The following is a 57671-nucleotide window of genomic DNA, read 5'->3' as shown; positions in this document are numbered from 1 at the left end:
GAGGCAGGCGCAGGCGCAAGGGCAAGGGCAAGGGAGACAGCGGGAACGAGCGGAAGAGCGACGGCCACGCGCCGCCCCCGCGTAACGTTGGCCTGTACGACAGCAGCGAGGGGAATCCGCACTCCGGACCCCGAGTTGCACCGAGAGCACACGCCCGCACGACGAACAGGAGCACCACCATGGCCACCGACTGGATCGCGATGCAGGCCCTCGCGGCAGCCGAGTTCGGCCGCCGCGTCGCCGCCGTCACCGACTGGGACGCCCCCACCCCCGACTCCGAGTGGACCACCCGCGACCTCGTCGCCCACGTCGTCGACGAGCAGCGCTGGATCCCGAAGCTCCTGACCGGGTGCGACTACGCCCAGGCCCAGGCCGACCTCGAGCCGATCGGCGACGACCTGGTGGCCGAGTGGCACCGTTTCGCCACCGCCGCGACCGACGCCTGGCGGAACGCGCCGCAGGACACCCCCGTGCACCTCAGCACCGACGTCGTGCCCGCCGCGCAGTACCTCACCGAGCAGACGAGCGACATCACGATCCACACGTGGGACCTCGCCCGGGCGACCGGCACCGAGGAGTCCCTGCCCGACGAGCTCGTCCGCGCCGTGTGGGAGTACTTCGAGCCGCAGATCGAGGACCTCGCCGCCACCGGCCTCTACGCACCCCCGGTCGACGTCACCGAGGACTCCCCGCTCCAGGTCCGCCTGCTGGCCGTCACAGGCCGCGATGCCAGAGTGACTGCATGACCACCGACACGAAGCGCCTCGGCAACTCGGGGCTCGAGATCAGCAGCGTCGTCCTCGGCATGATGTCGTACGGCGACCCGGACCGGGGCTCACACGCCTGGAGCGTCGGCATCGACGAGGCCCGCCCGTTCGTCCGCCGCGCGTTCGAGGCCGGCATCACGACCTTCGACACCGCGAACGTCTACTCGGACGGCAGCAGCGAGGAGATCACCGGCACGCTCCTGGCCGAGCTGGCTCCGCGCGAGGACGTCCAGGTCTTCACGAAGGTCTTCAACCGGATGCGTCCCGGCCGGAACGGAGCCGGGCTGTCCCGCGCGGCGATCATGCACGAGATCGACGCCTCCCTGACCCGGCTGGGCACGGACTACGTCGACCTGTACCAGATCCACCGCTTCGACCCGGTGACGCCGGTCGAGGAGACCATGGAGGCCCTGCACGACGTCGTGAAGGCCGGCAAGGCGCGCTACATCGGCGCGAGCAGCATGTGGACGTGGCAGTTCGCCGAGATGCAGCACACCGCGGAACGCCACGGCTGGACGAAGTTCGTCAGCATGCAGGACCAGTACAACCTGCTCGAACGCGAGGAGGAGCGCGAGATGCTCCCCTTCTGCGAGCACACCGGCGTCGGCGTGATCCCGTGGAGCCCCCTCGCCCGCGGCCGCGTCACCCGCCCCTGGGACGCCTCCGGGTCGGGTTCGCGTGCGCAGACCGACGAGTTCGGCAAGACCCTCTACAAGCAGGACGAGGACGCCAACCGTGCGATCGTCGACGCGGTCGAGGCCGTCGCCACCGAGCGCGGCGTCCCGATGGCGCAGGTCGCCCTGGCCTGGGTCGCTGGCAAGTCCGCGGTCTCCGCGCCCATCGTCGGCGCGACGAAGGAGCACCACATCGACGACGCGGTGGCCGCAGCGTCGCTGACGCTCACCGACGACGAGGTCACGCGACTCGAGTCCGCCTACACGCCCCGGGTGCCGTCGGGTTTCTGACGCCCCCACGAGCGGACGGGAGGCACGGTGCCAGCTGGCACCGTGCCTCCCGTCCGTCAGGTTGTCGCGGTGACCGCCGTGGTCAGGCGACCGCGCTGCCGTCAGCGCGCTGCAGCCGCGCGATGCGCCGCCGCGCGGCCCGTTCGGAACCGGTCTGGTCGTCGAGCACCGCGCCGATCCCGTCGAGCACGAGCTTCGTGGTCCGCACGACCGGCAGCTCCACCGGGCCGACGACCGGCGCTCGGAGTCCGAGCAGCGACCGGTGCCGCGGGTCGAGCGTGGACACGGCACCCTGGAACACCGCCCGGTAGCCGGGGCGCAGCAGGCGGGACAGCGGCGGGTCCTTGATGAACCGGACGACGTCCCGGGTGCGCGAGTCCACCAGGAGTTCGCCGCGGTCCAGGTACCCGTTCATCTGGGCACGGAGCTCCGCCTCGGACTCGGGCGGGTCGACGATGCGCATGAGGCGCCCGGCCTCCGCCCACTCGCGGACGTAGGCGTCGGCGCCCCCGGGGATCGGGCCTCCCCAGCGCTGGGCGGCGCGGAGGAACGCGTCGGTGAAGGCGAGGTGTACCCAGCGCGCCAGGTCCGGGTCGTTGGCCGCGTAGGGGCGGGTCGTGCCGTGCGCGTCGACGTACTGCCCACGGACCCGCTCGTGCAGGCGGAGCACCCAGTCGCTGCCGCTGCGGGCGGTCTGCCGGTCGCCGTACGTGACGGTGGCGATCCACCGGCTGGTGCCCGCGAGGCGACCGAACGGGTCCTCGCGGTACCGGGAGTGGTCGGCGACACCGGCGAGCGCGCCGGGGTGCAGCGCCTGGACGAGCAGTGCCCGCACGCCGGCGACGATGCCGTGGCTGCCGCCGTGCACCGCCCACGTGGCGGAGCCCGGACCGAAGAAGCCCGCGTCGGTTCCGTGTTCCAGGTCGTCCATCCAGGCTTCCGTACCGGTCGAACCGCCCGTGAACGTCTGGTTGAGGCGGGACCGGAACACGTCGGAGACAGCGGACATGTCGTCATGTTCCGTCCGTCACCTGGGCGTGGGGGTGACATCGCGCAAAGTGGCCCTCCCAGCGTGCACGGGGGTCGCCCACTAGGTTGGGTCGGGTGAGCATCGACACGCCTCGTCCCTGGCTTGCCTCGTACGCCCCGGGGGTCCCGCACGACATCGAGGAACAGAGTGGTTCCCTGTACGACCTGGTCGAGCAGTCGGCCCGGAAGTTCCCCGGGCAGGTCGCCCTCGAGTTCTTCAAGCGCACGACGAGCTACGCCGACCTCGAGGAGCAGATCCTCCGCGCGGCGAACGGCCTGCGGAAGCTCGGCGTGGGAGCGGGTGACCGCGTCGCCATCGTCCTGCCGAACTGCCCGCAGCACATCGTGGCGTTCTACGCGGTGCTGCGGCTCGGTGCCATCGTGGTCGAACACAACCCGCTGTACACGCCACGCGAGCTCCGTCACCAGTTCGAGGACCACGGGGCCAAGGTCGCCATCGCGTGGGACAAGTCCGTCGCGACGCTGCAGGACTTCCCGGCCGACGTGCACCTCGACGCGATCGTCTCGGTGGACATCACCCGTGCCATGCCCCGGAGCACCCGGCTCGCCCTGGCCCTGCCGGTCGCGAAGGCCCGCGAGTCCCGCGCGAAGCTGACGGCGAAGGTGCGCGGCACGGTCAAGTGGGACGACCTCGCCGACACCCGCAAGCTGTCGAAGCGGCACCCGCGGCCGGCCACCGACGACGTCGCGCTGATCCAGTACACGTCCGGCACGACCGGGACCCCGAAGGGTGCGGTGCTGAGCCACCGGAACCTGCTGGCGAACGCCGCGCAGGCCCGTGCGTGGGTGCCGCAGATCCGCCGCGGCGACAACGTCGTGTACGCGGTGCTGCCGATGTTCCACGCCTACGGCCTGACGCTCTGCCTGACCTTCGCGATGAGCATGGCCTCGCGGCTCGTGCTCTTCCCCGCGTTCGACCCCGCCCTGGTCCTGACGGCGATCAAGCGACACCCGCCGACGTTCCTGCCGGCCGTGCCGCCGATCTACGCCCGGCTGCAGCACGCGGCCGACTCGGCGAAGGTGTCGCTCAAGGGCATCGAGATCGGCATCTCCGGCGCCATGCCGCTGTCGCAGGACATCGTCGAGCCGTGGGAGGCCCGGACCGAGGGCTACCTGGTCGAGGGCTACGGCCTGTCCGAGTGCTCCCCGGTCCTGATGGCCAACCCGGTCTCCCCCGAGCGTCGACTCGGATCGATCGGCCTGCCGCTGTCCTCCACCGAGGCGCGCGTGGTCGACCCCGACGACGACACGAAGGTGCTCGGCATCGACGAGCCCGGCGAACTGCAGGTCCGTGGCCCGCAGGTGTTCCGCGGCTACTGGGGCAAGGCCGAGGCCACCGACGAGGTCTTCACGCCCGACGGCTGGTTCCGCACCGGCGACATCGTGGCCATCGACGCCGACGGGTACGTCCGGATCGTCGACCGCCTCAAGGAACTCATCATCACCGGCGGCTTCAACGTGTCACCGTCCGAGGTCGAGGACACCCTGCTGAAGCACCCCAGCGTCAAGGAGGTCGCGGTCGTCGGCATCACGCAGGGCGGCAACGAGCAGGTCGTCGCCGCGGTCGTGCCGAAGGACCCCGCGACGTTCGACGGGGCCGCGCTCCGCGCCTGGTCACGCGAGCACCTGGCGGCGTACAAGGTGCCGCGCCGGGTCGTCGTGGTCGAGGACCTGCCGCGTTCGATGATCGGCAAGGTGCTGCGGCGGAAGGTGCGGGACCAGATCCTGGACGGCTGACGGGCGTTCCCGGGTCGGCGCCGGTCCGACTGACGCGGGGGCGCCGCTGCTCGTCAGCGGGCCCGCCGCCCGGGCAGCGCCAGCACGGACAGCCCGGCCACCACCAGCACGATGCCGGCCCATCCGCCGAGCCCCAGGCGCTCTCCCACCACGAGCACCGCCAGGACCGCGGCCACGACGGGCTCGAGCAGGGACAGCAGTGTCGCGACCGACGCCGTCACCGTCCGGAGCCCGAGCGCGTACAGCGAGTGGCCGATCACCGTCGGCACCAGCGCCAGGTACAGGAACACCGGCCAGTTATCGGCGTCGGTCAGGAACGGCCCGCCCGCCGCCACGGCGAGCACGACGAGCGGCACCGCGGCCACCCCGAACACCGCGCCGACGAGCCCGCGTTCGTTCGGCCCGCGGGCAGCCCGTGCGGCGGCGACCCCGACGTCCCCGCCGACGCGCATGCTGTCGGACTCCGCGCGACCGACGGCGATCGGCATCCGGCTCGTCGCGGCGTGCATCCCCCGCGCCACCGCCCACGAGTACAGCGCGTACGTCAGACCGGCGACCAGGGCGCTGCCGACGCCGACCGCGAGCGACCGCCCGCCGCCGTCGTGCTCGGAGCGCGCGAGGGTGACGACGACCATGCCGACCACGCTCACCAGGGTGGCGAGGACCCACCGGCGGGTGACGCGTCTGCGGTCGGCGACCCACTCGACCAGCCCGGCGAAGACGGGCGACGAGCCGATGGCCAGGGTCGTGCCGAGCGCGACCCCGGCGTCGGCGAGGGCCGCGTAGAACGCGACCGCGTAGACCACGAGCGAAGCGGCACCGAGCAGTGCCCAGCCGCGGGTCCGGCGCTGCGCGACGGCACGCAGCGTGCCCCGGCCCGCGGTCGCGGCGAGCACGAGGCCGCCGAGCCCGAAGGTGACCGCACCGAACACGAACGCCGGCACACCGGGCGCGAAGTGCGTCGCGGTCCCGGTGGTGCCCCACACCGCCGCGGCGACCGCGATCGCGGCCAGGCCGCCGACGGGCCTGGAGGCGCGCCCCGCGCCCGGTGTGCGGCTCACGAGACGTGGACGCTCGGCCGTCGGTTGACCTCGGGTTCCGCTTCGCGCAGGACTTCGCGCGTCACCGGGGCGACGTCGCCGGCGCCGGTGAACACGAAGCGCAGGGCGTTCCGGATCGGGCTGCCCTCGTTCCACTCGAAGTAGATGCTCGGCACCACCCCGGCGATGTCGCGGATGGCGAGGAGCGTCGACGCGATGGTGTTCGGGACGTTGCCGGAACGGACCTTGAGCACGCGGAACCCGTGGATGACGTGGCCTTCGACCACCAGGTCCTCTTCGAAGTCGGAGGAGTCGGCGGGCAGGACCTCGAGGAACATCGTCGGCACGCGGGCCGGGATGCCGGAGTCGCGGCGTTCCTCGCGCCCCTTCGCCCGGTACGCCTCGGCCGTGCCGGCACCGGGTTCGTTCGCGATGATGCAGACCGAACTGAACTGGTCGGCATCGGCCTCGACGAACTGCCGGGCGGTCGCGTCGAGCTCGATCGACGACGCTCGGAGCTCGAACGAACGCCGCACGCGCGAGACGAGCGACACCACGACGATCGCGATGATGAAGATCGCGGCGATCCGGACGCCGTCGGGCCGCTCGATGACGTTGGCGACCGTGGTGTAGACGAACACGACCGAGATCACACCGAACGCGATGGTGCGCTTGCGCTGCTGCTTGCGGCGCGCGGACAGCGTCACCGCGACCGCGGCACTCGTGATGAGCACCAGCACGCCGGTGGCGTAGGCGCCGCCCTGGGCGTCGACGTCGGCCTGGAAGATGATCGTGATGACGAACGCGATGAGCGTGAAGATGATCACGAGGGGACGCACCGCTCGCGCCCACTGCGGCGCCATGCCGTAGCGGGGCAGGAACCGCGGCACCAGGTTGAGGAGCCCCGCCATCGCGCTCGCGCCCGCGAACCACAGGATGGCGACGGTCGAGAAGTCGTAGATCGACCCGAAGACCCCGCCCATGTACTCGTGCGCCAGGTACGCCAGGGCACGCCCGTTCGCACCACCGCCCGGCTGGAACTCGTGCTGCGGGATGAGGAACGTCGTCACGATCGACGACGTGATGAGAAACGAGCTCATGATGAGCGCCGCGACGGTCAGCAGTCGCTTGGTGCCGCGGATCCGACCCTCGGGTCGGTCGCTGGTGTCGTCGCTGGCGTCGCCGCGGACCTGCGGCATCACCGCGACGCCGGTCTCGAAGCCGGAGAGCCCGAGCGCGAGCTTCGGGAACACGATCAGGGCGATGCCGACCATCACGAGCGGGTTGCTGTGCTGTGCCGTCAGCCCGGACCACCAGTCGCTCGCCACCATCGGGTTCTCGAACACGTGCCAGAGCGAGACCATGATGACGACCGCGTTCAGGGCGAGGAACACCGCGACGAGGCCGACCGCGATGCCGATGGCCTCCTTGAACCCGCGCAGGAACACGATGCCGAGCAGGAGCAGCAGCGCCAGGGTGAGCGGCACCGGGATCTCGGTGAACCAGTGCGGCGTGTACGGGTTCTCGGCGATGTGCGCCGTGGCGTCGGCCGCCGAAAGGGTCATCGTGATCATGAAGTCCGTCACGGCGAACCCGAGCAACACCAGCACGAGGAGCTTGCCCGCCCACCACGGCAGGAGCTTCTCGAGCATCATGATCGACCCGGCGCCCCGGAAGCTGTCGTGGGCGATCCGGCGGTAGACCGGCAGCGCCCCGAACAGCGTGACGAGCACGAGGACGATCGTCGCGATCGGCGACAGCAGACCCGCGGCGAGCGCGGCGATGGCGGGTTGGTACCCGAGGGTGGAGAAGTAGTCGACGCCGGTCAGGCACATGACCCGCCACCACGGGTGGGTCTTCTCGACCTCGACCTGGTGCGGGCCCTGGTGGGAGGCACCCTGGTCGGCCCCGTGCAGCATCCACCGGCGCAGGCGGGTGCTGCGGTCGAGGGGCTGCTCGGTGGCGTCGCGCTGGGCGGCCCGCTCGGCGTCTGTCGCGGTCACGTGGATGATGCTAAGCCGTCCGGGTGACCCCCGTGCACACCCGGACAGCCCTGTGCACGGAGCGGTCCGACTAGCGCCGTGTGCGGGACAGGGCCGCCACGATCCCCGCCACGACCAGCAGCACACCGGCGGCGATGCAGGCGGCCAACAGCAGGGTCGTGGTGTCCACTGAGAACATCGGCAGCGCACTCACGGCCATCGCTCCGGCGAACACCAGGAGCAGCACGCCCCAGAGGATCGTGCCGAAGCGTGCGCCACCGCGTCGGGGTCGGCAGGCGAGCCCGTCCGGAGCCACCGGGGAGGCCACCGGTGCCGTCGCCTCGTCGTTCGTCGTGCCGTCGTTCGTCGGGTTGTCGTTGGTCGTGCTGTCCGTCGTCATCGTCCCGCTCCTCACTCGCCGACCGTGAACGCCCGCGGCACCTCGACGCCACCGCCGAGTACCCACAGGTGCACCGTCGTCGTCTCGTCCGCATCGGCCGTGCGTGCCGCCCGGTTCTCGAGCGTGGTGGTCCGGAGCACCCCGCCGGCGCCGTCGTCGTCGCCTCCGCCGGTGTCGATCCCGTAGCCGACACCGCTCACCTCGACCCGCACCGGCAGGTCGGTCGGCAGCAGCACCTCGGCTCCGCCGGCACCCAACCACAGGTGCACGTCGCCCCCGACCGCCGACGGCTCGAGTCCGCGGAGGTCCAGCGTGGGACCGCCGGCCAGCATCGCGAAGTCCCGTTCGGTCCCCGACGCGGCGCGTTCGACCTGCCACGTGGTGCCGCCGATGAGCGAGACCTGGGTGCCGGCGGGCAGGACCCCGGTGACCACCAGGGCCACCGCGGCGACCGTCGAGAACAGTCCGAGCACGCCGTCGTCACGGCCGCGGATCCCGGCGACGATCGTCGCGACCGCCAGCACCGCGAGCGCGGCCGCGATCCCGAGGACCGGGACGGACCACCCGACCTGCTGCGCCCAGACCGCGACACCGGCTCCGGCGACGAGCGCGAGTCCGAGGGACACCGCCACGTACGCTGTCCCGGGGCGTCGTTCCGACCGCACGGCACGCCACTCGGCCGTCCGCTCCCGTTCCGCGCGCAGCCGCTCCTCGTGCCGCCGTCGCCGGTCCTCGGGGCTCGCCGGCACGTCCCACTGCCAGGAGGCCCGTCGCGCGTCCGTCGCACCGGTCGCCTCCGCGGTCCACGCGGCTCGTGCCGGGCGCGGCTGGTCGGGGCTGGTCCAGAAGTCGCCCCGCGGTGCAGCGGTCGGGTCGGTGCCGGTGCTCGTGGTCCGGTCGCCGTCCACCCCGCGTCGGGACAGGACCACGATGAGCCACACGATCCCGCCGACGAGCACGATGCTCCAAGCCGTGGCCAGGGTCGCCTCGAGCCACCCGGGCATCCCCCAGGCGTCCGGGACCCCCTGCCACCAGAGACCCCGGGCCGCGGGCACGAAGGTCAGTGCCGCGAGCGCGCCGATCGCGATGAGCGCCGGGTCGAGGACCCCGCGGATCATCCGTTCGACGTGGATGCGTCCGGCGGTGTCGGGCAGCAGCGCCCAGCCGACGGCGTAGGCGAGGAGAACCGGCCCGCCCAGCAGCGCGACGACGATCGTCACGCCGCGGACCACGAGGGGGTCGAGCCCGGTGCGGCGGGCGACGGCACCGCACACGCCGGCGAGCCAGCGGTCGTCGGTGCGCGCGATGCCGAGGCCGCGGACCCAGTCGAAGAACCGGGTCGTCGAGTCGGCGCTGCCGGCGGCGGCGCCGGGAGCGGAGTCGTGCTGGTGATCGGTCATGGCCACCAGCATCCCGGCAGTGCTGCGCCGACACCATCGGGGTTCCCCCTGACCGGTCCCTGATCCCGGCCCCGGACCCTGCTGCGACCGCCGTCCGGGTGCCAGGATTGCCCCATGGCCACCGCGACGATGACGCGCCCGACCCCCAGGGTCGTCGGCGGGGTCTGCAGCGGGTTCGCAGCGCACACCGGGCTGCCGGTCGGGGCCGTCCGACTCGCCACCGTGGTCCTGGTGGTCTGCGGCGGCGCCGGGCTGCTGCTCTACGCCTGGCTCTGGGCGACCGTGCCGAGCGCTGCCGCCGGGGCAACCGCCGGGAGCGCACCGCTCAAGTCCGTGCTGACTCCTGCCGCCGACGTCGACCAGGACGAGGCCACCGCGTCCGCCCGGCGCGCCCCGGTCGTCGAGATCCTGCTCGGCGTGGCCCTGCTCGTGGCCGCCGGCGCCGTCGTCGCGGCACGGATGGGCGCGGCGGTCCCCCTCGAGGTCGTCGTGCCCGCCGTCGTGGTCGTCACCGGCGCCGCACTCGCCTGGCGGCAGTTCGACGCGCTCCGCAACGTCCGCACCGCCGGGTCGTCCGCCCTGGTCGTCCGGGCGCTCGGAGCCCTGGTGCTCGTCGTCCTCGGCATCCTGTTGTTCTTCACGACGAGCAGCCGCCCGAACGTCTGGACGGTCCTCACCGCCGCGGTGGCCGTCCTGGTCGGGGTCGCGGTCGTCGTCGCCCCGTGGGTGGTCCGACTCGTCCGCGACCTCGCCGAGGAACGCGCCGCCCGCGTCCGCGACCTCGAGCGGGCCGAGTTCGCGGCGCACCTGCACGACTCGGTGCTGCAGACCCTCGCCCTCATCCAGCAGAAGGCCGAGCCGGGTTCGGACGCGGCGCGGTTGGCGCGGGCGCAGGAGCGCGAGCTGCGGTCCTGGCTCTTCACCGAGCAGGCGGAACCGGCGCGCGACCTCGGCACGCAGCTGCGGGACGCGGCCGTGGACATCGAGGCCGAGTACCCCGCCCGCATCGAGGTCATCGCGGTCGGACCCGCCCGCAGCGACCTGCCGGACGGGCTCGTCGCCGCCGCCCGCGAGGCGATGCTCAACGCCGCCCGGCACGCCGGCGGGACCGTGAGCGTGTACGCCGAGACCGCCGGCGACCGGGTCGAGCTCAGCATCCGCGACCGCGGCCCGGGCTTCGACGTCGACTCGGTGCCCGCGGGCCGGTACGGCGTCCGCGAGTCGATCATCGGCCGGATGCAGCGCCTCGGCGGCCACGCGACCATCGCGCCGGGGCCGGGCCGCACCGGCACCGAGGTCCGGCTGACCCTGCCGCTCGCACCCGCGGCCCACGACGAGGAGCACGCATGACCGAGCCCGCCCCGTTGACGGTCGCGATCGTCGACGACCACTCCATCTTCCGAGCCGGCGTGCGCGCCGGGCTGCCACCGGGCCTCCAGGTCGTGGGTGAGGCGGCGACCGTCGACGAAGCCGTGACGCTCGTCGCGGCCACGCGCCCGCGCGTCGTCCTGCTCGACGTGCACCTGCCGGGCGGCGCCGGCGGCGGCGGTGCCGAGGTGATCACGCGGTCGGCACCGGAGAACCCGGACACCCGGTTCCTCGGGTTGAGCGTGTCGGACGCCGCCGACGACGTGGTGCGGGTCATCCGCGCCGGCGCCCGCGGGTACATCACGAAGAGCTCGTCGAGTGCCGAGGTCGCCGAGGCCGTGGCCCGTGTGGCGGACGGGGACGCGGTGTTCTCGCCGCGCCTGGCCGGCTTCGTGCTCGACGCCTTCGGAGCGGTCAGCGGCGAGACGGCGCAGCACGACGCCGAGCTGGACCGCCTGTCCGCCCGCGAGCAGGAGGTCATGCGGCTCATCGCGCGTGGGTACGCCTACAAGGAGGTCGCGACGGAGCTGTTCATCTCGGTGAAGACCGTCGAGACACACGTGTCGAAGGTCCTGCGGAAGCTCCAGCTGTCGAACCGGCACGAGCTGACCGCGTGGGCGCTGCAGCGCAAGCTGCTCTGAGCGCCCACGCCGGCCTCACTTCGCGCTGATGCGGGTGTACTTGTTGACCGCCCACGGGACGAACACCACGAGCATCACGGCGATGCCGATCAGCACCGTCAGCACGGGGTGCTGCATCGTCCAGATGTCCGGCACCGGCGCGGACCCGACGTTGCCGAACAGCTCCCGCGCGGCCTGCACGAGCGACGACACCGGGTTCCACTCCGCGAACACGCGCAGCACCAGCGGCAGGGTGTCGCTCGGCACGAACGCGTTCGAGATGAACGTCAGCGGGAACAGGATCATGAACGAGGCGTTGTTGATGACCTCGGGCGTCTTGACGCTCATGCCGAGCAGCGCCATGACCCAGCTGAACGCGTAGCTGAACAGCAGCAGCAGGGCGATGCCGGCCAGGAACTCGAGCGGCGACGAGTTCACCCGCCACCCGACCGCCAGGCCGGTGAGCATCATGATCGCCATCGAGATCGAGTTGAGGACGAGGTCGGAGTTGGTGCGCCCGACCAGTACCGCGGACGCCGACATCGGCAGCGTGCGGAACCGGTCGATCAGCCCTTCCTTCAGGTCCTGCGCCATCGCCGACCCGGAGAACGTCGCGCCGAACACCACGGTCTGCGCGAAGATCCCCGCCATCAGGAACTGCGTGTAGTCGGTCCCCTGCACCTGGATGGCGCCGCCGTACACCTGGCTGAACAGCAGCACGAACATGATCGGCTGCAGCACGGCGAACACGAGCATGTCCGGCGACCGCTTGAGCTTGATGAGGTTCCGCTTGGTGACGGTCCAGCCGTCCTCGACCCAGACGGCGAGCGGCGAGGTGACGACGACGGGCAGCTGGCGGCCCGGCGCGAGGGACGTGGTGGTCATCGTGCCGTCTCCTTCTGCTTGGTGGCCGCGGGTTCGTCGGCGGCGTCGTCCGTCGCCGCGTGTCCGGTCAGGCGGAGGAAGACGTCGTCGAGGGTCGGGCGTCGCATGCCGGCGTCGTGGAGCTCGATGCCGGCCTCGCCCAGGTCGGCGAGCACGCGCTGCAGGGCTGCCGGACCGGCCTCCACCGCGATGGCACGGGTGCGGCCGTCGCCCGAGGCCTCGACCTCGCCGACCCCGTAGCGGAGCAGCACCGTGGTCGCCGCGTCGCCGTCGGCCTCGTCGACCAGGGTCACGACCACCCGGTGCCCGCCGACCTGCGCCTTGAGCTGGTCCGCGGTGCCCTCGGCGATGACCGCCCCGTCGTCGATGACCGCGATGTCGTCGGCGAGCCGGTCGGCTTCTTCCAGGTACTGGGTGGTGAGGAGCACCGTCGCGCCCTCGGCCACGAGGTCCTCGATGATGCCCCAGAGCGCCAGCCGGCTGCGGGGGTCGAGGCCCGTCGTCGGCTCGTCGAGGAACAGCACGCGCGGGTTCATCACCAGCGCCCCGGCGAGGTCGATGCGTCGCCGCATGCCGCCGGAGAAGCCCTTCACCGGACGGTCCCCCGCCTCGGACAGGTCGAAGACGTCGATGAGCTCGCGGGCACGATCGCGCGCCGTCCTGCGGCCCAGGTGGTAGAGCCGCCCGATCATCTCGAGGTTCTCGAACCCGGTCAGGTTCTCGTCGACCGCCGCGTACTGCCCGGACACCCCGATGGACCGCCGAGTGGCCTGCGGGTCGGCGATCACGTCGATGCCGTCGATCGTCGCGGTGCCCGAGTCCGGCGTGATGAGGGTGGTGAGCACCTTCACCACCGTGGTCTTGCCCGCGCCGTTCGGCCCGAGCAGTGCCTTCACGGTGCCCTGCGGCACCGACAGGTCGAGTCCGGCCAGCGCGTGCACCGGCCCGGACTTCGACTTGTAGGTCTTGGTCAGCCCGGAGGCTTCGATGATGGCCATGTCGCTCCTTCGTCAGACACGGTGGGTACCCGGGGGTCCGGCGGAGCGACGGACGTCACTCAGACGTCGAAGTCACCACCACCGAAGTCGCTGAAGCCACCGCCGAAGTCGGATCCGCTGTCGCCCCAGCCCGCATTGTCGAAGCCGCCGCCGTCGGATGCGCCGCCGTCGGACGCCCCGGCATCGCCGGATTCAGCACCAGTGTCCTCCGAACCACCGTCACCCGCAGCGTCGGTACCGCCATCGAACGATCCGGGGTCGGGCAGGAACGCGCTCATGATCGCCGAACCGATGACGTAGCCGGCCACCGTCCCGAGGATCGAGGCACCGATCATGCTGCCGAACGACGGGCCGCCGCGCTGGCCCCCGAAGCGTCCGCCGCCACCGCCGACACCGCCGAGCGAGCGCTCCATGAACCCCGGCTGGCGGATCTCGGAGCGGGTCGCCGACTGGGCGAGCGAGCGGGGGTCGTCGCCACGGGGCGCCTCACCGGGAGGCGCGGTCCGGGTGAACTCGTCGTAGACCATGCGGCGCTGCTCGTCGGTCAGCTTGGCGAAGGCCTCGGCGTGGACCTCTTCGATGCGCTCCGGCGGTGCCGTGCGGAGCAGGTAGCGGTAGCGCTCGACAGCACGCTCGTCGTCGCTCGTCGCGCCCTGCTGCTGCGTCGGTGCACCGCCCCACTGCGGGGCGCCGTACTGGCCGCCCTGCGGTGCGGACGGTGCCGGCTGCTGGTAGGACTGCTGGCCGTACCGGTAGCCCTGCTGCTGCTGCGGCTGCCCCCACTGGTTCTGCTGTCCGTCAGCGGATCGGTCACGCTCCGGACGTCCGAGCAGGCGGTCGAGGAATCCCATGGTCGATGCTCCTTCGGGTGCACGGTGGGTCCGGTCGGACCCGTCGTGGACTGCAACACTACGAACCCCCGGCGTCGGATGACTGAGCGCCCGCTCAGAGTCGGCCGGGAGCGGCGCGGCTCACCCAGCAGCGAGCGCCGCCGTCCACACCGCGTGCAGCTCGTCCGCGGCCCCCGGGTGCGTCACGAGGAACGGCTCCCCCACGGGCGGGAAACCCTCCACGGGGCCGGACGGCGTCAGCACGACGCCCCCGGCCTCGTGCACGAGCAGCACTGCGGCGCCGTGGTCGACCGGGTCGAACGCCGAGACGCAGCCGCCGATCCCCCGCCCGGCCGCGACCTGGGCGATCGTCAACGTGCCCGATCCCTGGACCCGGAGCGTGCACGACCGGTCGGCCAGGGCGTCGAGGAACGCCCCGAACCCCGACCACGGGCGGTGTCCGTCGAGCTCGGTGCCGACGACGGCGCCGGCGAGCGGCCGGGGTGTGTCGTCCAGTCGGAGCTGGCGGTCGCGCAGGGTGGCGCCCCGGCCACGTCGGGCCTCGAGCACCTCGCCGCGCCAGGGGTCCGCGACGACGCCGACGAGCGGACGGCCGCCACGGGTCAGACAGAGCGACATCGAGGTCCAGGGCACGCCGTTCGCCAGGTTGGTGGTGCCGTCGACCGGGTCGAGGAACCAGCGGTGCCGGTCGCCGGGGGCCTCGCCGTACTCCTCGCCGGTGAACCCGTGCGTCGGGAACACCATCCGCACGCGGGAGCGGACGTGCTGCTCCACCAGGCGGTCGACGTCGGTGACCAGGTCGGCGGGGTTCGCCTTGGTGTGGACCTCGCTGACCGGGTGTTCGCGCGTGTAGGCGATGACCTCGTGGGCGATGCGGTGGGCCAGGGCCTGGGCGCGCGAGGCGACCTCGGTCTCGGTGGGCTCGCGGTCGCGCTCGGGCCAGCCGTCGCGCTCGGCCGCCGACAGGGCCGCTCCGATGGACCCGACGTCGTTCGTGGTGATCGAGTCGGCACCGAGCCGGGCTGCCCAGACGGCGGGCTCGACGTCGTCGATGGTCCAGACGGCGACGCGCAGGCCCAGGGCGTGCGCGACCTCGACGGTGCGCGGGGTGAGGAACGCGACGTCGAGGTTGAGCGTCGACGGCTCGAGCGCCTCGAGGTCCGCGGCGACGGGCGGGTCGAGCGACTCCCACGCCAGCCAGACGTCGGCGTCGGGCAGCACGGAGCGGACCGCCGCCATCGCCGCCGGCGCCCCGCACCAGGCCACCGCGGTGGAGCCGGTGAATCCGGCGACGGTGCGGGCGGCGACCAGGGCGTCCTCGGCGTCGGTCAGGTCGACGAGCAGGGTCGACCGACACCCGTCGAGCCGTTCGAGCGCACCGTCGAGCCGCGGGATCCGGTCGAGGCCGTTGCCGAGCCGGGCGACGTCGCACCAGTCGACGTCGGACACCCGGCGGGCGTCGCCCCACATCCGGCCGAGGGTCTCGTCGTGCAGCAGGACGGCGACGCCGTCGGCGGTGCGGCGGACGTCGACCTCGATCACCTCGGCGCCGAGCGCCTCGGCGACCGCGATGGCGGGCAGGGTGTTCTCACGCCGGACACGCGGTGCACCGCGATGGGCGACGAGGCGTGGCGGACGCACGCCGGGCCTCCCGTCCGGGCTGGCCGGGACCACCTGCGTGACGGGGACCGGCGGACTCGTCGTCATCCGCGCATGTTCCCGGACCAGGGCGAACCGCAGGTGACGCCCCCGTGAACGGTGAGAGCCGCAGCGCGGGCTGTGCCCGCGGGGTGCGAGGTTCCGCGCAGCGTGGTGGCCTCGCGGCCCTGCACGGTGGTGGGAACCTCGCACACTCCGTCCGAGCACCTCGTACGGTGCGAGCTTCAGCGCCGCATCGGAACGTTGGCCCTGCGCAACTCCTGCCGGAACGCGACCTCGTTCCACAGGTCGCTCCAGCCGAGCCGGACGACGCCGCGCACCACGTCGAACGACCGCTACCGGTTCTCGCGGTGCTTCTCGGCGATCACGGCATGGGCAGTCGTTCCCCCGTGTCGCATCGACGGGTCGCGGTACTTCACCTCGCCGTCGAACTCGATGACGTGGTCCCGTTCGGGCCAAGGGGACCAGGGACAGGGACCAGGGACAGTCCGGAGCAGTGGGGAACGGTGGAAGTGCACGCATCCATCGATCGTCGCGGCAGCAGGGCACCGTGCGGGTCGGTGCGACCAGTCCGTGCACGGAACCGATCTCTCCACAGGTCCGACGGGCGCGATGGCCGAGGCTCGTCGGCTGCGAGAATGGAGTCGTGACACTTCGCACCTGGGGCTGGCTCGCAGCCGTGATCGACATCGTGCTGATCGTCCTGTTCGCACTCATCGGCCGTTCCTCGCACGGTGAATCGAACTCGGTGCTCTCGTTGTGGACGACGGTCTACCCGTTCCTGGCCGGGTGGGCGATCGCCTACGTCACGAGCGGCGCCTGGTCACGACCGCTGCGCTTCTGGCCGACCGGCGTCGTGGTGTGGGTGCTCACGGTGTTCGTCGGACTGGCGATCCGGGTCGCGACCGGTCAGGGAGACGTCGACGGCAATCCGCTGCCGATCTCGTTCGTGATCGTCGCGACGATCGTGCTCGGGGTGTTCCTGCTCGGGTGGCGCGGGATCGCTCGTCTGGTCCTGCGCGCTGCCGCACGTCGGTCGGACCGAAACGCGACCGTCGCCGGGCGCTGAACACCGCTCAGAACAGGCCCGAACGCGCCCCTTCGTCCGGCCCGTCGAACCCGCGGAACATGTCCGACACCAGCGCCTCGATCTGCGGCTCCACGAGCCGTTCGACGGCTTCGGCGATCCGCGGCCGGTGGTCGATGAGCGCCAGGCACACCGCGGTACCGGTCGACCGCGCACACTCGTCGGACAGCGCGATCTCGTGCCGGAGCGCAGCCTTCGCCTCGTCGGACAACGGCTCGCGCGGCGTCTGCTCTCCCGCACCGGTGCCGGCCAGCTCGCCCAGCGTGAACAGGAACGGCGACCCCGGCGACGGCTCGGGGTCCACGTCCAGGCCCTGGAACTCCGGCGACAGCCCCTCGGCCGGCTGGTACCCCGCGTGCCGCTTCCGGGCCGCCGCCCGCTCGAGTTCACGCTGCAGCAGCGGCAGGTTCTTCGCCGTGTAGTCGTCGACGGCGTCCTCGACGATCGTCGAGATCCGCCCGATCAGCGCGTGCTGGACGGCGTGCGGCACGTCGGGTCCGAACCCCGCGGCCGCGGCGATCGGGGACCCGGTGCACTTCCGGCAGATGCGTGTGCGCGGGCGGGCGGTCCCGATCTGCCAGCGCGGCAACCAGCGCAGCCACAGGTCGACCGCGCCCCGCACGCGACCGTCGATGCCGTCCATCCCCCAACAGTAGGCCTGGAGGCGCGGATCACCCCCGGCACACCGCGCCGGTCGGGCAATCCGCCGGTTCTCAGGCCTGTGGTTCCGTCACGAAGTCGATCAGCTCCTCGACACGGCCGAGCAGCTCCGGCTCGAGGTCGGCGAAGGTGCGCACCTGCCCGAGGATCCGCTGCCATGCCCGAGCGATGTCGGCCTGCTCGGCGTGTGGCCAGCCGAGCGCCTGGCAGATGCCCGCCTTCCACTCGATCGAGCGCGGGATCGTCGGCCACGCCCGCAGCCCGACCCGCGCCGGCTTGACCGACTGCCAGACATCGACGAACGGGTGCCCGACGACGAGCACGTGCGCTCCCCACCTGCCACGCATCACGGCGTCGGCGAAGCGGGACTCCTTCGACCCGGGCACCAGGTGGTCGACCAGAACCCCGACCCGGCGCTCCCGCGTCGGCTGGAACTCGTCGAGCACGGCGGCCAGGTTGTCGACGCCGGAGAGCTCCTCGACCACGACGCCCTCGACGCGCAGGTCGGCGCCCCAGACCTTCTCGACGAGTTCCGCGTCGTGCTTGCCCTCGACCATGATGCGGCTGGGGAGCGCCACCCGAGCACGCTGCGACTCCACGGCGAACGATCCGGACGCGGTGCGGAGGCGACCACCGTCGGACGCCTGCCGCACGGCGGGCGCGCCCCCGGGCCTCCAGTCCGCATGCACGGCACCGACGGAACCAGCAGCGCCAGCACGGCCAGCAGCGCCAGCGGAACCAGCAGCGCCAGCCCCAGCAGCACCCGCAGCCGACCGCCCGACCGGCGCCGACGGCCGCCCCAGCGTCACCAGCTCACCCTCGAGCAGGAACTGCCCGGTGAAGGGGAAGGAGCGCGTGCGGCCCTTCCAGTCCTCGAGCGCGATGTTGCCCGCCTCGAGCCCCACCACGGCACCGGCCCACCCGGAGTCCGGGTCCTCGAGCACCATGTCCCGTTCGAGCGGTACCTGCCGCACCTTCTTCACCCCGCGCGAGCGCCAGTCCCCCGAGAGCACATCGCCGCCGTACCGGTCGTCGTCCACCCGCACGAGGGTACTGTCGACGACGGCCCGGACGACGTCGACCGCGCCGGTTCCCCATCATCTCGACGGAAGGCCCGCCCGTGCGCGCAGCGATCATCCACGCCCCGAACGACATCCGCGTCGAGGAGCGCGACCGACCCGGGCTCCTGTCCGGCAGGGACGTCGTCGTCAAGGTCCTCGCGGCCTGTGTCTGCGGCTCGGACCTCTGGCCCTACCGTGGAGTCACCGAGACGAAGCGGCCGCGGCCGATCGGCCACGAGCTCGTCGGCGAGGTCGTCGCCGTCGGTGACGACGTCACCGGCCTGCACGAGGGCGACTTCGTCATCTCCCCGTTCACCATGAACGACGGCACCTGCCAGGCCTGCCGCCACGGCATGACCACCGGCTGTGACCACCTGTCCGGCTTCGGCAGCACGGACGCCTACGGCGACCCCGTCGGTGGTGCACAGGCCGAGTACGTGCGGATCCCGGACGCCGACGCCACGCTCGTCGTGGTCCCCGGCCCGGTCGACCCGGCCCTGGTGCCGTCGCTGCTCACCCTGTCCGACGTCTTCTCGACGGGGCACCACGCCGCCGTGTCGGCGGCGGTCGGCCCCGGCAAGACCGTCGTCGTGGTCGGCGACGGCGCCGTCGGCCTGTCCGCCGTGCTCGCCTCGAAGCGGCTCGGTGCGGAGCGCATCATCGCGATGAGCCGGCACGCCGACCGCCAGGCGCTCGCCCGCGAGTTCGGCGCGACCGACATCGTGGCCGCCCGTGGTGCCGAGGGCGTCGACGCCGCCCGGGAGCTCCTGGGCGGCGACCTGGCCGACTGCGCCGTCGAGGCCGTCGGCACCGAGGAGAGCATGGACCAGGCGCTGCACTCGGTGCGCCCCGGTGGCAACGTCGGCTTCGTCGGGGTCCCGCACGGGGTGCCGACGATCGGCACGCGCTACCTGTTCGACACGAACATCGCCATCGCGGGCGGCATGGCCCCGGCCCGGAAGTACATCCCCGACCTGCTGCCCGACGTGCTGTCCGGCGCGATCGACCCCGGTCGCGTCTTCGACCTGGAACTGCCGCTCGACGAGGCCGCCGAGGCCTACCGCGCGATGGACGAGCGCCGGGCCATCAAGGTGCTGCTGCGCCCGTAGTGGCGCGCGGGGCCGCCGGCTGGCCGTTCGCGCTCAGCGACAGTTCACGCCTCCGCACGCCCGTGATCTGTCGCTGAGCACGAAAGGTCCGGGCAGCCCGCTCACGCGTCGCGGATCGCCAGCACCCGGTGCGGTGCGGCCGCTTCGGCCCGCCACCCGCCGGGCAGCACGTCGCGGAGTTCCGGCACGGTGAAGCTCCGGCGGATCGACCGCAGGCCGTCGACGCGGATGAACGTCCCCGCCGCCACGAGCGGCGACGCGAGCGCGTACGCCCGGTAGGCCGCCGGCGACCGCCGGATGTCCGAGTGCAGGCTGCGTCCGCTCGCGAGCTGCTCCGAGTCGGCCAGGAACCCCCGCCGCTCCTCGTCGCCCAGGTGGTGCAGCACGTGGTTCGACACGACGACGTCGAACCGCTCACCCGCCGCGACCAGGTCACCGCTCGACTGCTGCCGGAACGTCACACCGGTCGGGGACGACCGTCGTGCCGCGGCGATGGCGCGTTCGTCCGGGTCGACCCCGACGACCTCGAGGTCGAAGCCGTCGCTCGCCGCCCACCGCACCAGCGAGCGGGCCAGGTCGCCGCCGCCGCACCCCAGGTCGAGCACCCGCCCACGGCCGTTCGCCGGCAACGCGGGCACGACGTGCGAGCGCCAGGCTGCACGCCAGCCGCTCACGAGCGCGTTCACGACGGCGAAACGCCGGAAGGTGCGGGCGAGCGCGCGCGGGTCGCAGTCCGGGTCGTCCATCAGTTCGGTCAGGTCGAGCGCGCGGGTGCGCAGGTCGACGGCCGGGAGGCCCGGGTCGTCTCCGGTGCGACGGCTCACGCCACGCCCGTGGTCGCGACCGGCACGCGCGCGGGTTCGACGGCCGGCACGCGAGCGGGTTCGACGGCCGGCGACGCCTCGGTCCGGACGGCGGTGAGCCGGGCGCTCTCCACCGTGAGGCCGGGGCCGAAGGCGAGCGCGACGACGGGGCTGCCGTCCTCGAGACCGGCGTCGACGGCGTCGCGCAGCACGAAGAGCACGGTGGCGCTCGACATGTTGCCGTGTTCGCGCAGCACCCGCCGGCTCGACTCCATCGCACTGTCCGGCAGGCCGAGCGACTCCTGGGTGCGGTCGAGGATGGCCCGGCCACCCGGGTGGACCGCCCACACCGGCACGTCCGAGGCGGGCCCGCCGTCGAGCAGCGGTTGCACGGCGCTCGGGACGTGCAGGCCGACGAGCTTCGGCACGGCGGTGGACAGGACCATCTCGAAGCCCTCGTCCCCGATGTTCCACGCCATCTCGGACGCTCCCTCGGGCACCACGGCCGTCGTGAAGTCGTCGAAGCGCAGACCGGCTCCGTCGCGGGCGACCACCGCGGCGGCCGCACCGTCGCCGAAGACGCTGTTCGCGACGATCTGGTCGGGGTCGTTCGAGGCGCGGACGTGCAGGGTGCAGAGTTCCCCGCAGACCACGAGCACGACGGCGTCCGGGTCCTGGTCGACGAACGCCGCGGCGATCCGGAGCGCGGGGAACGCGGCGCAGCACCCCATGAAGCCGATGTGGTGCCGGAAGACGCCACCGGGGAGCCCGAGCTGCTCGACGACGTCGATGTCGGGCCCGGGCTGCGTGAACCCGGTGCACGACACGGTGACCAGGTGCGTGACGGACTCCGGTGCGATGCCGGCGCGTTCGACGGCGTCGCGGGCGGCGGCGACGAACAGCGGCGGGGCGAGTTCGCGGTAGCGGTCGTTACGGGAGCCGGTGGACGGCGAGCGCAGGGTGCCGTCGTCGTCACGGAAGGCATCACCGGCACGTGCGGAGTCGAGTTCCTCCAGGACGGTGTGCCGCTGGTCGACCGCCGACCCGTCGAACGCGGCGGGGACGAGCCGTTTGCCGAGCCGCCCGAGGTCGGGTTGGGCGGAGAAGAGGTCACGCACCCGGGGCTGGTCGAGGGTCGTCTCGGGGACGGCGGTTCCGATGGCGCGGATCGTTGCGGACACGACTCATCCTGTCACCCGATCGCTGACGCGTCCCCAGGATGCACACGGCGACCGGGACGCACGGAGGGCACGGCACCGACCGGTGACGTGCCCTCCGTGGTGGGACTGCCTACGACTGCTGCGCGCGCTCCAGCACGAGTTCCCGCACGCGGGCGGCATCGGCCTGGCCCTTCATGGCCTTCATGACCGCACCGATGATCGCGCCGGCCGCCTGGACCTTGCCGTCCTGGATCTTCGCCAGCACGTCGGGCTGCGCCGCGAGTGCGTCGTCGACCGCGGCCGTCAGGGCGGAGTCGTCCGAGACGACCTTGAGCCCGCGGGCCTCGACGACCTGGGCAGGCGAACCCTCGCCCGCGATGACGCCCTCGAGCACCTGGCGTGCCAGGCGGTCGGTCAGGTCACCGGACTCGACGAGCGCGATGACCTCGGCGACGTGCTTCGGCGACACCAGGTCACCGGGAGCGGCGTCCTGCGCGTTGGCGACGCGGCTGATCTCACCGGTCCACCACTTGCGGGCGGCCTGTGGTGCGGCGCCGGCGGCGACGGTGCCCTCGACCTCGTCGAGGAGCCCGCCGTTGACGACGTCCTGGAACTCCAGGTCGGCGAAGCCCCAGTCACCCTTCAGGCGACGGCGACGTGCGACCGGGGCCTCGGGCAGCGAAGCACGGAGCTCCGCGACGACGGCCGGGTCCGGCACGACGGGCAGCAGGTCGGGTTCCGGGAAGTACCGGTAGTCGTCGGCGTCCGACTTCGGACGACCGGCCGAGGTGCGGCCGGTGTCCTCGTGCCAGTGGCGGGTCTCCTGCGTGATCGTGCCACCGGCGGCGAGGATCGCGGCCTGGCGCTGGATCTCGTAGCGGATCGCACGCTCGACGGCGCGGAACGAGTTGACGTTCTTGGTCTCGGTGCGGGTGCCGAGCTTCTCCTGCCCGCGGGGGCGCAGCGAGATGTTCGCGTCGCACCGCAGGTTGCCGCGCTCCATGCGGGCCTCGGAGACACCGAGCGCCCGGACGAGGTCGCGGATGACCTGCACGTAGGCGGCACCGAGCTCGGGGGCACGGTGCTCGGCGCCGAAGATCGGCTTCGTGACGATCTCGACCAGGGGCACACCGGCACGGTTGTAGTCGACGAGCGAGTACTCGGCGCCCTGGATGCGGCCGGTGGCACCACCGACGTGCGTCAGCTTGCCGGCGTCCTCTTCCATGTGGGCGCGCTCGATCGGGATGTTGTAGATCGTGCCGTCGGCGAGCTCGACCTCGACCTCGCCCTCGTAGGCGATGGGCTCGTCGTACTGCGAGACCTGGTAGTTCTTCGGGTTGTCCGGGTAGAAGTAGTTCTTCCGGGCGAACCGCGAGGACTCGGCGATCGAGCAGCCGAGCGCGAGCCCGAGCTGGATCGAGTACCGCACGGCCTGTGCGTTCACGACCGGCAGCGACCCGGGCAGCCCGAGGTCGACCGGGGTGACGTTCGTGTTGGGCTCGCCGCCGAAGAAGTTCGGGGCGTCCGAGAACATCTTGGTCTTCGTCGCGAGTTCGACGTGGACCTCGAAGCCGAGCACCGGCTCGTAGCGCTCGAGCGCCTCGTCGAAGTCCATCAGCGCGTCCTTCTGGGCCATCAGATCACACCTTCCTGCGCAGCGGACTGCTGACTCTGGTCGAGGTCCGGGACGGACGCGATGAGCGGCGCGCCCCACTGCTGTTCGAGCAGACGCTCGAGGGCGGCACCGTAGCGGTACAGCCGGGCGTCCTCACGCTGGGGCGCCATCAGCTGCACGCCGACGGGCAGGCCGTCCTCGGGCGCGAGGCCGTTCGGGATGCTCATCCCGGGGACGCCGGCGAGGTTCGCCGGGATCGTGGTGAGGTCGTTGAGGTACATCGCCAGGGGGTCGTCGATGCGCTCACCGATCGGGAACGCAGTCGTCGGCGCCGACGGGCTGACGAGCAGGTCGACCTGCTCGAAGGCGGCCTGGAAGTCCCGCTGCACGAGCGTGCGGACCTTCTGCGCCGAGCCGTAGTACGCGTCGTAGTAGCCGGCGCTCAGGGCGTAGGTGCCGAGGATGATGCGCCGCTTGACCTCGGGCCCGAAGCCGGCTTCGCGCGTGGCTGCCATGACGTCCTCGACGGTGGCACCGTTCTCGGGCGTGACCCGGAGGCCGAAGCGCACCGAGTCGAACTTGGCGAGGTTCGACGACGCCTCGGCCGGGAGGATGAGGTAGTACGCGCTGATCGCGTACGCGAACGACGGGGCGTCGATCTCGACGACGACCGCACCGGCCGACTCGAGCAGCGCGACCGTCTCCTGGAAGCGCTGGGTGACACCGGCCTGGAACCCGTCGCCCCCGGCGAGCTCCTTCACCACGCCGACGCGCAGGCCGCGGAGCGTGTCCGCCTGCAGCCCTTCGCGTGCGGCGGCGGCCATCGAGGGCCAGGCGTCCGGGATGGACGTGGAGTCCTTCGGGTCGTGCCCGCCGATGACGTCGTGCAGGAGCGCGGCGTCGAGGACGGTGCGGGACACCGGACCGATCTGGTCGAGGCTGGACGCCAGGGCGATGGCGCCGTAGCGGCTCACCCCGCCGTAGGTCGGCTTCACGCCGACCGTGCCCGTCACGGCACCGGGCTGGCGGATGGAGCCACCCGTGTCCGAGCCGAGAGCGAAGGGTGCTTCGTGCGCGGCGACCGCAGCGGCCGAGCCACCGCCGGACCCGCCGGGGATCCGGTCGAGGTCCCACGGGTTGCGGGTCGGACCGTAGGCCGAGAACTCGGTGGTCGAGCCCATCGCGAACTCGTCCATGTTGGTCTTGCCGAGCGGCACGAGGCCGGCGGCGCGGAGCTTCGCGACGGGGGTGGCGTCGTACGGCGGCACCCAGCCCTCGAGGATCCTGGACCCGGCGGTCGTGGGCATGTCCTGCGTGCACAGGACGTCCTTGACGGCGATCGGCACACCGGCGAGGGGCCCGAGGTCGTCGCCGGCGGCACGGCGGGAGTCGATCGACTTCGCCACGGCCAGGGCGTTCTCGTTGACGTGCAGGAACGCGTGCACGTCGCCGTCGACGGCGGCGATCCGGTCGAGGTGGGCCTGGGTGGCCTCGACGCTCGAGACGTCGCGCGCCACGAGGGCGTCGGCGAGCGCCGCGGCGCTCAGCTTCGTGATGTCGTCAGTCACTGTTCTTCGCCCTACTGTTCTTCGCCGAGGATGGCGGTCACGCGGAACCGTTCGCCGTCGGAGTCGGGCGCCCCGGAGAGCGCCTGCTCCTGCGTCAGCGTCGTGCCGACCACGTCGGGTCGGGTGACGTTGCCGAGCGGCACGGGGTGGCTCGTCGCCGGGACGTCGTCGGTCGCGACCTCGGCGACCTTGGCGACGCTCTCGACGATGTGCGACAGCTCCCCGGTCAGCTTCTCGATCTCGTCGGGCGTGAGTGCGATACGTGCGAGGTTCGCCAGGTGCGCGACCTGCTCGCTCGTGATGTCAGGCATGGTGCTCCGTCGATCGGTTCGTGGAATGCCCCACAGTCTATTGGCTGCGTCGGGCGCGCAGGCGCGGCTGTGGACAACGGCCCGGAGGCCCGGTGCCGGTCCGCCGGACCGACACCGGGCCTCCAGAGGGTCACTTCCGGTTCTGGTCTCCCGCAGCCGGCACCGCCGGAGCAGGGGGTGCAGCCTGCGCACCTGGAGCGGCAGGCGCAGCCGCCGGCGTCGTCTGGTCGTCCTGCGCGGTCCGCTGCCCGGACGAGGAGCTCGACGACGAAGAAGACGACGAGGACGAAGACGACTTGCTCGCCTGCCCGATCATCGCCTGGCTCGGTGCGGGCAGCGCTCCCCCGCCGACGGTCTGGTCCAGGTACGCCATCATCGACTTCCCGACCCCGAACTTCGCGCTGTACCCGGTGGTGCCCTGCAGGAACGGCCAGTTCGCCAGGCTCACGCTCCCCTGCACGTTGCCGACCCAGGTGGCGTTCGTGTACTTCGTCGACGACGCGACCAGCCAGTTCTGCACGTCACCGTCGGTGGTGCCGGTCTTCGCGAACTTCGCCACGCTGTCCCCGGGGTTCGCGCTCGCGGCCGTCCCCGACCCGGACAGGACACCCTGCAGCGCGTAGTCGACCGTGCCCGCGACGTCCGCCGAGACACCCTGCGTGCAGGACGACGGCGTCGGGTTGATCTTCGTGCCGTCCGCATCGGTCACCGAGTCGATCGCGGTGGGCGTGCACACGATGCCGCCGTCGGCGAAGCCCGCGTAGGCCTCGGCCAGGTCGATCGGCGAGAGCTCGTTCACGCCGAGGATCGAGGACGGCGTCTGCGTCAGGTCACCGCCGTCGGCGCGGTGGATGCCCATCGACTGCGCGAGCTGGGCGATCTTGCACAGGTCGAGCTGCTTCCCCATCTGGGCGTACGCGGTGTTGATCGACTCGACCGTCGCCGCCTCGACCGACATCGACGACGGCACGCTCTCGGCGTTGGCGACGTTCCAGGTGCCGCCCGCGACGTTCTGGCAGGTGTTGGTGAACTCGGCGTTCTCGAACTGGTGCTCCGAGGTGGTGACCGAGTCGGACAGGGTGTGCCCGCTGGCGAGCCACTCGGCCAGGGTGAACACCTTGTAGGTCGAGCCGGTCTGGAACCCGCCCGAGTTGCCGTACCCGGAGTCGGCGCTGTAGTTCACCGCCGTGGCGCCGGCCGCGGCGTTGTCCCCCTGCGTGTACGTGGTGTTCTGGACCATCGACATGATCCGGCCGGTGCCGGGCTCCACGGTGACGTTCGAGCCGCCGACGTCGACGCCGGCCATCGTGGCCGGCACGTAGGTGGACAGGGCGGACTGTGCCTGGCCCTGCAGGTCGAGGTCGAGCGAGGTGTGGATCTGCAGCCCCTTGGTGTCGAGCGTGGCGATGCGTGCCGCCGCGGTCTTGCCGAACGCGGGGTCCTGCAGCACCTGGTCGCGGACGTAGTCGCAGAAGTAGCCGGCGTCGTAGTTCGTCGCGGCGGTCGAGCACCCGTTCGCGGTCTCGGTGATCTTCGGCGTGACCGGCGTCGCGATCGCCTCCGTCATCTGTGCCTTCGTGATCGAGCCGTGCGCCTGCATCCGGCGGAGCACGTAGTCGCGGCGTTCCTTCGTCAGCTCGTACCCGTTGGCCGTGCCGTTGTCCTTGTCGCTCGGCACGTCGATGCGCAGGTTCGACGGGTTGTTGAGGATCGCGACGAGCGTGGCCGACTGCACGAGCGACAGGTCCTTCGCGTGCACGCCGAAGTAGTGCTCGGCCCCGGCCTCGGCACCGTAGACCCGCCCGCCGAGCCCGACGATGTTGAGGTACCCGGTCAGGATCTCGTCCTTCGAGTACTTCTTGTTCACCGCGATGGCGTACCGCATCTCCTGCAGCTTGCGCTGCGGCGTGATGCCGGCCGCGTCCTCGTAGCAGGCTTCGACCTTCTTCTCGGTGGCGGCCTGGTCCGTGCCCGTGAGCTCCTCGCACTGCTGCACCAGGACGTTCTTGACGTACTGCTGCGTGATGCTCGAGCCGCCCTGCACGTCCCCGCCGACGACGGTCGCGGCGACACCGCGGAGCGTGCCGAGCACGTCGATGCCGCCCTCGTCGTGGTAGCGCGGGTCCTCGGTGTCGATCGCCGCCTGCTTGAGCGAGTCCGCCATCTGGTCGGCCGTCACGTTCGTACGGTTCTCAGCGTAGAACGAGGCGATCTTGACCTGCTTCCCGCCCTTCTCCGCGTACACGGACGACACCTGCTGCGGGGTCTGCACGTCGAGGTAGGTCGGCAGGTCCTCGAAGAACGAGACCGCCCCGGAGGTCCCCTCTCCCACGACGGCGACCGCCGGGGTCACCGCGACGGCGACGAGCATGCCGGCGAGCACGGACATCACCACGAACATCAGGAGAGCACCAGGCCATCGCACCACACGCATGACGGCACCGTAGGCAGCAGGGCTGTACTGGTTCTGCCCTGGAACGAGTGCAGGCTGCGGTCGCGTTCAGGTTGCCCCCAGCCCGTTCCGGGGACGGGTCGCGATGCGCACGGGCGTACCGATCCGGCCGGGAGGCCCACGACGGCTCCGGCACGTCGGCCGCCGGTCACGATCGGGTCACGCCCACCGCGTCGCCACGACCGGCGGGTCCGCCCGGTCGGTCAGGGCCGCTCAGTCACGGGGCTGCAGGTCCTGCGGGCGCACGAGGTACATGTCCGGCGAGGCGCCGACGATGTCGTCACCACCCGACTTCCCGCGTCGGACCTGCTCGCGCACCAGGTCGCCGCGCCCGATGCCGATCAGGGCGACGTCGTGCAGCGATGCCGTGCCCGGCTTGAGGTAGTCGTTGTGCCCCACGGGTCGTCGGAACACGTCACCGGCCGACAGCGCGTCGGCGCCCCCGGCCAGGTCGAGCACGGTCGACCCGAACGACGCCCCACCCGGGTCGGTGCCGAAGTACCCGGAGCCCGCGATGGGGTCGCTGTGCGCACCGCCGACGAAGACCTGCCCGGTGGCGACGGCGAGGTCGGCCGCCGTCCGGACGTCGCTGCCCGGCGACCCGAGCACGGTCAGGGTGTCGGCGGTCATCCGCCCCGACGCCAGGGCCGTCATCGCCGTGGTCGACCCGTACGAGTGCGCGACGATGTTCACCCGCGGTTGGTCGCCCGCGCGGATCACGCGCAGCCCTGCGACGGTCCGTTCGAGCCGCTCCGCCCCGGTCCGTGCGAGCCCGAGCGACAGGATGTTCGACAGGTCCGGCGTCCGGTACCCCATCCACGCGACGACGGCGGCACCCGACCCGTTGCCGGTGGCGGCGAGCGGCGCCAGGGTGGCCTGCTCGCGGGACAGGTCGTTGGCGGTGTTCGTGAAGTCGGTCATCTGCCCGGTGACCGTGAAGAACATGCCCGGCACCACGACGGTGACGTCGGCCGCGGTGTCGAGGTCGCCGATGCTGATCGCCGCACGCCCGGAACCCCGGATGTCGAGCGCCACCAGGAAGCGCCGCGGGTCGCCCGGCTCCTGCACCAGGGAGTCCCGGACCTGCCCGAGCATCGCGGCCCGGGCAGCACCGAGGTCGGCGTCGGCGAGGCCGGACGTCAGCGTCGCGCGGTTGGCCTGGTCACGGACGGCGTACGGCACGCCCTCGAGGTTCCCCACCAGGGCGGGTGCGTGCACCCGGAGCCGGTCCTGCTCGTCGGCCGGCAGGTGCGACCACCACTGCGCGACGGTGTGCGCGGGCGGCGGGTCGTCCTGCACCGTCGCCACGACACGACGGTCGGTGGCTGCGCTTCGCAGGTCGGCGGCGCCGAGTGCGCCGAGGTCCTCGACGAAGGCTCGTCCGTGCGCGGCGGCGAGGTCGTCGACCCCCACCCCCGACGTCGACGCCGACGCCGCCGCTGGTGCCGCCGGTGCCGCCGCTGGTGCCGCCGGTGCCGCCGGTGCCGCCGAGAGCGTGGCGACGACGGGGTCCGCGACCGGGACGATGCGGGTCGTGGCGGTGCTGGAGACCGTGACCTGGTGCGCCGGGGGCATGCCTGGGGCCTCGATCACTCCGAGCGAGTGCACCGAGGCGGTGAGCAGAGCCGCAGCGATGAGCAGCAATCGGGTCTCCCCCGGGAAGGCCGTCCCGACGTCCCCCTGCAGACGACGGGTGATGCTCGGTCGAGTCTATGGAGATGTCCGTCGATCATCCATGCGCGATGCAACTTGTCCCCCGAACTGGGCACGTCCGACGGCGCGCCGCGCTCAGCGGATGCGACCGGGCGTGCTGTGCATCCCGCTCAGTCCTCGGTCGTCGGCGCTTCCGGTTCGGCGAGCGCCGCCGGCCCCTCGGTCACGAGCAGGTGGAACTGCTCGGCGTCGATGATCCGGACGCCCAGCTGCTCGGCCTTCGTGAGCTTCGAACCAGCCCCCGGACCGGCGGCCACGAAGTCGGTCTTCTTGCTCACGCTCGAGGCGGCCTTGCCGCCGGCGGTGATGATCGCCTCTTGTGCACCTTCTCGCGTGTAGCCCTCGAGTGACCCGGTCGCGACGACGGTGACGCCGCTCAGCACGCCGCCCTCGACGTCGGCACTGCCCGGGCCGGGGTGGCCCGGGGTGGCGAACTGCACGCCGGCCGCGGTCCAGCGGTCGATGATCTCGCGGTGCCAGTCGACGTCGAACCAGGCGAGCAGGGCGTCGGCGATGATGCCGCCCACCCCGTCGACGGCCGCGAGGTCCTCGCGCGAGGCCGAACGGATCGCGTCGAGGGAGCCGAAGTGGTTCGCCAGGGCTCGGGCGGCGACGGGTCCGACGTGGCGGATGCTCAGGCCGACCAGGATCCGCCACAGGGGCTTCGTCTTCGCGGCGTCGATGTTCGCGAGCATCTCGAACGCGTTCTTCGACGGGTAGCGGCTCGGCTCACCGGTGTAGTCGGCGCCCCGCGCCTCGGGGTCGAACGGCGGGTCGGTCTTCTTGCGCGCCCGGCTGAACGGTGTGACGCGCTTCGGGGTGCCGTCGTCGTCGACCTTCTCCATGCCCGTCTCGGCGTCGCGGACGATGACCTCGATCGGGACGATGTCCTGCATGGTCAGGTCGAACAGTCCGGCCTCGGTGACGAGCGGCGGGGTCTCCGGGCGGAGCGGCTGCGTGAGCGCCGCGGCCGCGACCTCGCCGAGCCCCTCGATGTCGAGTGACCCGCGCGAGGCGATGTGCTCGACCCGACCGCGCACCTGTGCCGGGCAACTCTTCGCGTTCGGGCAGCGCAGGTCGATGTCGCCTTCCTTCGCGGGGGCGAGCTCGGTGCCGCATTCCGGGCAGTTCGTCGGCATCACGAACTCGCGCTCGGAGCCGTCCCGGAGCTCGACCACCGGGCCGAGCACCTCGGGGATGACGTCGCCGGCCTTCCGCAGCACGACGGTGTCGCCGATCAGCACACCCTTCGCCTTGACGACCTGCTGGTTGTGCAGCGTGGCCTGGCGGACGACGGACCCGGCGACCTCGGCCGGGGCCATCACCGCGAACGGGGTGGCACGGCCGGTGCGGCCGACGCTGACCACGATGTCCGTGAGCGTCGTGTGCACTTCTTCCGGCGGGTACTTGTAGGCGATCGCCCATCGCGGCGCCCGTGACGTCGACCCGAGTTCCTCGTGCAGGGCGAGGTCGTCGACCTTCACGACGACACCGTCGATCTGGTGCTCGACGGCCGAGCGGCGCTCCCCCGTGGTCCGGACGAAGCCGTTGACCTCGTCGATGGTGTCGAACACCCGGTAGTGGCTGCTCGTCGGGAGCCCCCAGGTCTGCAGCAGCTCGTACACCTCGGACTGGCTGCGGACGTCGGTGCCCTGCTCGAGTTCACGCACGGGCCACGCGCCGATGCCGTGCACGAGCATCCGCAGACGTCGCAGCCGGTCGACCATCAGGGCACGCTTCGCCTCGGACTTGCCCTCTTCCTTCTGGCGGAGGGACCCGGCGGCGGCGTTGCGCGGGTTGGCGAACACACGCTCCCCCGCCTCGCGCTGGTTCGCGTTGAGCTCGTCGAACTCGGCGACCGGGAAGAAGATCTCGCCCCGGACCTCGACCAGGGGCGGGTGCCCGGTGCCCGACAGGCGGTCCGGGATCGTGCCCATCGTGCGGACGTTGCCGGTGACGTCCTCGCCGACCACGCCGTCACCGCGGGTGGCGGCCGAGACGAGCCGACCGTGCTGGTACCGCAGGTTGATCGCCAGGCCGTCGATCTTCAGCTCGGTCAGGAACCGCACCCGCTCGGCACCGGCGTCACGCTGCACCTTGAGGGCCCACTCGGTGAGCTCGTCAGGGCTGAAGACGTTGTCGAGCGAGAGCATGCGCTCGGCGTGCTCGACCGGCGCGAACTGCGTGGTCTGCGCCTGCCCGCCCACGGTCTGCGTCGGGCTGTCGGGCGTCAGGAGCTCCGGGAACCGCCGTTCGATCGCGTCGAGGCGGTGCACCAGGGCGTCGTAGTCGGCGTCCGACAGGGGCGAGGCGTTGCCCTCGTAGTAGTCGTGGCGCAGCTCGTTGACGCGGGCGCGCAACCGGTCGACCTCGCGCGCGGCCTGGGCGGCGTCGAGCCCGTCGGGGTCGATGGTCTCGAACGTCGCGTCGGTCTCGCTCATGGCATCAGTTCTACCGTGCACCACCGACGCGGCGTGCAGCGAGCATGTGCCCCGGGAGCGGCGGGGTCAGGCGTCGACGGGGACGGCGCTGACCGTGGTATCGATCGTGCACTGGCCGAGCACCCGCGTGCCGACGTAGACCACGGCGGTCTGCCCGGGAGCGACCCCGTGCAGCGGCTCGTCGACGTCGATCACGAGCACGTCGTCCTGCACCCGGGCGGTCGCGGGCACCGGGTCGGCGTGCGCGCGGATCTGCACGTCGCAGGCGAACGGCGTCGCGGGGTCGGCGGGGGCCGTGCCCGCCCAGGTGAACCGCGAGCCGGACATCGAGGTGACGGCGAGGGCTTCCTTCGGGCCGACGACGACGGTGTTGTCCTTCGGACGGATCTCGAGCACGAACCGGGGCTTGCCGTCGGGTGCCGGGCGTCCGAGGGCCAGGCCGCGGCGCTGTCCGACGGTGTAGCCGGTCGCGCCCTCGTGCGAACCGACGACCGTGCCGTCGCGCTCGACCACGTCCCCGGGGGCGGTGCCGACGCGGTCCGCCAGCCAGCCGCGGGTATCGCCGTCCGGGATGAAGCAGATGTCGTAGGAGTCCGGCTTCTGGGCGACCGTCAGCCCGCGCTCGGCGGCCTCGGCCCGGACCTCGTCCTTCGACGGGGTGGCTCCGAGCGGGAACATCGCGTGCTGCAGCTGCTCGGCGGTCAGGACCCCGAGCACGTACGACTGGTCCTTCGCCCACGCGGCCGACCGGTGCAGTTCACGGGAGCCGTCGGGACCGGTGACGATCGAGGCGTAGTGCCCGGTCGCGACGGCGTCGAACCCCAGGGCGAGCGCCTTCTCGAGCAGCGCCGCGAACTTGATCCGCTCGTTGCAGCGCATGCAGGGGTTCGGGGTGCGGCCGGCCTGGTACTCGGCCACGAAGTCGTCGACGACGTCCTCCTTGAACCGGGCCGAGAAGTCCCACACGTAGTAGGGGATCCCGAGGGCCGACGCGGCGCGCTGGGCGTCCATCGAGTCCTCGATGGTGCAGCACCCGCGGCTGCCGGTGCGCAGGGTGCCGGGCATCCGGCTCAGGGCCAGGTGCACGCCCACCACGTCGTGGCCGGCGTCGACCGCCCGGGCTGCGGCCACCGCCGAGTCGACACCACCGCTCATCGCCGCAAGAACACGCATGCCTCCAGGGTAACCCGCCGACGAAGCGGTACCGCTGGCGTACCGTTGGTCGGGCGATGGCCACGACGGGGAACGACTCATTCGACTTCCGGTCCGTCCTGCTGTCCGGGTTCCTGCCCGCCGCGCTGTTCGCGATCGGCGAGGGTGCGATCATCCCGATCATCCCGATCGCGGCCGACTCCCTCGGCGCCAGCCTGGCGTTCGCGGGCTTCGTCGCCTCGCTCATCCTGGTCGGGGAGCTCATCGGCGACGTGCCGTCCGGCATCGTCGTCGCCCGCATCGGTGAGCGGAACGCGATGATCGGCGCCGCGCTCGTCTCGGTGGTCGGGCTCGTCGTCGCCACGACGGCCGCGAACGCCTGGGTCCTGGCGCTCGGGGTGTTCCTGGTCGGCGTCTCCACCGCGGTGTTCGCACTCGCCCGGCACGCCTACATGACCACCGCGATCCCCCTGCGGATCCGGGCACGGGCGCTGTCGAGCCTGGGCGGCGTCTTCCGCTTCGGCTACTTCGTCGGCCCGTTCATCGCTGCGGGCGTCATCCACCTGACCGGGACCACCAGCAGCGCCTTCTGGATCCACGTCGTGTGCTGCCTGGCGGCGGCGACCGTGCTCCTGGTGCTGCGCGACCCGGCGACGGGCACACGCGGCCTGCGGTTGCCGCCACGGGCCTCCCGGCTGTCGGCCGACCACGCGACGGACGCGACGGACGCGAGCGACCAGGCGACCGAACCGCCCGCCGACACCGGCGCGCAGTTCGTCCAGCAGGAGGCGCAGGGCCTCTTCCGCACCATCCGCGCGAACGGGGCGGTCCTGCTGCGGCTCGGCAGCGGAGCAGGCCTGATCGGCGCCATGCGCGCCGGGCGGCAGGTGATCCTGCCGCTCTGGGCGGTGAGCGTCGGCCTCGACGACTCGACCGCGGCGCTCGTGATCGGCATCGCCGGAGCCGTCGACTTCGCGCTCTTCTACACGAGCGGGCAGATCATGGACCGGTGGGGACGGCTCGCGAGCGCGCTGCCCTGCATGCTCGGCCTGAGCATCAGCTACTTCCTGCTCGCCTGGAGCGGCCACCTGGACGCCCGGGTCGGCTGGTTCGTCGCGATCGCGATGGGCATGTCCCTGGCCAACGGGGTCGGTTCCGGCATCCTCATGACGCTCGGCGCGGACCTCGCACCGCGCGACGCCCCGGCACCGTTCCTGGGGGCCTGGCGGTTCACCGGCGACTTCGGGTCGGCGGCGGCACCGCTCCTCATCTCCGGCGTGACCGCCGTCGCGTCCATCGCGGTCGCCAGCGGGGTGATGGGCGTGCTCGGCCTGGTCGGCGCGGGCATCCTGCTCCGGTACGTCCCCCGGTACCTGCCGCGCCCGCTGCGCTGACACACGGCGGCGCCTGCGGACCGCGCACGGTCCGCACCACGGCCTGGAGGCCCGGCGCACGTCCGCCCCGCACCCCGCGCTCGGTAGACTGCCGCTGCTCGCGGGAGTGGTGGAATCGGTAGACACGCAGGATTTAGGTTCCTGTGCCCCAGGCGTGAGGGTTCGAGTCCCTCCTTCCGCACCGAGTCCCTCCGGCCGCACCGTTGCGGTCATCCGCACGCCTCGAGCGGGTCAGCCCTGCGAGGGATGGCCCGGTCACTTCCGGGCGGTACCCTCGTCCCGCGGGAGTCCTCCCCGTGATCCCCGCCTCCACGACCGGAAGAACCATGCACTCCGTCGCACTCGCCCTGATCCCGTGGCTCGATCCGCAGTACATCCTCGACCACTTCGGGGCCATCGCCGTGCTCGTGGTCTGCGCGATCGTGTTCGCCGAGACCGGTCTGCTCATCGGCTTCATCTTCCCGGGCGACAGCCTGCTGGTCATCACCGGCCTGTTCGCCTTCGACCGCGGCGGCGAGATCGGCGGCATCCCGGTGTGGGTCGCGGCGCTGATGATCGGCGCCGCCGCGTTCCTCGGCGGTGAGCTCGGCTACTACATCGGCAAGAAGGCCGGGCCACCGATCTTCGAGCGCAAGGACAGCGGGCTCTTCTCGAAGGCGAACGTCGAGCGCACCAACGCGTTCTTCCACCGCTTCGGCCCCCTCGCCGTGATCCTGGCGCGCTTCGTGCCGGTCGTCCGCACCTTCGCCCCGATCGCCGCGGGCGTCGGCCGGATGGACTACAAGAAGTACTCGCTCTACAACGCGATCGGCGCCGTGGTCTGGGGCGTCGGCGTGACGTTCCTCGGGTACTTCATCGGCCACATCCCCTTCGTGGCGCACATCGTCCGCGAGTACATCGACATCATCCTGCTGGCCGCGGTCGTCGTGACCGTCGTGCCGATGGCGCTGACGTACCTGCGCAACGCCCGCAAGGCGAAGCACACGAACGAGGCCGAGGCCACCACGGCCCCGACGATCGACCCGACGCTCTAGCCGCAGCACCGGCTGTACCGGCGCTCCCGCGCTCCAGCGCACGACCGAAGTCGCCCCGAACCACGTGATCACGTGGTCCGGGGCGACTCCGGTTGTGCGGAACGGAAAGAGCGCTGGCGCTCAGACGCCGAAGTGCTCCCGAACTATCGGCGCGATCCCCCGGAACGCCTTGCTGCGGTGCGACAGGGCGTTCTTCTCGTCGCGGGTGAGTTCCGCCGACGAGCGGTCGGCGTCGTCCGGTCGGAACACCGGGTCGTAGCCGTGCCCGCCGTCGCCGACGGGCTCGGTCAGCACCTCGCCGTTCCAGACCGCCTCGACCACGTGCTCCTGACCGTCGGGCGTCACGAAGGCTGCTGCGCACACGAACGCGGCGGTCCGCTCGACGACACCCTGCAGGTTCGTGAGCAGCAGCGCGATGTTGTCGGCGTCCGAGCGGGTGCCGGCGTACCGGGCCGAGTGGATGCCCGGTGCGCCCCCGAGGGCGTCGACCGCGATCCCGGAGTCGTCGGCGAGCGCCGGCAGCCCCGTGTGCGCGACGGCGGCACGCGCCTTGATCAGGGCGTTCGCCGCGTAGCTGTCGCCGTCCTCGACCGGCTCGGGGCCGTCGTACCCGACGAGTTCGACACCCTCGCCCAGCGCCGACCCGAGGATCTCGCGCAGTTCGACGACCTTGCCCTGGTTGTGGGTGGCCAGCACCACCTCGCGGGACGTCACGCCAGACCCAGGACCGAACGCTGGATCGCTGCGAGCGACTGGTTGCCGGCCAGGCCGAGGTCGAGCAGGACGTTCAGCTCGTCACGGTCGAACGGCGCGTGCTCGGCGGTGCCCTGCACCTCGATGAACTTGCCCGACCCCGTCGTGACGATGTTCATGTCGGTGTCCGCGGCGGAGTCCTCGGTGTAGGCCAGGTCGAGCATCGGCTCCCCCTTGACGATGCCGACCGAGATCGCCTGCACGCTGTCGGTGAGCGGCGTGGCCTTCTTCGCGATGAAGCCCTTGGCGCGGCCCCACTCGATCGCGTCGGCCATCGCCACGTACGCACCCGTGATCGACGCCGTGCGGGTGCCGCCGTCGGCCTGCAGCACGTCGCAGTCGATGACGAGGGTGTTCTCGCCCAGGGCCTTCGTGTCGACGACCGCGCGGAGCGAACGCCCGATCAGGCGGGAGATCTCGTGCGTGCGACCGCCGACCTTGCCCTTGATGGACTCGCGCTGCATGCGCTCGTTGGTCGACCGCGGCAGCATCGAGTACTCGGCGGTGACCCACCCGGTGCCCTTGCCGGCGAGCCAGCGGGGCACGCCGTTGGTGAACGACGCGGTGCAGAGCACCTTGGTGTTGCCGAAGGAGATGAGCGCGCTGCCCTCGGCCTGCGTGCTCCACCCCCGCTCGATGGTGACGGGACGGTGGTCGGTGGCGGTGCGGCCGTCGACGCGGAGGTTGTCGGTCATGGGGTCCTTTCGGTGCGGGGCAGCGTGATGGCCCCCGTCTGGAGGTGGCCGACGCTCGAGACCTCGGGGCCGAGGAAGCGCCGGGCGAGCCGGATGAAGCCGTTCTTGTCGTCGCCCGTCGCCTCGAACGAGTACGTCGGGGCGGTGGTCGCGGTGCGCTCGAGCCCGTGCTCCACGAGCCGGCGGTAGACGTCGTTCGCGGTCTCCTCGGCGCTGGAGACGAGCGTGACCTCCGGACCCATGACGAACTGGATCGCGGCGGACATGAGCGGGTAGTGGGTGCAGCCGAGCACGAGGGTGTCGACGTCGGCGGCACGGATCGGGTCGAGGTACCCGGCCGCGATCGCGCGCAGCGACGGCGACGAGGTGTCCCCCGCCTCGACGAACTCGACGAACCGGGGGCACGCGGCGGTGGTCAGCGTGACGTCGGCGGCGACCGCGAAGGCGTCCTCGTAGGCGCGCGACGCGATGGTGCCGACGGTGCCGATGACCCCGATGCGGCCCGTGCGGGTCTGCTTGACGGCGGCGCGGGCCGCGGGCTGGATGACCTCGACCACGGGGATGCCGTACGCCTGCTCGTACCGTTCGCGGGCGTCGCGGAGCACGGCGGACGAGGCGGTGTTGCACCCGATCACCAGGGCCTTCACGCCCTGCTCGACCAGGTCGTCCATGACCTCGAGCGCGTAGCGGCGGACGTCGGCGATGGGCTTCGGGCCGTAGGGCGAGTGCACGGTGTCGCCGACGTACCGGATGCTCTCGCGCGGGAGCTGGTCGATGATGGCGCGGGCCACGGTGAGGCCGCCGACCCCGCTGTCGAAGACTCCGATCGGTGCATCCGTCACGGCACCAGCGTACCGACGCTCGCCGACGAGCCCGGACGCGACCACGCGCGCCACGCTTGCCGGGCGCCCGAGGTGATCCGGGCCTCCCGAGGGTCACGTCACTAGTGTCGGAGACGTGACCAGCGCGCTCCTCACCGACCAGTACGAGCTCACCATGGTGGACGCCGCCCTGAAGGACGGCACCGCCGACCGCCGATGCGTCTTCGAGGTGTTCGCTCGGCGGCTGCCGGACGGCCGCCGCTACGGTGTCGCGGCCGGACTCGGTCGCTTCCTCACCGCCCTCGGCGAGTTCCGCTTCGGCGACGAGGAGATCGGGTTCCTGCGCGACCGCGGCGTCATCGACGCCGGCACCGCCTCGTGGCTCGCCGACTACCGGTTCAGCGGCGACGTCCGCGCCTACCGGGAGGGCGAGGTCTACTTCCCGAACTCGCCCATCCTGCAGATCGAGGGCACCTTCGCCGAGGCCGTCGTGCTCGAGACCCTCGCCCTGAGCATCTTCAACGCGGACTCCGCGATCGCCTCGGCCGCCGCCCGCATGGTGTCCGCCGCCGACGGCCGCCCGCTCGCCGAGATGGGCTCCCGCCGCACCGGTGAGTGGAACGCGGTCGCCGCTGCCCGTGCCGCGTACGTCGCCGGCTTCGGTGCGACGAGCAACCTCGAGGCCGGCCGCACCTGGGGCATCCCCACGATGGGCACCGCCGCGCACGCCTTTACGCTGCTGCACGACTCCGAGGAGCAGGCGTTCCGGTCGCAGCTCGACGCGCTCGGCAGCGGCACGACCCTGCTCGTCGACACCTACGACATCGAGGCCGCGGTCGAGACGGCCGTCCGGCTCACCGACGGCAAGCTCGGCGGCGTCCGGATCGACAGCGGCGACCTGCCGTCCGTCGTCGCCGCGGTGCGCGCCCAGCTCGACCGCCTCGGCGCGACGGGCACGAAGATCACGGTGACGAACGACCTCGACGAGTACACGATCGCCGCGCTCCGAGCTGCCCCGGTCGACTCGTACGGCGTCGGCACCTCGGTCGTCTCCGGCTCGGGGCACCCCGCCGCCGGCATGGTGTTCAAGCTCGTCGCGCACCGGGACGCCGACGGCGGCGAATGGGTCCCCGTCGCCAAGAAGTCGGCCGACAAGGCGTCGATCGGCGGCCGGAAGGAGGCGGGCCGACGACTCCGCAACGGCGTCGCGACCGCCGAGATCGTGCTCACGGGTGCGCAGGTCGGCCCGGACGAGCGGCCGCTGCTGGTCCCCGTCGTCACCGGCGGCGAGGTCGACCCGGCGTTCCTCGGCACGCAGGGCGTCGAGGCCGCACGCGCGCACCACAAGCGCGCGAAGGCGGAGCTGCCGGCCGACGCGTCGCGCATCGGCCGCGGCGACCCCGCCATCCCCACCCTGGTGATCTAGGGCACGCGCGCACGTGCGTCGCGTCGCGTCGCCGCTTCGTGAGCAGCGATGGTCGGGTGTCCGAGGGCGACCCGACCTCTTCTGCTCACGACGTCCGGCCAGCTGACGCAGACGACGGACGGGAGGCCCGTGGCGGCGTCGCCACGGGCCTCCTGTCCGTCTGCTGGTCGCGTCTACTCGGCCTTCATCTTCTCGTAGATGGCCTTGCAGTCCGGGCAGACCGGGAACTTCTCCGGGTCGCGACCCGGGATCCACTTCTTGCCGCACAGGGCCTTGACCGGCTTGCCGGACAGGGCCGACTGCAGGATCTTGTCCTTCTTCACGTAGTGCGAGAACCGCTCGTGGTCACCGGGTTCGATCGCTTCGTCTTCGAGGAGCTTCTCGAGCTCCCGGTCCATCACGTCGAGGCCGCCGCCTGGTTCCGTCATGCTCATGGGTCCAGGGTACGACGGTCCGCCCTCGGGTGCGCCGCTCGTTCGTTGCGCTGTGCCGTCAGTTGCGCTTCGCCGCTCGCTGCGGTGCGGTGCGGTGCGGTGCGCCCCTAGTTGCGCTGGGCCGCGGCGAGCAGGTCCGGGCCACGGCGGTCGAACAGGCGTCCACCCGCGGACACACCGATGACGAGCACGACGGCACCGATCCCGACGCCCACCAGGAGCGTCAGCACCGACCAGGGCTCCGGTCCCTGCACGGCGGTGAGCACCGCGAGGCAGACAGCGGGGACCGTGCAGAGCACGATGCCGATCACCATGGTCGCCTGCGCGACCGTGGCGGTCACGCCGGCGGCCTGCGGCTGCTGGAAGGGGTGGTCGCCCGGGCGCACCGTCGGGTAGGGCATGAGCACGGACACGACGCTCGACAACCCGAGCCCGGACAGCAGCGCACTCGCACTGACGCCGATGAGCAGCGGGAAGGCAGCCCGGTCACCGAACAGCCACGCGGACAGCGCGGCCCCGGCGACGATCGCGGGCGCCCCCGCGACCAGCACGGGCACGACCCGACCGAGCCGGTCACTCCACCCGGGTGCACCGGAGGCGACGTGCAGCCACACGGCGGTGTTGTCGTACGAGACGTCGTTGTGCGGCAGGAACCCGGCGATCAGGGCCATCAGCGGCAGCGGCACGAGGGCGGTCCACTGCCACGGCACCCCGGCGACACCGAGCGGGATGACGACGATCGGCACGAGCAGGATGATCAGGTACGACGTGCGGTACCGCGGGTCGCGGACCCAGTAGGTGAGCGCCCGGGCGGCGACGGCCGACACCGGGGCCGAACCGAACCGGTCGAACCAGCCCAGGCCCTGGTAGCGGCGGGTGCGGGCGCGGTCGTCGACGGTCTCGAGCGCAAGGCTGACGAGTGCCCACCACGCCCAGGCGAGGAGCGCGACGACGGCGACCGCGACGAGGAGCTTCACGACACCGGTGCCGACGTGGCCGCTCGCGACCTCGGCGGGCACGGCCCACGCGGCACCCCACGGGGTCCAGCCGGCGACGTCCGCGACGCGCTGCATCTCGGCGCCCTGCGGGTCGAGCCAGTCGACCCGCAGCAGCAGCGCCACCGTCGGGATCGAGAGCGCGATGATGACGAGGGCCACCAGCCACCCGGCGTCGCGGGAGCGGTCCGGCCCGATCAGCCGGGAGCCGACGGTGCAGCAGACGCGGATCAGGAGCGCGCAGGTCGCGACGCCGAGCACCCCGCCGAGCACTGCGAGCAGGCCGAGACCGGGATTGCGCGCCCAGGCGACGACCTGGCCGACGGCGACGATGACGACGCCGATCACCGGGATGCCGACGAGTCCGGCGACGACGAGCCCGATCGCCAGGCGACGGCGCTCGATGCCGAACACCGCGAAGCGCCGCGGGTCGAGCTGGTCGCTCCGGCCGACGACGAGCGGCACGACCGTGAACCCGAAGGTGATCAGGGTGCCGACGGGCACGATGACCGCGCGTGCGACGTCCGGGTCGGCGTCACCGAGGGCGATGGTCTGCGACGCGACGAACACGGCGGCGAGGAGTCCGACGAGGCTGGCGAGCACGACGGCGACGGACCGGCGGGCGGTGCCGCGGACCTCGCCCGCGAGCAGGTCCGCCCTCAGCCGGAGAAGCTGTGCAACCATTCCATGCTCTCCGCGACGACACGACCGCCGGCGAGTTCGACGAACTTGTCCTCGAGGCTCTTGCGCCCGCGGACCTGGGCCATGGTGCCGGACGCCAGGACCCTGCCGCCGACGATGATGGCGACCGAGTCGCAGGTGCGCTGCACGAGCTCCATCGAGTGGCTCGACAGCACGACCGTGCCGCCGCCCCGGGTGTACCGGCGCAGGATGTCCGTGATCGTCGCCGCGCTCACCGGGTCGACCGACTCGAACGGCTCGTCGAGCACGAGCACGCGCGGCGAGTGGATCAGGGTCGCGGCCAGGGCGATCTTCTTCGCCATGCCGACGGAGTAGTCGGCGACCTGGCGGCCGAGCGCCTCGCCCAACCCGAAGGCCTCGGCGAGGTCGGCGCTGCGCTTCCGTGCGGTGGCACCGTCGAGGCCGCGGAGCGTGGCCGAGTAGTAGAGGAGCTGCGCACCGGTCAGCCGGTCGAACAGACGGAGCCGGTCCGGCAGGACGCCGAGACTGCGCTTCGCCGCCGTCGGGTCGGCCCAGACGTCGTGGTCGAGCACGGTCACCGAGCCGGCGTCGGGGCGCAGCAGTCCGGTGATCATCGACAGGGTCGTCGTCTTGCCGGCGCCGTTCGGGCCGACCACGCCGAAGATCGAGCCCTGCCGGATCTCGAGGTCGACCTCGTCGACGGCCAGGGTCTGCCCGTACCGCTTGACCAGGCCACTCGCTGCGAGCACGACGGGCTGGAGCGTCTGCGGCTGCTTCGGTGCGGCGGAGCGGGGCGCACGCTTCTTGGTCGCGGGCGGGGCGGCGGCGGTCGCCCGGCCGGCGTCGTCCGTCGCGTCGTCCGCGTCGGTCGGGACGGGAGGCTCGGCGCCGGTCCGCGGGGCGGCCTTCGTCGGGCGCTTGGTGCGTCCCTTGCCGTTGCGCGCCTTCGCGGGGCGCGGCGCTGCGGCCGTCGTCGCGTCGTCGGTGCGGTCGTCCGTCGTCGCGTCGGAGCGGGCATCCGTCGTCGCATCCGTACGGGTGTCCGTCGCGTCCGTGCGGGCGTCCGTCGTGGCGTCGGTCATGGCGTCATCAGTGGCGGCGTCGTCCGCATCGGTGTCCCCCGTGTCGTCGTCGGCTGCGTCGTCCTCAGCAGCCGCGGCGGTGTCCGCGTCGTCGGCGTCCCCCGCCTCGGTCATCCAGGCAGCGTCGGCCGTGGCGTACACGTCCTCGTTCTCTGCTCGCGCTGGCATCGACCCACCGTACCAACGCTCTCCGACCATCGGGAACCGTCGCGGCCAGGGTCACGAATTGAGTACGAAGCGCGCAGACCCGTACCCCGCGAGGGGGTGTTTCCGTATCATTCACCAGGGCACGAAGGAGTGTTCACCACTTGGAAACCTGCTCCAGCAGGCGATCCCGGCGGCCTCTTCGCAGCGACGACCCCGTCGACACGAACGGTTCTCGGGCAACTCGGACGTTGGAAGCGCAGACTCGACGAGGCCCGCCCGTACCCCAGGGTGCGCGGGCGGACACCAGAAGGGACCAGCATGACCACGCAGATCGTGATCCTCGCAGCGGGGATGGGCAGCCGTCTCGGCCGCAGCCTGCCGAAGCCGCTCACGGAGCTCAGTGACGGCCGCACCATCATGCAGCAGCAGTTCGACAACATCCGCGCCGCGTTCGGTTCGAGCGCCCGTGTGACGATCGTCGTCGGCTACAAGTCGGAGCACATCGTCGAGGCGTTCCCCGACGCGAACTTCGTCTACAACGAGTCGTACGACTCCACCAACACCTCGAAGAGCCTGCTGCGCGCCCTCAAGGCCACCGGCAAGAGCGGTGTGCTCTGGATGAACGGCGACGTGGTCTTCGACCCGATGGCGCTCGTCCGTGCTGCCGACATGATCGACGAGGGCCGTTCCTTCGTCAGCGTCAACACCGACAAGGTCTCCGACGAAGAGGTCAAGTACACCGTCGACGCCGAGGGCTTCATCCACAAGCTCTCCAAGCAGGTCGTCGGGGGTCTCGGCGAAGCCGTCGGGATCAACTACGTCTCCGCCGCCGACAAGCAGGCCCTCATCCGGCAGCTCGGTCGCGTCGACGACCAGGAGTACTTCGAGGGCGGCATCGAGGCTGCCATCGCCGAGGACGGACTACGCTGGACGCCGATCGACATCTCCGACCTGTACGCGGTCGAGATCGACTTCGCCGAGGACCTCGAGCGCGCGAACAACCTGTTCGCCTGAACCACCGTCAGGATCCCTCGGCGGTTCCGCCGGAAGGGAAACCGTGACCACAGCGAGTGCGCCGACCGCGCCCGTGGCTCCCGCACCCGCGAAGGCCCGGAGCGCCGGTCGGCGCTATCGTCAGGCCCTCTGGCTGCTGACCGTCCGCGACCTCCGCGTCCGCTACTCGACGTCGGCGCTCGGCTACCTGTGGTCGATCCTCGACCCGCTCGTGATGTCGGGGATCTACTGGTTCGTCTTCACGCAGGTCTTCCACCGCGGCTCGGTCGGTGAAGATCCGTACATCGTGTTCCTGCTGTCCGCGCTGCTGCCGTGGATGTGGTTCACCGGTGGCGTCTCGGACTCCACCCGGGCGTTCATCAAGGAATCGAAGCTCATCCGCTCGACCACCATCCCCCGCACGATCTGGGTGGCGCGGATCGACGCGTCGAAGGGCATCGAGTTCCTGCTGAGCCTGCCGGTCCTGGCCGCCTTCGCCATCGCGACGGGTGCGCACCTGCACTGGCAGGTCGTGTTCTTCCCGCTGGCGATCGTGCTGCAGTGCGCGCTGGTCTACGGCCTGGGGCTCATCGTCGCCCCGCTCGTGGTCTTCTTCCGTGACCTCGAGCGCGCCACCAAGCTCGTGCTTCGGTTCCTGTTCTACGCGTCCCCGATCATCTACGGCACGCACGCGCTGCCGCCCGCCCTGCGGGACATCGCCGCGATCAACCCGCTCACCGGCATCTTCGGCATGTACCGTGCGGCGTTCTTCCCCGGCCAGCTCGATTGGCTCGAGATCGGCGCCTCGGTGGTCGTGACCGGCATCGTCCTGGTGATCGGCTTCGCGGTGTTCCGCCGCAGCGAGCACCGTGTGCTGAAGGAGCTGTGATGACCGCGACCGACCAGACCCGACGCACCGAGACCGTCTCCCCGGTCATCTCGGTGCGCGACGCCGGCATCTGCTTCAAGCGCAACCGTCGCGCGAGCCGGAACTTCAAGGACCTGTTCGCCGGACGCGGGCGTCGCAAGCGTGCCGATGAGTTCTGGGCGCTCCGCAACGTGTCGTTCGACGTCCGCCCGGGCGAGGCGATCGGCGTCGTGGGGCGGAACGGCCAGGGCAAGTCGACCCTGCTGAAGCTCGTGGCCCAGGTCATGCTGCCCGACGAGGGCCGCGTCGACGTGGGTGCCGGAGTCGCCCCGCTCATCGAGATCACGGGTGGTTTCGTCGGTGACCTCACCGTGCGCGACAACGTGTACCTGACGGCGGGCCTGCACGGCATGTCGCGGGCCGAGATCCGCGACGCCTTCGACGAGATCATCGACTTCGCCGAGATCGCCGACTTCGTGGACACCCCTTACAAGCACCTGTCGAGCGGCATGAAGGTCCGCATCGCGTTCGCCGTGATCTCGCGGCTCGACGAGCCGGTCATCCTGGTCGACGAGGTGCTGGCGGTGGGCGACAAGGCCTTCCGCGAGAAGTGCTACAAGCGGATCGAGCAGCTCCTGGCCGGCGGCCGGACGCTGTTCTTCGTCTCCCACAGCGACAAGGACCTCCGCCGCTTCTGCGACCGGGGGCTCTACCTCGACAAGGGTCGTCTGCAGCTCGACGGCACCATCGAGGCCGCGCTGGCCCGGTACGCGGCCGACTACGGCTCCTGACCGGCCGAGGTACTCCCCCTGCACCAACACGGGTGCCACTGGCTCCCTCCACAGCCCCGGCCCTCGTGGGCGCCCCCGGGGTCCCGCCGTCGGACCCTCCCCCTAGCGTTCCCCCCATGCACCACCCACCAACCGCGTACGCCGTCCCGTTCGCCGTCGACCGATCGCACGCACCGCGTCGGTACGACCTCGTCAACACCGGCCCCGAGCCGGTCGACGGGCTCTCCCTCACCCACCTGGGCAACGGCTACTGCCCGCCGCTCGCGGTGCGCCGCCTCGACCCGGGTCGATCGTTGTCCCTGGCGGTCTTCGGCGCCGACCCCGAGGACACGGGGGTCGTCATCGTCCGGTGGCGTCGACCCGACCGGTCCGAGTACCTCTGGCGGATGTCACTCGTCGGGCCGGGGATGCAGCCGTGACGCCGCACCGGCCTCCGGCACGGAGCACCCGGGGTGACGAGCGCCCGTCAGCGCCCGTCGCGTTCGGCGGCGACGGTCCGCCACCGCTCCAGCAGCCACTCCACGGCTGCGTGGAACCGTTCCGTGGCGGCGCCCGGCGTCGTGTCGCCGAAGTACCGGGCGACCCAGTGCTGCAGGCGCGCGAGCTCCTCGGCGTCGCTCGCGGCCGCGTCGACACGGGCGAGCACCGACGGGGCGTCGGCCGCGGTCAGCCAGTTCGCGGCGCTCAGGTAGCCCCGCTCGTCGACGTCGGCCTCGGGCGACACCGGCCGCGTGACGATGAGCGGCTTGCCCACCGCCAGCCGGTCGTAGATCATCGCGCTGATGTCGGTGATCGCCACGTCCGCGTCCGCCAGCTGCCAGCCGAGGTCACCGCCGTCGTCGTACAGGTGGTGCGCAGCCGGGTCGGCGGCGTTGGCCGTGCTGATCGCCGCGACGATCCGCTCGTGCGCCGCGCGGTAGGCGGGGTCGAGCACACCGCTGCGCGGGTGGGGGCGGTACACCAGACGGTGGCGGGGCGATGCGAGCACCTGCTCGGCGATGACCGTGCCGTGCGACGCGATCGACCCGTACGCCGCGGCACCGCGGTCGCCCTCCCACGTCGGGGCGTAGAGCACGACGGTCCGGTCGTCGTCGGGGTACGGGGCCGCTCCGGCGAAGTGGTCGGCCTGCGGGCGTCCGATCGCGATGGTCCGGACGTCCAGGTCGTAGTCCCACAGCGCCTCGGCCAGACGGTCACGTGCGGCGTCCCCCGCGATCAGGGCGTAGTCGTACGCCTTGAACTGGTTCGTCGTCATGTACATCTTGTCGCTCTCGCCGTGGTTGACGAAGACGTGCCACATCCGCCCGTACCGCATCATCTGGAAGTTGCGGGCGTTCTGGTTGACGTACAGCACCACCTTCGGCGCCTGTGTGTCGACGAAGTGTTCGAGGTCGACCACCTGCCGGGCGTAGACCGCGGGCACGGGCGACTCGTCGAGCAGGGTCAGCATGGTGCCCGGGCTCCGCGAGATGATCGCCACCGGGTGCGTCTTCGCGAGTTCGGCCAGCGGCGCGTACCACTGGCGCACCTGGTACATGTTGACCGGACCGTCGGCGAAGTACACGGCGATCTCGACCGAACCGGGCGCCGGCTTCGGCGCGGACGGCAGTCGCTGTGCGAGCTGCCGTCGGCTCCGGCGGGACGTCAGGAGTCGGTCGACGAGCCGCAGCGCGGTTCGCAGGTCGCTGATGATCGACATGGTCCTTCTCCGGGTCTGCTCTGGTGGGACGAGGCGTGCGGGTCAGACGACCGGCGGCCGCCCTGCGATGGTCATCCGTGCGACTGTGAGCCAGCCCATCGGGCGGACCGGACCGCAGTCGGTCGTCCATCCTTCACGGATCCCACCGAACCAGGTGGCCAGTCGGCGGGGGTGACGCCACCAACGCGCGATCTGGATCGCGGCCCACGACCCCACGTACACCGGGCGCAGCACCGGGGGCAGGTTGCGCCGAGCCAGCCACACCCGGTTCCGGGCGTTCAACCGGTAGTACTCGGTGTGCCGCGCCGGGTCGATCGCGGGGTGGTGCGCGACGAGGTCGCCGGCGTACCAGGTCCGACGGCCGGCGTCCCACACGCGCCAGGCGAGCTCGATGCCCTCGTGGGCGTAGAAGTACTCGGCCCCCCAGCCGCCGACGGCCCGGTAGACGTCCATCGGCAGCACGACGGCGCCTTCCCAGACCGAGAAGACCGGCGACGAGTGGTCCGGCTCGCCCTTCCGGATCCGCGGCACCCATCGGCGGGGGTTCGCGGCACCCGTGGGGTCGACGACCCGGGGCTGCACGAGGCCGAGCGACGGATCGTGCTCGAACATCGCGATCGCGTCGCGCAGGAACGTCGGCGACGGCACCGACGCATCATCGTCGAGGAAGAACACGTAGTCGCCGTCGACGACCTCGGCCCCGGCGTTCCGACCGGCCGGGATCCCGATGTTCTCGGGCAGGGCCAGGGCTCGCACGCCGTCCGGCAGGCCCGTGGGTTCCCAGCCGTTGCCGACGCAGGCGACGTCGAGCTCGACGTCCTGCTGGGCGAGCACGCTGTCCAGACCGCGGCGCAGGTCGTCCGGCCGGGTGCCCTGCGACAGGCTCACCACGGCGACGCGTGGTCGTCCGTGGTGCACCACCGCGTGACGGCGCAGGGTTCCGGGCACGGTCGTGTCGTCGGTCACGCCTTGACTCGCTTCGAGGCGATGATCGCCAGGAAGTGCCCGATCGTCGCGAGCACGGCGAGCGGCAACAGCGCACCGACCAGGATCCGGCTGGCGAGCGGGTCGCCGATCACCAGGGCGAGCAGGGCGAAGACGAACGCGAGCATGCTCAGCTCGACCGAGTGGTACAGGCGGTGGAACGGCAGGAACCGTGCCACGCGGCGGAGCGAGGCGAGCTTCCGACCGGACGGGGCGGTGGAGGCATCCCGCCGGTCGACCAGCTTGTCGAGCCCGGCGTTCGCGCGGGCCACGTGCACCATGTCGTTCAGGGCCTTGTTCAGCACGATGACCAGGCCGAGCGCGCACCCGATCGTGGTCCACATCCAGTCGGCGCCGTGGATCGGCCAGGTGGCTGCGCGGACGCCGAGCGCGACCGGGATCAGCCCCTCGGTCGTGTAGTGCCCCACCTTGTCCAGGAACACCCCGGCGGGCGACTTGGTGCCGCGCCACCGGGCGACCTCGCCGTCGGAGCAGTCGACGAGCATCTGCAGCTGGCCGAGGACCAGCGCCAGCGCGGCGCCCCAGATGCCGGGGATGAGCAGGGCGGCGGCGACGCTCCAGCCGACCAGGATCATCAGGCCGGTGACCTGGTTCGCGCTGACGCGGGTCTTCAGGAGCACCCACGTCAGGTACGGCGAGACGTCGCGCAGGTACAGCGAGGCCGTCCAGTGCTCGGCGTTGGCGCGCGCACGGACCTCGTCCGGCTGGGCGACGGCCCGGAGTTCGGCGATCGAGGTCGGCCGTGCGGATCCGCGGCCGGTCGTGGGGTGGTCGGTCATTCGGTCACCGTCCCGTGTGGGTGGTCAGCTCGGACGTGCGGGTCAGGAACCCGATGATGAACCCGAGCCCCCAGCCCACGTGGATGCAGGGCAGCACGACGAGCAGCCAGAGGAGCGTCGGCAGCCCGGAGCGGCGCGCCACCGCGATCGACCCCAGGACGACGAAGAGCAGGTAGACGACGGGCACCACGAACCCGAGCAGCGCCCAGGCGAGCGGGGTGCCGAGCGCGGCGCCGACGATGCCGACGAGTCCGGCGACGATGCCCAGCGCCATCGCCGCGACCATCGCCGGCGGCACGAAGTAGCGCAGGCCGTTGTTCGCCGGGAACCGACGCGCGAGCTCACCGCGCCAGAGCCCCGTGGCGACGAACTGCCGCACCAGGCGCTTCAGGCTCGGTCGCGGGCGGTAGGTGACGACGAGTTCCGGCGTGAACCAGACGGTCCCACCGGTCTGGCGCAGCCGCCGGTTGAGTTCCCAGTCCTGGCCGCGCTTGATGCCCTCGTCGAAGAGTCCGACGTCGAACAGCCGCTCGCGTCGGAACACGCCGAGGTAGGCGGTCTCGGCCGGGCCGGCGGTGCCGCCCACGTGGTGCGGCGTGCCGCCGAGGCCGACACGGCTGCCGTAGGCCAGGGCAACGGCACGCTCGAAGGGGGTCCGGCCCTCGGCGCGCATGATGCCGCCGACGTTGTCCGCCCCGGATTCCAGGAGCGTGCGCACCGCGATGCGCGTGTAGTCGGTGGGCAGGACCGAGTGCGCGTCGACGCGGATGACGACGGGGTGCACGGACGCACGGATCGCGACGTTCAGCCCGGCGGGCGTCGAGCCGACGGGGTTGTCGATCGCGCGGATCCGGGGGTCGGCAGCGCTCATCTCGGCGACGAGTTCGTTCGTGCCGTCGATCGACGGCCCGAGCGCGAGGATGACCTCGAACGGGCCCGTGTAGTCCTGGTCGAGCAGACTGCCGACGGCGGCCCGGACCTCGGTGACCTCGTTCAGCACGGGCATCACGTACGAGACGCCCGGCAGGGGCTGTCCGTCTGACTGCATGCGTACCTCGGGGTGCTGGCTGGCGGCACGGGACGCACCGGGGCGGTGCCGCCCCGCAGAGCGACCATGAGCCTATCAAGAGGCCGAACCGCCCACCTGCGACGGCGCGGGACGCGCCCCCGGGACGGACTGGAGGCCCGGCGCACGTCGTGCCCCGGGCCTCCTGTCCGTCCTGTGGTGGCGTCAGCCCTTGCTGTCGTACGTTCCGAGCTTCACGTCGGCCTGACGGGTCTGGCCGTCGCGCAGGTAGCTGATCGTCGTGGACGCGCCGCCCGCGAAGTAGCGCACCTGCGCGGTGAGGTCGGTGGCGTCGGAGACCGTCGCCGAACCGATCTTCGTGACGACGTCACCCTTCTGCAGACCGGCCTTCGCCGCGGCTCCGCCGGACGAGACCGACTTGATGAGCGCGCCCATCTGGGTGGCGTTGGCGTCCTCGGAGGCATCGCCGACGGTCGCGCCGAGCAGCCCGTGCGTGGCCGACCCCTTCTCCTTGATCTCGTTCGCGACCCGCTTCACCAGGTTCGACGGGATCGAGAAGCCGACGCCGATGCTGCCGGCGGCCGACTCGGACGACGAGGAGCTGCCGGCGGACGCGATCGCCACGTTGATGCCGATGAGCTTGCCGTCGGAGTCGAGCAGCGCACCGCCGGAGTTGCCGGGGTTGATCGATGCGTCGGTCTGGATGACCGGGAGCGACACGGTGGTGTTCGCGGACGAGCTGCTGCCGTTGTCCCCGTTGCCCCAGAAGTCGAAGGGACCCGAGCCGCCGTTGCCGCCCTCGTTCGAGTCGCCACCCTCGCTGGGGGCGCTCGAGGTGACCTGGATGCTGCGGTTCAGGGTCGAGACGATGCCGTCGGTGACGGTGTTCGACAGGCCCAGCGGCGCACCGATCGCGACCGCGGTGTCCCCGACGTTGAGCTTGGACGAGTCCGCGAACTCCATCGGCTTGAGGTCGGTCGCATCGATCTTGATGACCGCGAGGTCGACCGTCGGGTCGGTGCCGATGAGCTTGCCCGCGTAGATCTTGCCGTTCGAGGTCGTCACCGTGATCCGGCCGTTCGAGCTGTCGCCGTCGAGGGTGACCACGTGGGTGTTCGTGACGATGTAGCCGTCCTTGCTCATCACGACACCGGAACCGGTGCCGGCCTCGTTGCTCGCCGACACGTTGATGGTGACGACGGACGGGGTCGCCTGTGCCGCGACCGCGGTGACGACGGTGGCGGAGTCGTAGTCGTTGACGGTCAGGTTGCCGCCCTGCGACGAACCTGAGGACACCACGCTGCCACCGTCGTTCGCCGCCGACGATGCGAGCCATCCAGCACCGCCACCCACGAGCCCGGCCACGACGAGACCGGCGATGATCGGCAGGAGCAGCCTGTTGCGGCCCGAGCGCTCCTTGGTCGTCGTGGTCGCCGCGGCACCCGAGGCGTCGTCGCTGAAGTAGTGCCCGTTGCGCTGGTTCGCGCCGTCGACGTCGCCGAAGGCGCTCGTGGCGGACTGCGGGGCCTGCGCGGATGCGTTCGCGTACTCGGAGGACGAGCTCGGAGCGGACGAGGACGTCGGCTGGGCGTACTCGCCGTAGCGGGGGCGTTCGGCGCCCGGCTGGCCGTACTGGGACTGCTGGCCGTACGGGTTCTGGGACTGCTGGCCGTACGGGTTCTGGGCCTGCGGCGCCTGCTGGCCGTACTGCGACTGCTGGCCGTACGGGTTCTGGCTCGGCTGGGACTGTTGGCCGTACTGCGACTGCTGGCCGTACGGGTTCTGACTCTGCTGGGACTGCTGGCCGTACGGGTTCTGACTCTGCTGGGACTGCTGGCCGTACGGCGACGTCTGCTGGCCGTAGCCGCCCTGCTGCACGCCCGAGGACTCGCCGGAGACGGCGGGGTACGGCGCGGTGTAGCGGTCGGTCGGGTGGTCCGTCGACGACGGGATCACATCCGTGTGGTCCGGGGTCGTCTCGTCGTTCTGGTTCGGGCGAGGGGTCTCGTCCGGCTGGTCGGAGTCGTTCGGCATCGACGTGTTCCCTCTCGTGGCCGCTGCTGCGGCGTCCTCACTGGCGGCAGGCGGAGCCGCATCGTCCGGACGGCGGTCGTCGCCCTGCCCGTCGGGCGTGGTGTCGGTCATGCTGGACGTGCTCCTTTCAAGCTCGTGCAGTCTGTCGCAAGCACCTGAGCGGTCCTTCTGGCGAGGCTGCGAGCCACCCCTGGCGATCTTATGCGTGCGCTGCACACGGCGACCCGGTCCGCCGCGGGACGGACAGCTAGGTTGGGGTCCGTTCAGCGCGACACGTCGTCGCCCGCACGGGAGGGAACCACATGCGCCAGGCAGGACCGTGGCTGCGAGCCGCCGACGGAGCGATGCTGCTCGGAGCCGACGGGGTCCCCGCACCGACGGTGTTCGCCGAGATGAGCGCCCTCGCCGCCAGCACCGGCGCGGTCAACCTGGGGCAGGGGTTCCCCGACGAGGACGGGCCGGCCGAGGTGCTCGAGGCCGCCGTGCAGGCGATCCGCGACGGCGTGAACCAGTACCCGCCAGGCCGCGGCACCCCCGACCTGCGGGCGGCGGTCGCCGAGCACCAGCAACGGTGGTACGGGCTCGACGTCGACCCCGACCGCGAGGTCCTCGTCACCGCCGGCGCCACCGAGGGGTTGGCCGCGACGATCCTCGCGCTGGTCGAACCCGGCGACGAGGTGATCACCTTCGAGCCGTTCTACGACGCCTACGGGGCGCTCATCCGGCTGGCCGGCGGCGTGCACGTCACGGTCCAGCTCACCGCGCCCGACTTCCTGCCCGACGAGCGAACGCTCCGTGCCGCCTTCACCGACCGAACCCGCGCCGTGCTCGTGAACACCCCGCACAACCCGACGGGCCGGGTCCTGCCCACCGAGGTCCTGCAGGCGATCGTCGACCTGGCCACCGAGCGCGACGCGGTGATCATCACGGACGAGGTCTACGAGCACCTGACGTTCGACGTCCCGCACACGCCCATCGCGACCCTGCCGGGTGCCGCGGAGCGGACGGTGTCGGTGTCGAGCGCCGGCAAGACCTTCAACACCACCGGGTGGAAGGTCGGCTGGCTCACCGCTCCCCCGGCGCTCGTCGACGCGATCACGACGGTCAAGCAGTACCTGACGTTCGTGAACGGCGCGCCCTTCCAACCGGCCGTCGCCGTGGGACTCCGCCTGCCCGACGCGGTGTTCACCGGCATCGCCGCCGACCTGCGCGCGAAGCACGAGCTGCTCGCGAACGGGCTGACGGCAGCGGGCTTCGACGTGATGCGACCCGACGGCGGGTACTTCGTGCTCGCCGACGCCGCGCCGCTCGGGTACGACGACGCCCGCGCGTTCTGCCTCGAACTCCCGGCGCTGGCCGGAGTCGCCGGCGTGCCCGTCTCGGCGTTCGTCCGACCGGACCGTGTCGCCGGCTACCGGTCCCTGGTGCGCTTCGCGTTCTGCAAGCGCCGGAGTGTCCTGGAGGACGCCGCCGCGCGCCTGGCGACCCTCGGAGCGCGTCCCCGCGCCTGAGACGCGACCGCATCGGGGACGCGACGGACGCGTCAGCGCTGCCCCGGGCCTCCAGGCGGGGTGCGCAGTGCGACGTCGTACCGCCGCAACGACAACGACGGGTTCAGCCGACGGACGGCGTCCGTGACGGTGGTGTCGATCGTGGCTGTGAGCGTGCCCGGCGAGGCACCCGCCGAGGCGACCGCGACGCCGGACGGGTCGAGGACGACCGAGCCGCCGATCCCGACGGGCGGCGTCTGGCCGACCCCGACGACCCAGACGGTGTTCTCGATCGCGCGGGCGGTGAGGAGCGTGCGCCAGTGGTGCTCCTTGCCGGGCCCGCGCACCCACTCCGCGGGGAGGACGACGACGTCGGCCGCGCCGGTCTCAGGAGCGGCGAGGCGCCGGGTGACCTCGGGGAAGCGCAGGTCGTAGCAGGTCTCGAGCCCGATGCGGACTCCGCCGAGCTCGAAGACCGGCAGCTGCTCCGGGTCGCCGGACTCGATGCGGTCCGACTCCCGCGAGCCGAAGGCGTCGTAGAGGTGGACCTTCCGGTACGTCGCCGCCACGTCGCCCGACGGGAGCACTGCGACCAGGGTGTTCCGGAAGCGCTCCGGCGTGTCCGCCGACTCGGCGACCCCGACGACCAGGGCGATGCCGGACACGCGGGCGACGTCGCGGAGGCCCGAGACGAACGGACCGTCCAGGGGCTGCGCCGCGGCGACGAACCGATCGTCGATGTCGGCGGTGAAGTACGAGGTGTACTCCGGCGTGACGAGGAGGTCCGCGCCCCGGGCCGCCGCGTCGACGGCGGCGGTGCGCACGGTGTCGAGGTTGGCGACGGGGTCGTCCACGGGGGCGAACTGCGCCGCCGCGATCGTGAGGGTGGCCATGCGGTGAGCGTACCCGGGGGTCCGTGGCGGGCGGGCCTGCGTTCGGTCGTCCTGCGGCCGGTCGTCCTGCGGCCGGACGTCCTGCGACCGGACGTCCTGCGACCGGTCGTCCTGCGGCCGGGGGCACGAAGAAGGCCCCGGTCCTGATGGACCGGGGCCTTCATGTGACGCTTGGTTGCGGGGGCAGGATTTGAACCTACGACCTCTGGGTTATGAGCCCAGCGAGCTACCGAACTGCTCCACCCCGCGGCACGTTTAGAATCCTACACGGGGCCGTGGCGGGACACAAATCGAGTGCCCCGCCACGGTGTGTCAGTTGCCGTTCTCGGCTGCCGTGGCGGCCTCGATCGCGTCCTGGAGGCGCTGGTCGGCTTCCGCCGCAGCGACCAGGTCGTTGTCGGCGTAGGCCTCCTGGCGGTCCTGCAGAGCTGCCTTGGCGTCGGCCAGGGCCGCCTGCAGGGCGTCGTTGTCGGCCGAGCCGGAACCCGTCGAGCCGGTCGAGCCGGAGCCCGTGTCGGAGTCGGAACCCGTGTCCGAGCCAGACCCGCTGTCGGAACCGGAACCGGAACCGGAACCGCTGTCGCTCTCGCCGCTGCCGTCGCCGCTCGCGCCGGAATCGCCGGCGGCCGCACCGGAGTCGCCGCCGAACAGCGAGTTCAGGGCCTCGTCGAGGGTGTCCTCGAACGCGATCTTGTCCCCGAAGGCCACGAGGACCTTCTGCAGCAGCGGGTACGAACCACTCGAGGTCGACTGGACGTAGACGGGCTGCACGTAGAGGAACCCGCCGCCGACCGGGAGCGTGAGCAGGTTGCCCTGCTTCACGGTCGAGTTGCCCCGCTTCAGGATGTTCAGCTCCTGCGACACGGTCGAGTCACCGTTGAAGAGGCTCTGCACCTGTCCGGGGCCCGGGATGTTGTCGGTCTTCGGCATCGTCAACAGCGTGAGTTTGCCGTAGCCCGACGCCTTCTCGCCCTTGCCGGCACCACCCGCGTCGGAGTTCACCGCAAGGTAGCCGGTCAGCACGTTGCGGTTGTTCGCCCCGGCCGACTGCTGCGGGATGTAGGTCGTGTACAGCGAGTACGCGGTCCCCTGGCCCGGCACCTTCATCGTCAGGTAGTACGGGTCCTGCAGGTTCGCCCTGTTGGCCGTCGTCGTCGTCTGCGCACCGAGCGCGTTCGTCGACGTCGCCGCGGTGTCGGCGTCGCTGTCCGACGTCGCCGTGCTCGTCGGTTCCTGCGGGGTGTTCCACGCGTCGTCACCCGAGTAGAACGAGTTGGCGTTGGTCACGTGGTACGTGCCGAGGATCGAGCGCTGCACCTTGAACAGGTCGGTGGGGTACCGCACGTGGTCGAGGAGCTCGGCGCTCATGCTCGAAACCGGCTTCATCGACGTCGGGAAGATCTTCTGCCACGTCTTCAGGACCGGGTCCTTCGTGTCCCACGTGTACAGCGTCACCTTGCCCGTGTACGCGTCGACCGTGGCCTTCACCGAGTTCCGGATGTAGTTCACCTGGTCGGTACGGTACGTCGAGGACTCGGCGCCGGCGATGCTGTCCGACAGGCTCTGGCTCTGCGAGTACGGGTACGCGTCGCTCGTGGTGTAGCCGTCCACCACCCACTGGATGCGGTGGTCGACGATCGCCGGGTACGCGTCGCTGTCGACGGTCAGGTACGGCGCGGCCTTCTGCACGCGGGTGATCGGGTCGCGGTCGTAGAGGATCTGCGAGTCCTTGTTCACCGCGTTCGAGAGCAGGATCTGCTCCGACTGGAACTTCGCGGCGTAGACGAGCCGGTTGAAGAAGTTGCCGAGGCTCGGACCGCCGTCGCCGGCGTACGTGGTGGTCGCGTTGCCACCGTTGTCGTCGTCGGAGCCGGACGGGTAGTCGAGCTCGACGTCCTTCGTGCCCTTCGGTGCACCCACGATCGAGTAGGGCGGCGAGGTCTCACCGAAGTACACGCGCTGCTGGAAGTCGCCCAGGGCACCGTTCGACGGGATTCCGGACTCGAGGAACACCGGCTTGCCGTCGCTCGCGCGCTGGTTGCCGTAGGCCGCGGTGACGCCGTAGCCGTGGGTGTAGACGAACGCCCGGTTGTACTGCGTGTTCGCGGCCGAGCTGAGCCCGGCGAGGTCGATGTCGCGGACCGCGATCACGGTGTCCTCGGTCTCGCCCTTGACGTCGTAGCGGTCGACGTCCAGCTCCTTCGGGAACTGGTAGTACTGCCGGTACTGCTGCAGCTGGCTGAACGTGTCGGAGACGATCTTCGGGTCGATGAGACGGATGTTGGCCGTGGTCTGCGCGTCCTTCGCGAGCGCACCCGAGCTCGTCTCGGTCGTGGCGTCGTAGTTCTGCTCCTCGACGCCGGCGACGCCGTAGGCGTCACGCGTGGCCTTGATGTTCCGCTCGATGTAGGCGGACTCGAAGGTGCGCTCCGAGGGCTTCACCTGCAGTCGCTGGACGACCCACGGGTAGATGCCGCCGACGACGATCGCGGCGACGAGCAGCAGGCCCGTGCCGACGATCGAGATGCGCCAGCGGCCGATGACCGCCGTGACGATGAAGAGCAACGCGACGATCGCCGCGATGCCGGCCATGATCTCGCGGCCCGGGATCACCGCGTTGACGTCGGTGTACTGGGCACCGGTGATGAGCGAGTTCGACTTCGTCAGGGCCGCGTACTGGTCGAGCCAGAGGCTGACGGCCTGCAGCGCGATGTAGAGCGCCGCCGTGACCGCGAGCTGGATGCGCGCGGCGCGGGAGATCCGGACCTCACGACCACCGAAGCGGAGCGCGCCGTAGAGGTAGCTCGCCGCGAGTGCGGCGAGACCGGCGATGAGGACGACGGCCGACGAGTACGCCACGATCGAGCGCCAGAACGGCAGCTCGAACACGTAGAACCCGATGTCCAGTCCGAACTGCGGGTCGGTCTTGCCGAACGGCGTGCGGTTGAAGTACTCGAGGACCATGCTCCAGCGCCCCGCCGTCGAGAGCCCGGCGAAGATGCCGAGGACCACGGGGATGCCGATCATCACGGCGCGCCGCAGGGGCTCGATGACCTGCTGGTAGCGGTCGAGCTGCGAGTTGAGCTTCGCGTAGACCGGCCGGAACCGGAACGCGAGCGCGATGCTCACGAAGACCGGGACCGCCATGCCGAGGAAGCCCGCCAGGAACATCAGGGTCCCGGCGATCCACCGGGTCGTGAGGACCTGCTGGAACCCGAGCTGCGCGAACCACGCGTAGTCGGTGTACAGGCTGGCGAAGATGAAGAAGGCGATCACCAGTGCGGCCAGCACGATGATCGTGACCACGATCGGGACCCGCGGCGAACGCCGCCCCGAGGTGGACGAGGTTGTCGTCACTTGATGTGCTCCAGACGTGTCGGACCGGCGGGCCCGGCTCGCGGCGGGCCGTCAGTGACACTGATCCTATGGGACCGGACCGGACGTGAAGCTGTACGGGGGCTCAGGACCGGGTCAGGAACCGCAGCGGGCGAGCTTCGCGGTACTCGTGCCGTCGGCGATCGTCTGCAGGTCGGTGACGGCCTGGTCGAGCGTGGAGACGCTGTAGACGTCGAGTCCGTCCGGCACGTGCCCGACGACCTCGTCGCAGTTGTCCGCGGGGGCGAGGAACACCGTGGCACCCGCGTCCGCGGCCCCGTAGAGCTTCTGCCGGATCCCGCCGATGGGGCCGACCTCGCCGTCTGCCGTGATCGTGCCGGTGCCGGCGACGTGCTTGCCGCCGTTGAGCTCGCCCGGCGTGATCTCGTCGATGATCCCGAGCGCGAACATCATGCCGG

General features: G+C 71.6%; 49 protein-coding genes and 2 tRNA genes (1 of these 51 running past the window's edge). 16 read left to right on the top strand and 35 right to left on the bottom strand.

All coding sequences use genetic code 11. The features are described 5' to 3' along the window. The first annotated feature begins 179 nt into the window (after positions 1–179). Together DEJ35_RS09095 and DEJ35_RS09090 are read left to right on the top strand one after the other, a co-directional pair. Positions 180–746, top strand: a complete 567-nt coding sequence (locus DEJ35_RS09095) for a TIGR03086 family metal-binding protein (protein WP_027464629.1) — start codon at positions 180–182, stop codon at positions 744–746. Further along, entirely contained in the window at positions 743–1732 is a 990-nt protein-coding gene (locus tag DEJ35_RS09090; RefSeq protein ID WP_110862709.1) for an aldo/keto reductase, read from the top strand. The genes DEJ35_RS09095 and DEJ35_RS09090 overlap by 4 nt, the downstream gene beginning before the upstream one ends. Positions 1733–1814: 82 nt before the next feature. On the opposite strand, the gene DEJ35_RS09085 is transcribed toward DEJ35_RS09090, so the two are convergent. Beyond that, positions 1815–2741: an oxygenase MpaB family protein gene (locus DEJ35_RS09085; RefSeq protein WP_111090617.1), complete on the bottom strand. Its 927-nt coding sequence runs from the start codon at positions 2739–2741 to the stop codon at positions 1815–1817. A 95-nt stretch (positions 2742–2836) separates the two neighbouring features. On the opposite strand from DEJ35_RS09085, the gene DEJ35_RS09080 reads away from it, so the two are divergent. Next, a complete protein-coding gene (locus DEJ35_RS09080; protein WP_111090618.1) occupies positions 2837–4519 on the top strand; it encodes a long-chain-fatty-acid--CoA ligase in 1683 nt (560 codons plus the stop codon). A 53-nt stretch (positions 4520–4572) separates the two neighbouring features. Here DEJ35_RS09080 and DEJ35_RS09075 read toward each other — a convergent pair whose 3' ends face one another. From DEJ35_RS09075 to DEJ35_RS09060, 4 genes are all read right to left on the bottom strand, one after another. Next, positions 4573–5580: a DMT family transporter gene (locus DEJ35_RS09075; RefSeq protein ID WP_220035379.1), complete on the bottom strand. Its 1008-nt coding sequence runs from the start codon at positions 5578–5580 to the stop codon at positions 4573–4575. Beyond that, positions 5577–7478 carry an amino acid transporter gene (locus DEJ35_RS09070; RefSeq protein WP_258370021.1) on the bottom strand — a complete coding sequence of 634 codons (1902 nt, stop codon included), beginning with the start codon at positions 7476–7478 and terminating at the stop codon, positions 5577–5579. Before DEJ35_RS09070 ends, DEJ35_RS09075 begins: the two co-directional genes overlap by 4 nt. A gap of 154 nt (positions 7479–7632) precedes the next feature. Continuing rightward, the gene (locus tag DEJ35_RS09065) at positions 7633–7941 is read right to left on the bottom strand and encodes a hypothetical protein (protein ID WP_110862713.1); all 309 of its coding nucleotides are present in this window, start codon (positions 7939–7941) and stop codon (positions 7633–7635) included. An 11-nt stretch (positions 7942–7952) separates the two neighbouring features. Further along, on the bottom strand, positions 7953–9341 hold the full coding sequence (locus DEJ35_RS09060) for a PspC domain-containing protein (RefSeq protein WP_181435553.1): 1389 nt from the start codon (positions 9339–9341) through the stop codon (positions 7953–7955). 114 nt (positions 9342–9455) lie between these two features. Here DEJ35_RS09060 and DEJ35_RS09055 point away from each other — a divergent pair, with 114 nt between their 5' ends. Continuing rightward, on the top strand, positions 9456–10691 hold the full coding sequence (locus DEJ35_RS09055) for an ATP-binding protein (protein ID WP_111090621.1): 1236 nt from the start codon (positions 9456–9458) through the stop codon (positions 10689–10691). Beyond that, positions 10688–11350 carry a response regulator transcription factor gene (locus DEJ35_RS09050; protein ID WP_111192602.1) on the top strand — a complete coding sequence of 221 codons (663 nt, stop codon included), beginning with the start codon at positions 10688–10690 and terminating at the stop codon, positions 11348–11350. Before DEJ35_RS09055 ends, DEJ35_RS09050 begins: the two co-directional genes overlap by 4 nt. A gap of 15 nt (positions 11351–11365) precedes the next feature. On the opposite strand, the gene DEJ35_RS09045 is transcribed toward DEJ35_RS09050, so the two are convergent. The 4 genes from DEJ35_RS09045 to DEJ35_RS09030 all read right to left on the bottom strand — a co-directional run bounded on the left by DEJ35_RS09045 (position 11366) and on the right by DEJ35_RS09030 (position 15770). Then, positions 11366–12214 (bottom strand): ABC transporter permease, encoded by an 849-nt coding sequence (locus DEJ35_RS09045; protein ID WP_051596514.1) that lies wholly within the window; start codon positions 12212–12214, stop codon positions 11366–11368. Further along, on the bottom strand, positions 12211–13212 hold the full coding sequence (locus tag DEJ35_RS09040; RefSeq protein ID WP_111090623.1) for an ATP-binding cassette domain-containing protein: 1002 nt from the start codon (positions 13210–13212) through the stop codon (positions 12211–12213). The genes DEJ35_RS09045 and DEJ35_RS09040 overlap by 4 nt, the downstream gene beginning before the upstream one ends. Before the next feature lie 59 nt (positions 13213–13271). After that, a complete protein-coding gene (locus tag DEJ35_RS09035) occupies positions 13272–14063 on the bottom strand; it encodes a hypothetical protein (protein WP_111192601.1) in 792 nt (263 codons plus the stop codon). 120 nt (positions 14064–14183) lie between these two features. Next, complete coding sequence (locus DEJ35_RS09030) at positions 14184–15770, bottom strand: inositol monophosphatase family protein (protein ID WP_181435552.1); 1587 nt, start codon at positions 15768–15770, stop codon at positions 14184–14186. A gap of 598 nt (positions 15771–16368) precedes the next feature. Between DEJ35_RS09030 and DEJ35_RS09025 the strand changes: the two genes are divergently transcribed. After that, positions 16369–16791 carry a DUF3054 domain-containing protein gene (locus tag DEJ35_RS09025; protein WP_111192599.1) on the top strand — a complete coding sequence of 141 codons (423 nt, stop codon included), beginning with the start codon at positions 16369–16371 and terminating at the stop codon, positions 16789–16791. A gap of 7 nt (positions 16792–16798) precedes the next feature. Here the strand turns inward: DEJ35_RS09025 and DEJ35_RS09020 are convergent, their stop codons facing one another. After that, positions 16799–17452 carry a spermidine/putrescine ABC transporter substrate-binding protein gene (locus DEJ35_RS09020; RefSeq protein ID WP_110862720.1) on the bottom strand — a complete coding sequence of 218 codons (654 nt, stop codon included), beginning with the start codon at positions 17450–17452 and terminating at the stop codon, positions 16799–16801. 70 nt (positions 17453–17522) lie between these two features. After that, positions 17523–18509, bottom strand: a complete 987-nt coding sequence (locus DEJ35_RS09015) for a DUF3097 domain-containing protein (protein WP_111192598.1) — start codon at positions 18507–18509, stop codon at positions 17523–17525. An 80-nt stretch (positions 18510–18589) separates the two neighbouring features. Between DEJ35_RS09015 and DEJ35_RS09010 the strand changes: the two genes are divergently transcribed. Beyond that, positions 18590–19639: a zinc-dependent alcohol dehydrogenase family protein gene (locus tag DEJ35_RS09010; RefSeq protein WP_111192597.1), complete on the top strand. Its 1050-nt coding sequence runs from the start codon at positions 18590–18592 to the stop codon at positions 19637–19639. A 101-nt stretch (positions 19640–19740) separates the two neighbouring features. Here DEJ35_RS09010 and DEJ35_RS09005 read toward each other — a convergent pair whose 3' ends face one another. The 9 genes from DEJ35_RS09005 to mnmA all read right to left on the bottom strand — a co-directional run bounded on the left by DEJ35_RS09005 (position 19741) and on the right by mnmA (position 32875). Then, on the bottom strand, positions 19741–20463 hold the full coding sequence (locus DEJ35_RS09005) for a methyltransferase domain-containing protein (RefSeq protein WP_111192596.1): 723 nt from the start codon (positions 20461–20463) through the stop codon (positions 19741–19743). Then, the gene (locus DEJ35_RS09000) at positions 20460–21623 is read right to left on the bottom strand and encodes a type III polyketide synthase (RefSeq protein WP_111192595.1); all 1164 of its coding nucleotides are present in this window, start codon (positions 21621–21623) and stop codon (positions 20460–20462) included. Before DEJ35_RS09000 ends, DEJ35_RS09005 begins: the two co-directional genes overlap by 4 nt. A 109-nt stretch (positions 21624–21732) precedes the next feature. Next, entirely contained in the window at positions 21733–23238 is a 1506-nt protein-coding gene (gatB, locus tag DEJ35_RS08995) for an Asp-tRNA(Asn)/Glu-tRNA(Gln) amidotransferase subunit GatB (RefSeq protein WP_111192594.1), read from the bottom strand. Next, on the bottom strand, positions 23238–24785 hold the full coding sequence (gatA, locus tag DEJ35_RS08990; protein WP_110862726.1) for an Asp-tRNA(Asn)/Glu-tRNA(Gln) amidotransferase subunit GatA: 1548 nt from the start codon (positions 24783–24785) through the stop codon (positions 23238–23240). The genes gatB and gatA overlap by 1 nt, the downstream gene beginning before the upstream one ends. 11 nt (positions 24786–24796) lie before the next feature. Beyond that, a complete protein-coding gene (gene gatC / locus DEJ35_RS08985) occupies positions 24797–25096 on the bottom strand; it encodes an Asp-tRNA(Asn)/Glu-tRNA(Gln) amidotransferase subunit GatC (protein WP_017887005.1) in 300 nt (99 codons plus the stop codon). Between the two features lie 130 nt (positions 25097–25226). Beyond that, on the bottom strand, positions 25227–27530 hold the full coding sequence (locus DEJ35_RS08980) for a transglycosylase domain-containing protein (protein WP_111192593.1): 2304 nt from the start codon (positions 27528–27530) through the stop codon (positions 25227–25229). Positions 27531–27761: 231 nt separating this feature from the next. Beyond that, positions 27762–29192 carry an alpha/beta hydrolase gene (locus tag DEJ35_RS08975; RefSeq protein ID WP_111192592.1) on the bottom strand — a complete coding sequence of 477 codons (1431 nt, stop codon included), beginning with the start codon at positions 29190–29192 and terminating at the stop codon, positions 27762–27764. A gap of 179 nt (positions 29193–29371) precedes the next feature. Then, the gene (gene ligA, locus DEJ35_RS08970; RefSeq protein ID WP_111192591.1) at positions 29372–31702 is read right to left on the bottom strand and encodes an NAD-dependent DNA ligase LigA; all 2331 of its coding nucleotides are present in this window, start codon (positions 31700–31702) and stop codon (positions 29372–29374) included. A gap of 66 nt (positions 31703–31768) precedes the next feature. Continuing rightward, positions 31769–32875 carry a tRNA 2-thiouridine(34) synthase MnmA gene (mnmA, locus tag DEJ35_RS08965; RefSeq protein WP_027464605.1) on the bottom strand — a complete coding sequence of 369 codons (1107 nt, stop codon included), beginning with the start codon at positions 32873–32875 and terminating at the stop codon, positions 31769–31771. A gap of 56 nt (positions 32876–32931) precedes the next feature. On the opposite strand from mnmA, the gene DEJ35_RS08960 reads away from it, so the two are divergent. From DEJ35_RS08960 to DEJ35_RS08950, 3 genes are all read left to right on the top strand, one after another. Then, positions 32932–34248 carry an MFS transporter gene (locus DEJ35_RS08960; protein WP_111192590.1) on the top strand — a complete coding sequence of 439 codons (1317 nt, stop codon included), beginning with the start codon at positions 32932–32934 and terminating at the stop codon, positions 34246–34248. A 100-nt stretch (positions 34249–34348) separates the two neighbouring features. Then, a tRNA-Leu gene (locus DEJ35_RS08955) sits at positions 34349–34429 on the top strand. A 145-nt stretch (positions 34430–34574) separates the two neighbouring features. Beyond that, positions 34575–35282 carry a DedA family protein gene (locus DEJ35_RS08950; RefSeq protein ID WP_110862732.1) on the top strand — a complete coding sequence of 236 codons (708 nt, stop codon included), beginning with the start codon at positions 34575–34577 and terminating at the stop codon, positions 35280–35282. A 120-nt stretch (positions 35283–35402) separates the two neighbouring features. Here DEJ35_RS08950 and rdgB read toward each other — a convergent pair whose 3' ends face one another. Genes rdgB through murI form a run of 3 tightly spaced genes read right to left on the bottom strand, consistent with a single transcriptional unit; the run spans position 35403 to position 37572 of the window. Further along, a complete protein-coding gene (rdgB, locus tag DEJ35_RS08945; protein ID WP_027464602.1) occupies positions 35403–35996 on the bottom strand; it encodes an RdgB/HAM1 family non-canonical purine NTP pyrophosphatase in 594 nt (197 codons plus the stop codon). Then, positions 35993–36730, bottom strand: a complete 738-nt coding sequence (gene rph / locus DEJ35_RS08940) for a ribonuclease PH (RefSeq protein WP_027464601.1) — start codon at positions 36728–36730, stop codon at positions 35993–35995. The genes rdgB and rph overlap by 4 nt, the downstream gene beginning before the upstream one ends. Continuing rightward, a complete protein-coding gene (murI, locus tag DEJ35_RS08935) occupies positions 36727–37572 on the bottom strand; it encodes a glutamate racemase (protein ID WP_111192611.1) in 846 nt (281 codons plus the stop codon). Before murI ends, rph begins: the two co-directional genes overlap by 4 nt. 115 nt (positions 37573–37687) lie before the next feature. Between murI and DEJ35_RS08930 the strand changes: the two genes are divergently transcribed. Next, complete coding sequence (locus tag DEJ35_RS08930; protein ID WP_111192589.1) at positions 37688–38977, top strand: nicotinate phosphoribosyltransferase; 1290 nt, start codon at positions 37688–37690, stop codon at positions 38975–38977. 173 nt (positions 38978–39150) lie between these two features. On the opposite strand, the gene DEJ35_RS08925 is transcribed toward DEJ35_RS08930, so the two are convergent. The 3 genes from DEJ35_RS08925 to DEJ35_RS08915 all read right to left on the bottom strand — a co-directional run bounded on the left by DEJ35_RS08925 (position 39151) and on the right by DEJ35_RS08915 (position 42319). Beyond that, a complete protein-coding gene (locus tag DEJ35_RS08925) occupies positions 39151–39411 on the bottom strand; it encodes a DUF3039 domain-containing protein (protein ID WP_099051947.1) in 261 nt (86 codons plus the stop codon). A gap of 107 nt (positions 39412–39518) precedes the next feature. Next, positions 39519–41090: an ABC transporter permease gene (locus tag DEJ35_RS08920; protein WP_110862734.1), complete on the bottom strand. Its 1572-nt coding sequence runs from the start codon at positions 41088–41090 to the stop codon at positions 39519–39521. Continuing rightward, positions 41066–42319: an ABC transporter ATP-binding protein gene (locus DEJ35_RS08915; RefSeq protein WP_258378456.1), complete on the bottom strand. Its 1254-nt coding sequence runs from the start codon at positions 42317–42319 to the stop codon at positions 41066–41068. Before DEJ35_RS08915 ends, DEJ35_RS08920 begins: the two co-directional genes overlap by 25 nt. Before the next feature lie 297 nt (positions 42320–42616). Between DEJ35_RS08915 and DEJ35_RS08910 the strand changes: the two genes are divergently transcribed. The 4 genes from DEJ35_RS08910 (at position 42617) to DEJ35_RS08895 (ending at position 45369) form a co-directional block, all read left to right on the top strand. Continuing rightward, entirely contained in the window at positions 42617–43312 is a 696-nt protein-coding gene (locus DEJ35_RS08910; RefSeq protein WP_110862735.1) for an NTP transferase domain-containing protein, read from the top strand. A 43-nt stretch (positions 43313–43355) separates the two neighbouring features. After that, positions 43356–44180, top strand: coding sequence for an ABC transporter permease (locus tag DEJ35_RS08905; RefSeq protein ID WP_258378455.1), 825 nt, complete (start codon positions 43356–43358; stop codon positions 44178–44180). Then, positions 44180–44950, top strand: a complete 771-nt coding sequence (locus tag DEJ35_RS08900) for an ABC transporter ATP-binding protein (protein WP_111124209.1) — start codon at positions 44180–44182, stop codon at positions 44948–44950. Before DEJ35_RS08905 ends, DEJ35_RS08900 begins: the two co-directional genes overlap by 1 nt. A 116-nt stretch (positions 44951–45066) precedes the next feature. After that, positions 45067–45369, top strand: coding sequence for a hypothetical protein (locus tag DEJ35_RS08895; protein ID WP_110860501.1), 303 nt, complete (start codon positions 45067–45069; stop codon positions 45367–45369). Positions 45370–45416: 47 nt separating this feature from the next. Here DEJ35_RS08895 and DEJ35_RS08890 read toward each other — a convergent pair whose 3' ends face one another. The 5 genes from DEJ35_RS08890 to DEJ35_RS17575 form a co-directional block, all read right to left on the bottom strand. Next, the gene (locus DEJ35_RS08890; protein WP_110860503.1) at positions 45417–46649 is read right to left on the bottom strand and encodes a CDP-glycerol glycerophosphotransferase family protein; all 1233 of its coding nucleotides are present in this window, start codon (positions 46647–46649) and stop codon (positions 45417–45419) included. Between the two features lie 42 nt (positions 46650–46691). Beyond that, on the bottom strand, positions 46692–47567 hold the full coding sequence (locus DEJ35_RS08885) for a glycosyltransferase family 2 protein (RefSeq protein WP_110860780.1): 876 nt from the start codon (positions 47565–47567) through the stop codon (positions 46692–46694). A 44-nt stretch (positions 47568–47611) separates the two neighbouring features. Beyond that, positions 47612–48433, bottom strand: coding sequence for a CDP-alcohol phosphatidyltransferase family protein (locus DEJ35_RS08880; RefSeq protein WP_110860505.1), 822 nt, complete (start codon positions 48431–48433; stop codon positions 47612–47614). A gap of 4 nt (positions 48434–48437) precedes the next feature. Further along, positions 48438–49481: a glycosyltransferase family 2 protein gene (locus DEJ35_RS08875; RefSeq protein WP_110860507.1), complete on the bottom strand. Its 1044-nt coding sequence runs from the start codon at positions 49479–49481 to the stop codon at positions 48438–48440. A gap of 183 nt (positions 49482–49664) precedes the next feature. Then, positions 49665–51605, bottom strand: coding sequence for a S1C family serine protease (locus DEJ35_RS17575; protein ID WP_258376324.1), 1941 nt, complete (start codon positions 51603–51605; stop codon positions 49665–49667). Between the two features lie 191 nt (positions 51606–51796). Between DEJ35_RS17575 and DEJ35_RS08865 the strand changes: the two genes are divergently transcribed. After that, the gene (locus DEJ35_RS08865; protein WP_111192588.1) at positions 51797–53005 is read left to right on the top strand and encodes an aminotransferase class I/II-fold pyridoxal phosphate-dependent enzyme; all 1209 of its coding nucleotides are present in this window, start codon (positions 51797–51799) and stop codon (positions 53003–53005) included. 32 nt (positions 53006–53037) lie between these two features. Here the strand turns inward: DEJ35_RS08865 and DEJ35_RS08860 are convergent, their stop codons facing one another. The 4 genes from DEJ35_RS08860 to DEJ35_RS08845 all read right to left on the bottom strand — a co-directional run. Then, positions 53038–53877, bottom strand: a complete 840-nt coding sequence (locus tag DEJ35_RS08860) for a carbon-nitrogen hydrolase family protein (RefSeq protein ID WP_111192587.1) — start codon at positions 53875–53877, stop codon at positions 53038–53040. 172 nt (positions 53878–54049) lie between these two features. Beyond that, positions 54050–54126, bottom strand: a tRNA-Met gene (locus tag DEJ35_RS08855). Positions 54127–54189: 63 nt separating this feature from the next. After that, on the bottom strand, positions 54190–57183 hold the full coding sequence (locus tag DEJ35_RS08850; RefSeq protein ID WP_181435551.1) for a UPF0182 family protein: 2994 nt from the start codon (positions 57181–57183) through the stop codon (positions 54190–54192). Between the two features lie 165 nt (positions 57184–57348). Beyond that, a protein-coding gene (locus DEJ35_RS08845) for a PDZ domain-containing protein (protein WP_111123355.1) crosses the window boundary here: on the bottom strand, positions 57349–57671 show its 3' end. 787 nt of this gene lie beyond the right edge of the window; only the last 323 of its 1110 coding nucleotides appear in the window; its start codon lies beyond the right edge, outside the window — the gene reads right to left on this strand; its stop codon occupies positions 57349–57351.

Origin of the sequence: Curtobacterium sp. MCPF17_051, assembly GCF_003234595.1 — a bacterium.
Lineage (GTDB): Bacteria > Actinomycetota > Actinomycetes > Actinomycetales > Microbacteriaceae > Curtobacterium > Curtobacterium flaccumfaciens.
This window is presented reverse-complemented; position numbering and strand designations above follow the sequence as displayed.

Bases quoted from the DNA above. Each gene is read 5' to 3' on its own strand.
- DEJ35_RS09050 (WP_111192602.1), top strand. From the start codon at position 10,688: ATGACCGAGCCCGCCCCGTTGACGGTCGCGATCGTCGACGACCACTCC.
- DEJ35_RS17575 (WP_258376324.1), bottom strand. From the start codon at position 51,605: ATGACCGACACCACGCCCGACGGGCAGGGCGACGACCGCCGTCCGGAC.
- gatC (WP_017887005.1), bottom strand. From the start codon at position 25,096: ATGCCTGACATCACGAGCGAGCAGGTCGCGCACCTGGCGAACCTCGCA.
- DEJ35_RS09085 (WP_111090617.1), bottom strand. From the start codon at position 2,741: ATGTCCGCTGTCTCCGACGTGTTCCGGTCCCGCCTCAACCAGACGTTC.
- DEJ35_RS08865 (WP_111192588.1), top strand. From the start codon at position 51,797: ATGCGCCAGGCAGGACCGTGGCTGCGAGCCGCCGACGGAGCGATGCTG.
- ligA (WP_111192591.1), bottom strand. From the start codon at position 31,702: ATGAGCGAGACCGACGCGACGTTCGAGACCATCGACCCCGACGGGCTC.
- mnmA (WP_027464605.1), bottom strand. From the start codon at position 32,875: ATGCGTGTTCTTGCGGCGATGAGCGGTGGTGTCGACTCGGCGGTGGCC.
- DEJ35_RS08925 (WP_099051947.1), bottom strand. From the start codon at position 39,411: ATGAGCATGACGGAACCAGGCGGCGGCCTCGACGTGATGGACCGGGAG.
- DEJ35_RS09040 (WP_111090623.1), bottom strand. From the start codon at position 13,212: ATGGCCATCATCGAAGCCTCCGGGCTGACCAAGACCTACAAGTCGAAG.
- DEJ35_RS08920 (WP_110862734.1), bottom strand. From the start codon at position 41,090: ATGGTTGCACAGCTTCTCCGGCTGAGGGCGGACCTGCTCGCGGGCGAG.
- DEJ35_RS08900 (WP_111124209.1), top strand. From the start codon at position 44,180: ATGACCGCGACCGACCAGACCCGACGCACCGAGACCGTCTCCCCGGTC.
- DEJ35_RS09065 (WP_110862713.1), bottom strand. From the start codon at position 7,941: ATGACGACGGACAGCACGACCAACGACAACCCGACGAACGACGGCACG.
- DEJ35_RS09090 (WP_110862709.1), top strand. From the start codon at position 743: ATGACCACCGACACGAAGCGCCTCGGCAACTCGGGGCTCGAGATCAGC.
- DEJ35_RS08980 (WP_111192593.1), bottom strand. From the start codon at position 27,530: ATGCGTGTGGTGCGATGGCCTGGTGCTCTCCTGATGTTCGTGGTGATG.
- gatB (WP_111192594.1), bottom strand. From the start codon at position 23,238: ATGGCCCAGAAGGACGCGCTGATGGACTTCGACGAGGCGCTCGAGCGC.
- rph (WP_027464601.1), bottom strand. From the start codon at position 36,730: ATGACCGACAACCTCCGCGTCGACGGCCGCACCGCCACCGACCACCGT.
- DEJ35_RS09060 (WP_181435553.1), bottom strand. From the start codon at position 9,341: ATGACCGATCACCAGCACGACTCCGCTCCCGGCGCCGCCGCCGGCAGC.
- DEJ35_RS08880 (WP_110860505.1), bottom strand. From the start codon at position 48,433: ATGACCGACCACCCCACGACCGGCCGCGGATCCGCACGGCCGACCTCG.
- DEJ35_RS08915 (WP_258378456.1), bottom strand. From the start codon at position 42,319: ATGCCAGCGCGAGCAGAGAACGAGGACGTGTACGCCACGGCCGACGCT.
- DEJ35_RS09055 (WP_111090621.1), top strand. From the start codon at position 9,456: ATGGCCACCGCGACGATGACGCGCCCGACCCCCAGGGTCGTCGGCGGG.
- DEJ35_RS08910 (WP_110862735.1), top strand. From the start codon at position 42,617: ATGACCACGCAGATCGTGATCCTCGCAGCGGGGATGGGCAGCCGTCTC.
- DEJ35_RS09035 (WP_111192601.1), bottom strand. From the start codon at position 14,063: ATGGGATTCCTCGACCGCCTGCTCGGACGTCCGGAGCGTGACCGATCC.
- DEJ35_RS09030 (WP_181435552.1), bottom strand. From the start codon at position 15,770: ATGACGACGAGTCCGCCGGTCCCCGTCACGCAGGTGGTCCCGGCCAGC.
- DEJ35_RS08875 (WP_110860507.1), bottom strand. From the start codon at position 49,481: ATGCAGTCAGACGGACAGCCCCTGCCGGGCGTCTCGTACGTGATGCCC.
- DEJ35_RS08960 (WP_111192590.1), top strand. From the start codon at position 32,932: ATGGCCACGACGGGGAACGACTCATTCGACTTCCGGTCCGTCCTGCTG.
- DEJ35_RS09045 (WP_051596514.1), bottom strand. From the start codon at position 12,214: ATGACCACCACGTCCCTCGCGCCGGGCCGCCAGCTGCCCGTCGTCGTC.
- DEJ35_RS09070 (WP_258370021.1), bottom strand. From the start codon at position 7,478: ATGCTGCACGGGGCCGACCAGGGTGCCTCCCACCAGGGCCCGCACCAG.
- DEJ35_RS08950 (WP_110862732.1), top strand. From the start codon at position 34,575: ATGCACTCCGTCGCACTCGCCCTGATCCCGTGGCTCGATCCGCAGTAC.
- DEJ35_RS08895 (WP_110860501.1), top strand. From the start codon at position 45,067: ATGCACCACCCACCAACCGCGTACGCCGTCCCGTTCGCCGTCGACCGA.
- DEJ35_RS08860 (WP_111192587.1), bottom strand. From the start codon at position 53,877: ATGGCCACCCTCACGATCGCGGCGGCGCAGTTCGCCCCCGTGGACGAC.
- DEJ35_RS09095 (WP_027464629.1), top strand. From the start codon at position 180: ATGGCCACCGACTGGATCGCGATGCAGGCCCTCGCGGCAGCCGAGTTC.
- DEJ35_RS09020 (WP_110862720.1), bottom strand. From the start codon at position 17,452: ATGGACGGCATCGACGGTCGCGTGCGGGGCGCGGTCGACCTGTGGCTG.
- DEJ35_RS08890 (WP_110860503.1), bottom strand. From the start codon at position 46,649: ATGTCGATCATCAGCGACCTGCGAACCGCGCTGCGGCTCGTCGACCGA.